At 31.0% G+C, this 57,671-nt stretch carries 50 protein-coding genes and 1 other RNA gene (2 of these 51 running past the window's edge); 46 read left to right on the forward strand and 5 right to left on the reverse strand.

Annotated features, from left to right (window positions below):
• Positions 1-219 carry the 3' portion of a leucyl aminopeptidase gene (locus BMY82_RS03060; RefSeq protein ID WP_242938902.1) on the forward strand. It extends 879 nt beyond the left edge of the window, so 219 of the gene's 1,098 nt are visible here — the last part of the coding sequence; the start codon falls outside the window, past its left edge; it ends in the stop codon at positions 217-219.
• 189 nt (positions 220-408) lie between these two features.
• Here BMY82_RS03060 and BMY82_RS03065 read toward each other — a convergent pair whose 3' ends face one another.
• The 3 genes from BMY82_RS03065 to BMY82_RS03075 form a co-directional block, all read right to left on the reverse strand.
• Entirely contained in the window at positions 409-921 is a 513-nt protein-coding gene (locus BMY82_RS03065) for a hypothetical protein (protein ID WP_091974559.1), read from the reverse strand.
• Positions 912-1,316 (reverse strand): hypothetical protein, encoded by a 405-nt coding sequence (locus BMY82_RS03070; RefSeq protein ID WP_091974561.1) that lies wholly within the window; start codon positions 1,314-1,316, stop codon positions 912-914. Before BMY82_RS03070 ends, BMY82_RS03065 begins: the two co-directional genes overlap by 10 nt.
• A 233-nt stretch (positions 1,317-1,549) precedes the next feature.
• Positions 1,550-2,293: an HAD family hydrolase gene (locus tag BMY82_RS03075; RefSeq protein WP_091974563.1), complete on the reverse strand. Its 744-nt coding sequence runs from the start codon at positions 2,291-2,293 to the stop codon at positions 1,550-1,552.
• A 250-nt stretch (positions 2,294-2,543) separates the two neighbouring features.
• On the opposite strand from BMY82_RS03075, the gene BMY82_RS03080 reads away from it, so the two are divergent.
• The 6 genes from BMY82_RS03080 (at position 2,544) to BMY82_RS03105 (ending at position 9,605) form a co-directional block, all read left to right on the forward strand.
• Positions 2,544-3,755, forward strand: a complete 1,212-nt coding sequence (locus BMY82_RS03080; protein ID WP_091974565.1) for a hypothetical protein — start codon at positions 2,544-2,546, stop codon at positions 3,753-3,755.
• 460 nt (positions 3,756-4,215) lie between these two features.
• Positions 4,216-6,003, forward strand: a complete 1,788-nt coding sequence (gene iorA / locus BMY82_RS03085; protein WP_091974567.1) for an indolepyruvate ferredoxin oxidoreductase subunit alpha — start codon at positions 4,216-4,218, stop codon at positions 6,001-6,003.
• A gap of 1 nt (position 6,004) precedes the next feature.
• Complete coding sequence (locus BMY82_RS03090) at positions 6,005-6,577, forward strand: indolepyruvate oxidoreductase subunit beta (protein ID WP_091974569.1); 573 nt, start codon at positions 6,005-6,007, stop codon at positions 6,575-6,577.
• A 140-nt stretch (positions 6,578-6,717) separates the two neighbouring features.
• Complete coding sequence (locus BMY82_RS03095) at positions 6,718-7,614, forward strand: bifunctional enoyl-CoA hydratase/phosphate acetyltransferase (protein WP_091974580.1); 897 nt, start codon at positions 6,718-6,720, stop codon at positions 7,612-7,614.
• Positions 7,615-7,687: 73 nt separating this feature from the next.
• The gene (gene buk, locus BMY82_RS03100; RefSeq protein WP_091974581.1) at positions 7,688-8,743 is read left to right on the forward strand and encodes a butyrate kinase; all 1,056 of its coding nucleotides are present in this window, start codon (positions 7,688-7,690) and stop codon (positions 8,741-8,743) included.
• A gap of 199 nt (positions 8,744-8,942) precedes the next feature.
• Positions 8,943-9,605: a helix-turn-helix transcriptional regulator gene (locus tag BMY82_RS03105; RefSeq protein WP_091974661.1), complete on the forward strand. Its 663-nt coding sequence runs from the start codon at positions 8,943-8,945 to the stop codon at positions 9,603-9,605.
• Between the two features lie 235 nt (positions 9,606-9,840).
• On the opposite strand, the gene BMY82_RS03110 is transcribed toward BMY82_RS03105, so the two are convergent.
• Positions 9,841-10,095: a hypothetical protein gene (locus BMY82_RS03110; RefSeq protein ID WP_091974582.1), complete on the reverse strand. Its 255-nt coding sequence runs from the start codon at positions 10,093-10,095 to the stop codon at positions 9,841-9,843.
• Between the two features lie 333 nt (positions 10,096-10,428).
• Between BMY82_RS03110 and BMY82_RS03115 the strand changes: the two genes are divergently transcribed.
• The 4 genes from BMY82_RS03115 (at position 10,429) to BMY82_RS03130 (ending at position 13,699) form a co-directional block, all read left to right on the forward strand.
• Positions 10,429-11,349: an MBL fold metallo-hydrolase gene (locus BMY82_RS03115; protein WP_091974583.1), complete on the forward strand. Its 921-nt coding sequence runs from the start codon at positions 10,429-10,431 to the stop codon at positions 11,347-11,349.
• A 70-nt stretch (positions 11,350-11,419) separates the two neighbouring features.
• Positions 11,420-12,232 carry a GTP diphosphokinase gene (locus tag BMY82_RS03120; protein WP_091974584.1) on the forward strand — a complete coding sequence of 271 codons (813 nt, stop codon included), beginning with the start codon at positions 11,420-11,422 and terminating at the stop codon, positions 12,230-12,232.
• A 20-nt stretch (positions 12,233-12,252) separates the two neighbouring features.
• Positions 12,253-12,957 (forward strand): metallophosphoesterase, encoded by a 705-nt coding sequence (locus BMY82_RS03125; RefSeq protein ID WP_091974585.1) that lies wholly within the window; start codon positions 12,253-12,255, stop codon positions 12,955-12,957.
• Positions 12,958-13,072: 115 nt separating this feature from the next.
• The gene (locus BMY82_RS03130; protein WP_091974586.1) at positions 13,073-13,699 is read left to right on the forward strand and encodes a 5' nucleotidase, NT5C type; all 627 of its coding nucleotides are present in this window, start codon (positions 13,073-13,075) and stop codon (positions 13,697-13,699) included.
• Between the two features lie 62 nt (positions 13,700-13,761).
• Here the strand turns inward: BMY82_RS03130 and fba are convergent, their stop codons facing one another.
• The gene (gene fba / locus BMY82_RS03135) at positions 13,762-14,685 is read right to left on the reverse strand and encodes a class II fructose-1,6-bisphosphate aldolase (protein WP_091974587.1); all 924 of its coding nucleotides are present in this window, start codon (positions 14,683-14,685) and stop codon (positions 13,762-13,764) included.
• A 312-nt stretch (positions 14,686-14,997) separates the two neighbouring features.
• Here fba and BMY82_RS03140 point away from each other — a divergent pair, with 312 nt between their 5' ends.
• From BMY82_RS03140 to nrdE, 35 genes are all read left to right on the forward strand, one after another.
• On the forward strand, positions 14,998-16,152 hold the full coding sequence (locus tag BMY82_RS03140; RefSeq protein WP_180366713.1) for an MGDG synthase family glycosyltransferase: 1,155 nt from the start codon (positions 14,998-15,000) through the stop codon (positions 16,150-16,152).
• Positions 16,153-16,414: 262 nt separating this feature from the next.
• The gene (locus tag BMY82_RS03145; protein ID WP_091974589.1) at positions 16,415-17,119 is read left to right on the forward strand and encodes a polysaccharide deacetylase family protein; all 705 of its coding nucleotides are present in this window, start codon (positions 16,415-16,417) and stop codon (positions 17,117-17,119) included.
• A gap of 135 nt (positions 17,120-17,254) precedes the next feature.
• Complete coding sequence (locus tag BMY82_RS03150) at positions 17,255-18,286, forward strand: lysylphosphatidylglycerol synthase transmembrane domain-containing protein (RefSeq protein WP_091974590.1); 1,032 nt, start codon at positions 17,255-17,257, stop codon at positions 18,284-18,286.
• Positions 18,287-18,593: 307 nt separating this feature from the next.
• On the forward strand, positions 18,594-19,937 hold the full coding sequence (gene rpoN, locus BMY82_RS03155) for an RNA polymerase factor sigma-54 (RefSeq protein ID WP_091974591.1): 1,344 nt from the start codon (positions 18,594-18,596) through the stop codon (positions 19,935-19,937).
• Positions 19,938-20,267: 330 nt separating this feature from the next.
• Positions 20,268-21,305 (forward strand): sugar-binding transcriptional regulator, encoded by a 1,038-nt coding sequence (locus BMY82_RS03160; protein ID WP_091974592.1) that lies wholly within the window; start codon positions 20,268-20,270, stop codon positions 21,303-21,305.
• Between the two features lie 48 nt (positions 21,306-21,353).
• Positions 21,354-22,361, forward strand: a complete 1,008-nt coding sequence (gene gap, locus BMY82_RS03165; protein ID WP_091974593.1) for a type I glyceraldehyde-3-phosphate dehydrogenase — start codon at positions 21,354-21,356, stop codon at positions 22,359-22,361.
• 383 nt (positions 22,362-22,744) lie between these two features.
• Entirely contained in the window at positions 22,745-23,944 is a 1,200-nt protein-coding gene (locus tag BMY82_RS03170) for a phosphoglycerate kinase (RefSeq protein WP_091974594.1), read from the forward strand.
• A gap of 122 nt (positions 23,945-24,066) precedes the next feature.
• Complete coding sequence (gene tpiA, locus BMY82_RS03175) at positions 24,067-24,807, forward strand: triose-phosphate isomerase (protein WP_091974595.1); 741 nt, start codon at positions 24,067-24,069, stop codon at positions 24,805-24,807.
• 48 nt (positions 24,808-24,855) lie between these two features.
• Complete coding sequence (gene gpmI / locus BMY82_RS03180; protein WP_091974596.1) at positions 24,856-26,382, forward strand: 2,3-bisphosphoglycerate-independent phosphoglycerate mutase; 1,527 nt, start codon at positions 24,856-24,858, stop codon at positions 26,380-26,382.
• Positions 26,383-26,590: 208 nt separating this feature from the next.
• Positions 26,591-27,883, forward strand: coding sequence for a phosphopyruvate hydratase (gene eno / locus BMY82_RS03185; RefSeq protein ID WP_091974597.1), 1,293 nt, complete (start codon positions 26,591-26,593; stop codon positions 27,881-27,883).
• Between the two features lie 311 nt (positions 27,884-28,194).
• Complete coding sequence (locus BMY82_RS03190) at positions 28,195-28,419, forward strand: hypothetical protein (RefSeq protein ID WP_091974598.1); 225 nt, start codon at positions 28,195-28,197, stop codon at positions 28,417-28,419.
• 294 nt (positions 28,420-28,713) lie between these two features.
• Positions 28,714-29,346: a DUF3841 domain-containing protein gene (locus BMY82_RS03195; RefSeq protein WP_091974599.1), complete on the forward strand. Its 633-nt coding sequence runs from the start codon at positions 28,714-28,716 to the stop codon at positions 29,344-29,346.
• Positions 29,347-29,556: 210 nt separating this feature from the next.
• Complete coding sequence (secG, locus tag BMY82_RS03200) at positions 29,557-29,787, forward strand: preprotein translocase subunit SecG (protein ID WP_180366714.1); 231 nt, start codon at positions 29,557-29,559, stop codon at positions 29,785-29,787.
• Between the two features lie 281 nt (positions 29,788-30,068).
• Positions 30,069-32,219 carry a ribonuclease R gene (gene rnr / locus BMY82_RS03205; protein ID WP_091974600.1) on the forward strand — a complete coding sequence of 717 codons (2,151 nt, stop codon included), beginning with the start codon at positions 30,069-30,071 and terminating at the stop codon, positions 32,217-32,219.
• Positions 32,220-32,569: 350 nt separating this feature from the next.
• On the forward strand, positions 32,570-35,278 hold the full coding sequence (locus BMY82_RS03210; RefSeq protein WP_180366715.1) for a YfhO family protein: 2,709 nt from the start codon (positions 32,570-32,572) through the stop codon (positions 35,276-35,278).
• A 117-nt stretch (positions 35,279-35,395) separates the two neighbouring features.
• Positions 35,396-35,851 carry an SsrA-binding protein SmpB gene (gene smpB, locus BMY82_RS03215; RefSeq protein WP_091974602.1) on the forward strand — a complete coding sequence of 152 codons (456 nt, stop codon included), beginning with the start codon at positions 35,396-35,398 and terminating at the stop codon, positions 35,849-35,851.
• A gap of 74 nt (positions 35,852-35,925) precedes the next feature.
• Positions 35,926-36,278, forward strand: a transfer-messenger RNA (tmRNA) gene (gene ssrA, locus BMY82_RS03220).
• Between the two features lie 651 nt (positions 36,279-36,929).
• On the forward strand, positions 36,930-37,886 hold the full coding sequence (manA, locus tag BMY82_RS03225) for a mannose-6-phosphate isomerase, class I (RefSeq protein ID WP_091974603.1): 957 nt from the start codon (positions 36,930-36,932) through the stop codon (positions 37,884-37,886).
• Positions 37,887-38,458: 572 nt separating this feature from the next.
• On the forward strand, positions 38,459-39,442 hold the full coding sequence (locus BMY82_RS03230; protein WP_091974604.1) for a mannose/fructose/sorbose PTS transporter subunit IIA: 984 nt from the start codon (positions 38,459-38,461) through the stop codon (positions 39,440-39,442).
• A gap of 12 nt (positions 39,443-39,454) precedes the next feature.
• Positions 39,455-40,267 (forward strand): PTS mannose/fructose/sorbose transporter subunit IIC, encoded by an 813-nt coding sequence (locus BMY82_RS03235; protein WP_091974605.1) that lies wholly within the window; start codon positions 39,455-39,457, stop codon positions 40,265-40,267.
• A gap of 21 nt (positions 40,268-40,288) precedes the next feature.
• Positions 40,289-41,206, forward strand: coding sequence for a PTS system mannose/fructose/sorbose family transporter subunit IID (locus BMY82_RS03240; RefSeq protein ID WP_091974606.1), 918 nt, complete (start codon positions 40,289-40,291; stop codon positions 41,204-41,206).
• A gap of 75 nt (positions 41,207-41,281) precedes the next feature.
• Entirely contained in the window at positions 41,282-41,662 is a 381-nt protein-coding gene (locus BMY82_RS03245; RefSeq protein WP_091974607.1) for a DUF956 family protein, read from the forward strand.
• Positions 41,663-42,110: 448 nt separating this feature from the next.
• A complete protein-coding gene (locus BMY82_RS03250) occupies positions 42,111-43,352 on the forward strand; it encodes a dicarboxylate/amino acid:cation symporter (RefSeq protein ID WP_091974608.1) in 1,242 nt (413 codons plus the stop codon).
• 325 nt (positions 43,353-43,677) lie between these two features.
• A complete protein-coding gene (locus tag BMY82_RS03255; RefSeq protein ID WP_091974609.1) occupies positions 43,678-44,094 on the forward strand; it encodes a GtrA family protein in 417 nt (138 codons plus the stop codon).
• Between the two features lie 46 nt (positions 44,095-44,140).
• Positions 44,141-45,094: a glycosyltransferase family 2 protein gene (locus tag BMY82_RS03260; protein ID WP_091974610.1), complete on the forward strand. Its 954-nt coding sequence runs from the start codon at positions 44,141-44,143 to the stop codon at positions 45,092-45,094.
• A 124-nt stretch (positions 45,095-45,218) separates the two neighbouring features.
• A complete protein-coding gene (locus BMY82_RS03265) occupies positions 45,219-45,818 on the forward strand; it encodes a hypothetical protein (protein WP_091974611.1) in 600 nt (199 codons plus the stop codon).
• Between the two features lie 83 nt (positions 45,819-45,901).
• Positions 45,902-46,210 carry an MTH1187 family thiamine-binding protein gene (locus tag BMY82_RS03270; protein ID WP_091974612.1) on the forward strand — a complete coding sequence of 103 codons (309 nt, stop codon included), beginning with the start codon at positions 45,902-45,904 and terminating at the stop codon, positions 46,208-46,210.
• 216 nt (positions 46,211-46,426) lie between these two features.
• On the forward strand, positions 46,427-47,614 hold the full coding sequence (locus BMY82_RS03275; RefSeq protein WP_091974613.1) for a class I SAM-dependent methyltransferase: 1,188 nt from the start codon (positions 46,427-46,429) through the stop codon (positions 47,612-47,614).
• A 231-nt stretch (positions 47,615-47,845) separates the two neighbouring features.
• Positions 47,846-49,060: a D-alanyl-lipoteichoic acid biosynthesis protein DltD gene (dltD, locus tag BMY82_RS03280; protein WP_091974614.1), complete on the forward strand. Its 1,215-nt coding sequence runs from the start codon at positions 47,846-47,848 to the stop codon at positions 49,058-49,060.
• 9 nt (positions 49,061-49,069) lie between these two features.
• Complete coding sequence (locus tag BMY82_RS09620) at positions 49,070-49,192, forward strand: hypothetical protein (protein ID WP_278308730.1); 123 nt, start codon at positions 49,070-49,072, stop codon at positions 49,190-49,192.
• A 14-nt stretch (positions 49,193-49,206) separates the two neighbouring features.
• A complete protein-coding gene (dltA, locus tag BMY82_RS03285; protein ID WP_091974615.1) occupies positions 49,207-50,811 on the forward strand; it encodes a D-alanine--poly(phosphoribitol) ligase subunit DltA in 1,605 nt (534 codons plus the stop codon).
• 14 nt (positions 50,812-50,825) lie between these two features.
• Positions 50,826-51,989, forward strand: a complete 1,164-nt coding sequence (gene dltB / locus BMY82_RS03290) for a D-alanyl-lipoteichoic acid biosynthesis protein DltB (protein WP_091974617.1) — start codon at positions 50,826-50,828, stop codon at positions 51,987-51,989.
• Between the two features lie 228 nt (positions 51,990-52,217).
• Positions 52,218-52,457 (forward strand): D-alanine--poly(phosphoribitol) ligase subunit 2, encoded by a 240-nt coding sequence (dltC, locus tag BMY82_RS03295; RefSeq protein WP_091974618.1) that lies wholly within the window; start codon positions 52,218-52,220, stop codon positions 52,455-52,457.
• A gap of 327 nt (positions 52,458-52,784) precedes the next feature.
• Complete coding sequence (locus BMY82_RS03300) at positions 52,785-55,289, forward strand: L,D-transpeptidase family protein (protein WP_091974619.1); 2,505 nt, start codon at positions 52,785-52,787, stop codon at positions 55,287-55,289.
• A gap of 356 nt (positions 55,290-55,645) precedes the next feature.
• Positions 55,646-57,671, forward strand: the 5' portion of a protein-coding gene (gene nrdE / locus BMY82_RS03305) for a class 1b ribonucleoside-diphosphate reductase subunit alpha (RefSeq protein ID WP_091974620.1). It continues 89 nt past the right edge of the window; only the first 2,026 of its 2,115 coding nucleotides appear in the window; the start codon lies at positions 55,646-55,648; its stop codon lies beyond the right edge, outside the window.

Here is a 57,671-nt window from a genome sequence, read left to right on the forward strand (position 1 = left end):
GAAAAGAATAAGAGTAAGGTTGCTGACCTTAAAAACTCAGCTGGTCAACCAGGATGTGAAACAGCAGCAGCTTTTGTAGGAGAATTCTCAGAAAATCTTCCATGGATCCATATTGATATAGCAGGAACAGCAATGGTAGAAAATAAGAAAGAATATTTAAGAGCAGGTGCAACAGGATTTGGAGTTCACCTTCTAAGCGAATTAGTAAAAGTACTTTAATAGTAAAAAGAGTATTTAAAGGCTTTTAAGTATTGTAGCAAGAACTAAAATAAATGATACTAGAAGAAAAGGAAGTGAATTTTCACTTCCTTTTTAATTATATAAATCTTGAGTATTTTCAAATTAAGTAATAAATTTATTGAGAAAGGATAAAACTTTAATCTCAAAGAAAACTTATTTAATCTGAGACTATGATCTTAATTTCAAGTACTTTCTCAGTTTTTTAATATATGTCTTTATAAATATGGAATAAAAATAATCATATACAAAAAATGCTATTTCAAATGCAAGTATATAGATAAACTTTAATTCAAATACAATCAACAATCTAGATACAAAAAACAAGGCTATAGCTAGTATAGTTGCATATATCTGTTTTAAGAAAATATCCATAAAAGTATTTTTTATATTTTTCTCAATTAAAGATTTTACAAGTCCGTAAAAGGCAAATATAAAGAGGTAGGTTAAAAAATGTATTTTATTGGATATTATAAAAAATCCTAAAATAATTGAAGCTAAGCTATAAATAAATCCATATTTATTTCCGTATTCAATAATAATTACAGATGGAAATAGGGAAGCTAGAACCATAAATGCCACAGTATTTATAGGAATTATATTTAAAAGGGTAAAGACTATTAAATTAAAGGCAAGTACGATTCCAGAAAAGGAAATCGCCCTTGCCTTGTTGTTTAACAGCATGGTATTAAATCTCCACCCATACATTCACAACATGAATCACAGACATAAAGTTGGCAACAAGTACCGCAGCAATCATCACCACAACAGCAGCAACATCCATTATCCAAGTTATTTCTGTTGTAATTATAGTTATCAGCTCTATTATTGTAGCCATTTCTATAATTTATGTATTGATCAAAAGCCGCCTTATATTCCATATTTTCTGGATCCATAAACTTCGCTCTTTTAATATAATCTTCACCCTCATCATAGTATCCTAGATTCATTGCAGAAACACCTCTCATATAATACCATTCTGCATTTCTATCTTCAAACTTACTTAGTGAATTATAACATTCTCTAAAGTTCCTATTTCTAAAAAGACCTCTTTCATAAGAATAATCTACGTAGCTCATTTACCCATCTCCTTTTTAACATATAATGTATAAAAAAATATAATAGTCTGAATTGCTCAAATTGATTATAGTCTATTAACCTTAAATAAATCTTTAAATAAAAATTTTTACAGGCTTCTCAACTGAGTTTGAATCTATTAAAATTATAATAAGCCTCTTTAAAGTAGATATTTAAAAAAAATTATCTATTATTATAAGCAGAAGTTAATCTATAAATTTTAATATGGTCGTTTTTAATAATTATCACAGCAAGATTCAATGTGGGTTACGTTAGGTGAAAGTTCATAAATTACATCTTTTCTCTCTACAATAATTCTGGCTTTTTCCTTGAGTTCTTTAGAATTTCCTAGATGATTTAAGAGTTCTCTAGTAGGATTTATAGCTATGGGGTTTCCAACTCTACTTAGCATAGAAATATCTCCGTTTGTATCACCATAGGCATATGATTTAGACATGTCTATATTATACTTATCAATAAATACATCTAAAGCCCAGTCTTTACTTTTGGAATCCCACATAGGAACAATATCTCCAGTCATTTTTCCATTTTTAACTATATATCCGCTTCCAATATTGTCATCTACTTTATACTTTTCTGCCATTTTTTCAACTAGATAATCTGGAGATCCAGATATAAATATTACTTTATGTCCTTTGTCCTTATGCCACTTTATTCTTGAACGTGTATACTTATAGACCCTGTCTGCTTTAAGCTTAATAACCTGTCTACTTGCAAAATCTATGTCTGACTTTTTTAGTCCTGTAATAGCGTTTACATATTGATTTGTAATTTCAAACATATAGTCATCATAATTTCCTTGTCTCTTATCCCAGTTGTTGTATGTAGTTTGAAGATGTTCAGACCACTCGCTTTTTGAAATTAGCTCATATTTTATAAGCTTTCTGAAATGTTCTATTAAAAGTGAATCTCTATAAAGAGTTCCATCTATATCAAAAAAAGCTGCTATAGTACTCATATTCCACCACCTTTCAATATATTAGACTTATTATAACAGAAAAATAATTAATAGACACTATTTTTTAAAAAAACATTCTGATAATTTATAATAATTAATATCAATAGCAAATAATAGATATCCTTAAAAAATGAAAAAAAGAAGTAAAAAACAAAACTTTTCAGATTATTATATTTTCGTGACATAAGTCTAAACTATGGTATAATAGTATCTTGTAAAAGCAAAGAAGAAAATAGATAAAGGAGGATATATGAATTTTAGAAAATCATTTTGTACAAATACAAGACTTATGGGTACAATGATGCTGATGATAGAGTGGTCATTAGAGGGAAAAATAGTATCTCATGTATTTATGTTAGATGCAGAAGGACTTGGAATTTCAGATTTCTATACAATGGTAGATGAATCTATGCACAATAGAGAGTGTTTTTATAGACAAAAGTATGGCGGTCTAGGTGGAGTCAATGTTGATATTAGTGAAGAAGAAGCTTGTTTTCTTGTAAATCAATATATGGATAAAAATATAAGATACGAAAAAGCCCTACCAGAAAGTTTTAATATAGATATTAGAGAGTTTTATAGAGAGAAATATGAGGAAATAGGACTTTCACAAATAGAAAAATTAGATGGAGAAAATCCTTCTTTAGAAGAAAATGAAAATTTAACATATTATAATACAATGAAGAAGAATGTATTTAGAAAAATATGCAAAAATATAGAGACAGAAAATGAGTTTGTAAACTACATGATAATGAGGCTAGTTGCAAGAGATAGAGAGGCGCTCCTATACTTTTCTGGAAATGAATATGTTGCAGAAACTCACCTTACTGAAATAAACGGTGCACTTTTATATAATGAAATAGAAAAAAAGGCAGAGGATAGATTTGTTTGTAATTGTGTATATGAAGATTCAGATGGATATTATGAGGCAAAAGTAATAGTTACTATACATAAAGAAGAAATTGAAGACGATGGAACATTGAAATTTGAAGGAGTTCATTATAATTATTCCTTGAGAACATTTATGATAGTAAGTGTAAATGCTATATATGATTTTGAAGTGTTTGATATTATCTCTAAGGAAGAAACAGTAGATATATATAATCTTACAGAAGAAAACAGCAGAAAGAAAATTGAAAACATAATATACAATGCCTATCCAGCAATTCAAGGGATAGAGTTTGACGATGGAGTATTGTATATTCAATATTATCCAGATAATGCCCATGTAGATGGGGATATATATGTAATAAACAATGATATTATGTTTATAATATATATAAATGAAAAGCAGATTTTTTTAGCTACATATAATGAAGAAGCAAGGGAATTAATAGAAGAATCTCTTAGAAGTCAGATGCAGGATAGAATAGAAAAAAAAGATACAATGTCTTTTAGACAAAATGTACTCTTTGATTTTGTAGAATCAGGAAATGATGATTTTTATGACTTTCTAAACTAAAAGACGTAAAATATTTGAAAAAGATATGTTTTCATACTTATAAAAATATAGAAAAAGTTGACAAAATGTAAAGTTTAGAAGTACTTTTTTAAATATTAGTAATATAAAAAGGCTAAATTTCATAGAAAAGATGTTATTTTTTAGCAAAGCTATAGATATAGGTTGACAAAATGACAAAAAAAATATAAACCGATAGAGTTAAAAATCTATCGGTTTTTTTATATTTTAAATGTTTTTTAAAAAATACCTTGTTTAAATCTAAAATAGTGCATCTTTATAATCAAAAATAATGGATATTGAGTATAAGACAATATTGATAGATTGTTTAAAAAATATAAATAATAAACAAAATGTTGACATCTTTTATTTTCGGTGTTATAAATAAGATATAGAGTAAAGAGGCTTTTTATGTGTGAAAACGTTATGAGATTTATATTTTAGTACCTAAGGAGGTAGTATTATGAAGAAATTGATGACTGGCGATGAAGCAATCGCTAGAGGCGTATTCGAATCAGGAGTAAGATTTGCAGCTGCATATCCAGGTACTCCAAGTACAGAAATTCTGGAAAATCTATCTAAATGTGATAGAAAGGATCTTTTTGCAGAATGGGCACCAAATGAAAAGGTTGCACTAGAATCTGCAATCGGAGCAAGTGTTGCAGGAGCTAGATCATTCGCATCAATGAAGCATGTTGGTCTTAATGTTGCGGCAGATCCATTTTTCACTGCATCATATTCAGGTGTAAATGGAGGGCTAGTAATAATCTCTGCAGATGAACCTGGACAGTTCTCATCTCAGAATGAGCAGGATAATAGACATCTTGCTATAGCAGCTTTTGTTCCGATGTTTGAACCTGCTGATAGCCAGGAATGTAAAACAATGGTAAAAGAAGCGTATGATTTAAGTGAAAAGTACGATACACCAATTCTAGTAAGAATGACAACTCGTGTATGTCATTCAAAGGGACTTGTAGAAGTAGAAGATAGAGTAGAAGTTCCAATTAAGAAGTGGGAAAAAGAACCTTTGAAATATGTAATGGTTCCAGCAAATGCAAAAGTAAGAAAGCAGTACATATTTAAGAGAATGGCAGAACTTCAAGAGTATTCAAATGATTGTCAGTGGAACTTTATAGAAGATAATAAGGCTAAAATAGGCGTTATTGCATCAGGAGATTGTTATCTTTATGCAAAAGAAGTATTCGGAGACGAAGCTTCATACTTAAAAGTAGGATTTTCAAATCCACTTCCAGACAAACTATTTAAGGAATTTGCTGAAAAGGTAGAAAAAATATATGTAATAGAAGAAAATGATCCAATAATGGAGACTCATATAAAGGCTCTTGGAATAGATTGTCATGGAAAGGATGTATTCCCAAGATATGGAGAAATGATTCCAGAAGTAATAAGAAAGGCAGTTTATGGCAAGGAAGTAGAAATATTTGAAGAAGCAAAAGAAGTAATGATTAATCGTGCACCTACTTTCTGTGCAGGATGTCCACATAGAGGATTTTTCTATACTCTAGGAAAGAGAAAAAATATAATGATATCAGGAGATATAGGATGTTATACACTAGGATTTGGTGGACCATACAATGCCATGGATATGACTTTATGTATGGGAGCTAGTGTAAGTATGGCTCACGGTGCATCTCAAGTATTTTCAATGGATGAAAATCAGGATGTAAAGGTTGTTTCAGTAATAGGAGATTCTACATTCTTCCATTCAGGAATTACATCTTTGATAGATGCAGTTTATAACAATAGTAGTGCTGTTACATGTATACTTGACAATAGAATTACAGGAATGACAGGTCAGCAGCAAAATCCAGGAACAGGATTAACTGCTCAAGGAGAGCCTGCTGCTGAAATAGATATAGAAACATTAGTTAAGGCAATAGGAGTAAAGAATATAAGAAGAGTAAACCCAAATCATTTAGACGAAGTTAATGAAGCTCTTGATTGGGCATTGGCTCTTGATGAACCTTCAGTAATTATTACTTGGTGGCCATGTGCTTTAAAGAAACAGTCTGAAGAAGATAAGAACAACTTCCCTGAATCATTCAAGGATAGATTTGAAGTTGACCATGAAAAATGTATCGGATGTAGAAAATGTACAAAGACAGGATGTCCAGCAATATCTTTCAACAAAGAAGCTAAAAAATCTTCAATTGATTTAAATAAGTGCGTAGGTTGTAGTGTATGTGCTCAGGTATGTCCAGTAGGAGCAATAGGAAAGGTGGTAAAATAATATGACTAAGAATTTATTATTAACTGGAATAGGTGGTCAGGGAACAATAACTGCCAGTAAGCTACTTACAATAGGTCTTATGAGTGCAGGTTACGATGTAAAGATGAGTGAAGTTCATGGAATGAGCCAGAGAGAAGGTCAGGTTCTTACTCATCTAAGATATGGTGAAAAGGTATATTCTCCAGTTGTTCCTATGGGTGAAGCAGATATAATAATGGGATTTGAAGAACTTGAAGTTCTAAGAAATATAGATTATTTAAAGCCAGATGGAGTAGTCGTTCTAAATACAGTAAGATTTAACCCAATAGGAGTTCTAAGTGGTAAGGATAAATATCCTGAAAATACAAAAGAACTAATAGAGAAAAGAGCTGGAAAACTTCATGCCTTCAATGCTACAAAAGAAGCAGAAAAGCTAGGAAATCCAAAAGTTATGAATATAATTCTTCTTGGAACAATAGTAAAGAGCATGGAGCTTGAACATATAGATTGGGATAAGATAATAGAAGAAAATGTTAAAGAAAAATTTATAGAAATAAACAAAAAAGCATTTAGAGTAGGAATGGGATTGGTATAATTTAAATATAGGCCTTATTCTGCACTGCTTAGTCTTTTGCAGAATAACGCGAATATCAATTAGGCTTACTCAAAAATTACCTAGTAAGTATAAGGATAAGTCGAAAATAGTTTTTATATAATTACACACGGAGGTAGCGAATGCTTAGAGATTTTGATGAAGTAATAGAAAAGGTAAAATCTTTTCATGAAAAAAAACGTTGTGGTGTATGTATGGCTGATCAAGCAGCAATAGAAGCAGTAATTGAAGCTGAAGAGATGGGACTGGCAATGCCTGTTTTGATAGGTCATGAAGATAGTATAAAAGAAATTTTAAAGTCTTTGTCTAGAGAAAATAAATATGAGATTATTGATGTAAAATCAGATTCTGAAGGTGCAGAAAAAGTAGTGGAATTGGTAAGAGAAGGTAAGGTGGATTTCATACTTAAAGGTCATATTGAAACAGCTGTTTTGATGAAGGCTGTAGTAGACAAGGAAAAAGGTCTTAGAACAGATAGTTTAATTAGCCATGTTGCATTTGAAGAAATACCTACATATCACAAGCTTTTGGCAGTTACAGATGGAGGAATGTGCCTGTATCCAGACATAGATCAAAAGCAAAAAATAGTTGAAAATGCAGTAGATGTTTTTCATAAACTTGGATATGAATGTCCTAAAGTAGCTTGTCTTTCAGCAGTAGAAAAGGTAAATCCTAAAATGCCGGCGACAGTCGATGCGGGACAGTTAAAAATAAGAAATCAAAATGGAGAAATTAAGGGATGTATAGTAGAAGGTCCTATTGCATTTGACCTAGCCTACTCAAAAGAAGCGAAAGAAATAAAGGAATATGAAAGTGATGTAGCGGGAGATGCAGATATACTTCTTGCCCCAGATATACAATCTGGAAATATTCTTGCAAAATCTCTTAATTTGGCTGCAAATGCTAAAATGGCAGGATTTGTTGTAGGGGCAAAGTGCTTGATACTTCTTATATCAAGAAGTGCAACTGCAGAAGAAAAATATTTGTCAATAGCTTTAGCGGCACTTGTAAATAAGTAAGTATTTTAAAAATATTTTAGCTAATTTACCCGAAAAAACCGGTAAGTTAGATAACTTTGAAAGGTGATAGCAAATGAAGATATTAATAATTAATCCAGGTTCTACCTCTACAAAAGTTGGGATATATGAGGATTTGGAAGAAAAAATAATAGAAAATATTTCAATAGAAGCAGATATTCTTAAAAAATTTGATGATTTATACGATCAGACAGATATGAGATATGAACAGGTTATGGAATTTCTTAAAAAGAATAATATATCTCCATCCGATCTTGACGTAATAGTTTCAAGAGGCGGATTGCTTCCACCTCTTCATACAGGAGCATATGTAATAGATGATGAACTTTGCCATATAATGAGACACCGTCCGGCTCAGATTCATGCCTCTAATTTAGGTGCTCTTGTTGCAAGAAGAATATCGAAAGAATATGATATACCTGCATATATATATGATGCTGTTTCAGTTGATGAACTAACTGATGAAGCTAGATTATCAGGTGTAAAAAAATACCCTAGAAGAAGTTTTTCTCATGCTTTAAATACTAGGGCTGTGGCAATGAGATACTGTGCTGATAATGGTCTTGACTATTATAAATCTTCGGTAATAGTAGTTCATTTAGGTGGTGGTATTTCTATGAATTTCCAAAAAAACGGAAGACTTGTAGAAACAGTATCATCTGATGAAGGACCTTTCTCTACCAACAGGGCTGGTGTACTACCGATATATAGCTGTATAACAATAGCAGCCGATGAAGGGGCAGAGGCACTTCAAAAATATGAAGATAGTATAGGTGGTCTTGTATCTTATTTAGGTACAAACGATGCTAGAGAAGTGGAAAAGATGATAGAAGAAGGCAATGAAGAGGCTCTTTTGGTATACAGATCAATGGCTTATCAAATAGCCAAGTCCATAGGCTCCCTTGCTATTGTAGACAATGGAAAAGTTGATGCGATACTTCTTACAGGAGGAATATCTTATTCAAAGATGCTGACTGGATGGGTAAAAGAGAAAGTGGAATTTATAGCTCCTGTAGAGATTTATCCGGGAGAATTTGAAATGAGAGCATTAGCCCAAGGTGCTTATAGGGTAATGCAAGGAATGGAAAAAGCTGATTATTTAAGACTGTAGATATATTGCCCCCAGCAAAATAGCTAGGGGCATTTTACTTTTTAAGTATAATTTTAGGGAAAATTTAAAACTATTTGAAATTAACTAGCTTGAAAAAAATATTTAAATTGGTTATTATAATAAATAGCAATAATATTTTGGAAGGAGGACGGACAATAAAGAAGACTAGGAAAGGTCAGAAATGTTGTCCTTTAATATTATGGGAATAGGAGAATATAAGGGTGTAGTGAACGACTTTGAATCTTTTTTAGCTTTTTTAGATACATTAGCCGTCATCATATCTGAAATGTTTGGAGATCACTGTGAAGTAGTAATATCAGATTTAGATAATACAGATAATTCAGTGCTTTCCATATACAATGGACAAGTAACAGGAAGAAGCGTAGGCGATCCTTTAAATACTAGAGCAGGTGAACTTATAGAAAGAAGTAAAGGCGGATATAATATAAACTATAAAAAAGCAAATAAAAAAATTAAGAAAGAAATTAAATCTTCTACAATAGTCACTAAAGCGTTTGGTAGAAATATCTCTCTTTGTATTAATTACGATTGTGATGACATATCAGCCATACAGAAAACACTAAAGAAATTTCTTTCAATGGGCGATGAAGTATATGATGAGTTTGATGCTTTTGATAATGGGGAACTTGCAGAGCATAAATTTATGGTAGAGCTTGAGAAAATCAATAAGCCAATAGTAGATATGAACAAAAAAGACAGATTAGAGCTAATCAAAAACTTAAAAGAAGCAGGAGTTTTTAAGATACAAAAGAGTGTTCCTTATATAGCTGAACAAATGGGATTATCTAGATATACTATATATAATTACCTAAATGAAATAGAAGAAAATGAAAAAAAATAAAAAACTTTTTAAAAAAAGTGTTTAAAAAGAATTATATTGGGCAAATATATAATACAAACATAATAAATTAAAATACTCAATCTCCCCAAACGAGAACCTTACCCCCTAAGGTTCTCGTTTTTCATTTATTATAAAAATACAACTATAAATATAAAAGATATACTATAAAAAAAAAAACCACTTAAATTTAAGCAGTTCTTTAAAAATTAATTATGTTGGAATATCGATAATTTTATTATTTTTTTCTTTTTTGTAGAAAAGAAGAACCTAGATACTTCTTGATATCTTCTTCAGATGAAAAGTCATCAACTAAAATTTCCTTGCCAGTATCTTCAAATATAACAAGAACTTCACAATCTCCTTGTAAAAAAGCCTTTTTAACTGTTTCTTCTCTTACTTCTCTAACCTTTACAATATTCTTTTTTTCCTTTTCGAAGTCTTTTGTATAATAACTTCCCATCATATTTATAAATTTAGTATAACGGTTCATAATTACCTCCCATAAATATTTTATATAAAATATAACCATAAATTTCAAAGTATAAAACTCTAGAAAAAGTGATATTTGCTATAATCAATTGAACTATCTATAATGTTTAAAATATCTCTATTTTAGGTAGCATTTTATTCATTAATATAATAATAGAAAAATATAGAAATATCAAGTTAAAATTAAAAGTGGCTATTGAAAAATTTCATAAAGGAGTAAATTAAAATATTAGTAGATATTAAATTGTTTTTAAAATGAACTTAATAACTATGTTATTTAATTGTTTTGTTATTTGTATTCAAACTATGGTAAAATAGTAATGGTGATGAAATTATGTTTGAACTTGAAAAAATAAAGGGTAATACTTTTCGTGTAAGAAATGGAACAAATATAGGGGTTTATATATTTGAAGATAAAACTGCACTACTTATAGATACAGGAGTCAGCGGTGAGCCTGCTGAAAAGCTAATAGAAACGCTTAAGGCTCATAATCTTGATGTTAGGTACATAATCAATACTCACGGACATTGGGACCATTGTGGAGCTAACCATCAGATTAAGGAAATTTATAAAAATGCAAAAACTTATTTCTCCAAAGGGGAAAAAGTTTATATAGAGGCTCCAGAAATTTTTATGGATTATTTTAATGGTGGAAAAAGAGTTCCTGAACTAGACAGGATAATCAAAAAAAATGTTGGAGTTCCAGATATAGTAGATGAAAATGTAAGAGCTGGTGAAATATTAGAGCTGAATGGACATAAATTCAGTATTTTTGGCTGCGCAGGACATACTGCTGCATGTATAGGTGTTGTAACAGATGATAAAGTTGCGTTTTTTGGAGATGCTATGATTTCAAAAAACTCATTTGATAAATTTGATTTTGTATTTATGTATGACCACGCTATACAGATGAAGACTTTGAGAAAAATAAAAAAGATGGATATAGATTATGGAGTAATGGGACACTCTAGTAAAATATTTACAAAAGAAGAAATCTATGAAGCAGCAGAGTATAATAATAGTGCACTTACAAGAATAAGAAAATTAATGATAGATATTTTAGATAGACCTAAAAGTATAGATGAAATAACTCAAGAATTTTTTATTAAGAAAAAAAGAAAATCGGATTATTTCCTATATTTAGAATGCAGAAGTTCATTGACGGCTGCCCTAGAGTATCTAATAAAATGTGGTAAAATAAATTACAGTGTAGATAACAATATACTAAAATATAAAATTGCAGACCAAGAATAACTGATAGACACTGCGATTCAAAAAATGGATCATACAAATATGATTCTGAAACACAAGGCGGGTGATACTGATGGATTATCAGAGTTGGACTAGAATAATAGCTCCGTATTCTAATGCAGTAGAGGAGTTAAAGATAAAATTTAAGAATATAAGAAAAGATTATCTTGAAATGGGCCTTCATTCTCCAATAGAGTTTGTAACAGGTCGAACAAAGAAAATATCTTCTATAATGGCAAAAATGAAGAAGATAAATGCTACAAATATTGAGGAAGATATAGAAGATATAGCTGGAATAAGAATAATGTGTCAATTTGTTGAAGATATATATGCAATAGTGGATATTATAAAACAAAGAACAGACATGAGAATTGTAAATGAAAAAGACTATATTAAAAACTCTAAAAATAGTGGTTACAGAAGTTATCATGTAATAATAATGTATCCTATAAACACAGTAGATGGTCCGAGAGAGCTTCAATGTGAAATACAGATTCGTACTTTGGCTATGAACTTTTGGGCAACTATTGAACATTCTCTAAAATATAAGTATGATCACTATATACCTGATGAGTTGGCTGTAAGATTGAAAAGAGCTGCAGATGCTGCTTTTATGCTAGATCAGGAAATGGGAGAAATAAGAGAAGATATTATTAAGGCACAAGAGATGTTTACAGAGAAAGAATATGCAACAACTGATGTATATTCAAGATTAAACAAATTAAAAGAAATGAGAGACGATGCAAATTATTTCTATTACAAACATCAGCTAGATAAAATGTCAAGAACTAATGATATAGCAGGTATAATTGATTTAAAATCAGAGTTAGACGAAGTATTAAAAGATATAAAAGTTGAGAGAGTAATAGAAGAGGAAGATATTTAGCATATAAGGGAGGCAATTTGATGAAAATATTTGCAATAGGAGATTTACACCTTTCTACTGCAGTTAATAAACCTATGGATGTATTCGGTATGAACTGGGAAAATCATGAAGAAAAAATATTTTCGGACTGGAAAGATAAGGTCGATGAAAATGATATAGTGTTTGTAGTAGGGGATATATCTTGGGCATCAAAGGTGAAAGAGGCAAAAGCAGACTTAGATATATTAGCCTCAATGCCTGGAACTAAGTATATGATAAGAGGAAATCACGACTATTGGTGGAGTACTGCATCTGCACTTAAAAAGTTGTTTAAAGAAGAAGATAAAATGAACTTTATGAATGTGGACTTTGAAGAAGTTGGAGAATACGCAGTTTGTGGTACAAGAGGCTGGATATGTCCAAATGACATGAGATTTGAAGAAAAAGATGAATCAATATATAAGAGAGAAGCTAATAGACTAAAACTTTCGCTTGAAGCTGTAAAAAAGGCAGGTTTTGAAAAATATATAGTTCTTCTTCACTATCCACCTACAAATGATGAAAATGAAGAATCCTTATTTACAGAAGTGATAAAGGAGTATAGACCAGAACATGTAATATATGGTCATCTTCATGGAGAAGAAAGTTTTCCACTGGGGATAAAAGGTGAAATAGATGGAATAAATTATCACCTAGTATCTTGTGACTACTTAGACTTTAGTCTAAAAGAAATAATGGAAATATAAATATATAAATTTTTATAGGGATATTAGCTATTTAAAATAGATAGTAAAATATCCCTTTTTTAGAGAAAAAAATAGAAATAACTTAAAAATTAAAAATGAATCGGAGGAAATAATTATGAGTAGAAATATATGTATTGATATAGATGGAACAATGTCTGATCCCTATTTTTTTATACCATACTTAAATAAACTTACAGGGAAAATACTAACAAAAGATGACTATACATCTATAGACTGGAATGATACCTATGGTCCAGAGTTTAAGGATATATATGAAAATTTTGATGATAAATATACTTATATATATAACGAAGTTGAACTTCAAGAAGGAGTTAAAGAAGTAATAGATATGCTAGTAGAAAATGGCGACAATGTTTACTTTGTAACGGCAAGAAGCCATACTATAGATAAAATAACAAAGGAATGGATTAAAAGTAAGGGGTTAGATGCATCAAAAGTTCATTCTCTAAGTGGAAACGAAGGAAAAGTAGAAACAGCTAAAAAACTTAACTGTGATGTATTTATAGAAGACGATCCTAACAATATAGAAAATTTATTAAAAGCGGGATTTGACGTAATAGCAATGGAAAGCAATTATAATAAAAAATTACTGGAGAGATTAAGAAGATGTTATGATAATATATCTCAAGATGAAAATAAACCTTTTAATAAAAAAATTAAGAAGAAATTAAAAATTGCAAAGAATTGGATAGATATAGATAATATTTTAGTTAGAAAATAATATATTCAAAATAAAAAGGCTGTTCATATGAACAGCCTTAAATTTAAGTTATTATCTATTTATTAAAGAGAATTAGCTGAACCTAAAACATCTTCTATCTTTGATTCAACTACAGCCTGTATAGCATCTCTACCAGCACCGATATACTTTCTTGGGTCGAATACTGTTGGGTTTTCTGCTAAGAACTTTCTAAGAGCAGCAGTCATGCAAAGTCTTAAGTCAGTGTCCATGTTTATCTTACAAACTGCCATTGAAGATGCCTTTCTAAGCATTTCAACTGGAACACCCTTAGCTCCTGCTATGTCTCCACCAAATTCGTTACAAGTTGCAACAGCCTTCTGATCAACAGCAGATGCACCATGAAGTACTATTGGGAAACCAGGAAGCTTTGACTGTATTTCTTCAAGTATGTCAAATCTTAACTTAGCTTCTCCCTTAAACTTGAATGCACCGTGTGAAGTACCTATAGCTATTGCTAGAGAGTCAACACCAGTTCTGTTAACGAAATCAACTGCCTGTTCTGGATCAGTGTACTTATGAACATCAGAAGTTACATCATCTTCAGTACCAGCAAGAACACCTAATTCAGCTTCTACTGAAACATTGAACTTGTGAGCGTATTCAACAACCTGCTTAGTTATTGCTACGTTTTCTTCATAGTCAAGATGAGAACCATCTATCATAACTGAAGTAAATCCGGCATCTATGCATTTCTTAGCCATTTCGAAGTTTGGACCGTGGTCAAGATGTAGAGCACAGTCAACACCTATTTCATCTGAAGCAGCCTTTACTAGAGCTACTAGAGTGTTGATACCTGCGTAGTTTATAGCAGACTTAGAAGCCTGTATTATAACTGCAGACTTCTTTTCCTTACATGCTTCAAGAACACCCTGAAGCTGTTCTAAGTTACTTATGTTGAAAGCCCCTATAGAGTATCCGCCTTCGTATGCTTTTTTAAACATTTCTTTAGTATTAATTAATGCCATAATATCCTCCTTATAAACTTTTAAAACTTACCCATCTACTTCATTATACCAAAAAAAATGGAAATATCTACAAAATATCAGTAATTTTAAATCTTATTTTGATTAAATAAAAAAAATAAAATAATCTTAATTCTCTCATGTACTATAGAAAACGATTTACAAAAGAATTCTTTTGTAGAAAAAACTTTAAAATATATATTATAAAATTCTTAATAAAAACTTTAGAAATTTCCACGTTATATATTTAGTTTTTATATGTATAATGAGTATAGTAAAAAGATGGATATATTTTAGATGAAAGGAGTGGCAATAATGAAAGTTCTTATACTTACAGCTAAGTTCGGAATGGGACATTTATCAGCATCAAATGCTATAAAAGAAGATATATTAAAGTTTGATAGAAATGCAGATGTTAAGGTAGTGGATTTTTATGAATATTCAATGCCAGTTCTATCAAAGTATATTTATAAAGGATTTAACATATTAATAAAGTACGGCAAGGAATTATATAAATTATATTACTCAGAAAATGATAAAAAATCAGCTAATATAGATTTGCTAACTAAAAAGTTGGCTGCAAGTTGTCAAAGTATTGTAGATGAAGAAAAGCCAGATATAATAGTTTCAACTTTTCCAATGATTTCAAAGGGGGTTGGCTATTATAAAGAAAGAACTAATTCAAAAGTATCTCTTATAACTTGTATAACAGATATAAGCAGTCATTATGAATGGATTACAGATAATACAGACAAATATATGGTTCCATGTGACGAAGTAAGAGATGAACTTATTAAAAAGGGAATTCCTGCTGAAAAATTAGTTGTTTATGGAATACCTGTTGCAGATAAATTTAGAAAAAACTTTGAAAAACTAAGCAAACAAAAAACAGCAACAAAGAGTGCTAAGGTTATAGATATGTCTAACTATAGAAGTAAAAAGGAATTACTTATTATGGGTGGTGGATTAGGCGTTTTACCAATGAGTCAAGATTTCTATAAGAAGTTAAATGAACAAGAAAATCTTCATACAACTATAGTAGCTGGTAAAAATAAAAGTTTATATAATATGATATATAATAAATACGAAAATATAACAGTTTTAGGATATACAGACAAGGTCAATGAATTGATGGAAAAGGCGGATTGCGTAGTTACAAAACCAGGTGGAATTACAATGTTTGAAGCTATATATTCAATGACACCAATAATTTCTTTTTCAACTGACCTTCCAAATGAACTTCATAATATTGATTTTATTATAAGTAATAATTTTGGTATTGCATTGGACGATAGTGCAGAAAATAGCGTTGAAATAATAGTTGATTTTGTAAAAAATTCTTCTGAAGTTAATAGTATGAAAGAATCAATGAAAAATTTTGTCCTTGCACTTGAAAGAGGATACTTTGCTAGTTATGTTTCAAATGTTAATTTAGCATCAGGAGATAGAATAAAGGTTAACAATATATAATGGTATTTATAGAATTGACGGTTGCCTATTAGGCAACCTTTTTTTTCCTAAAATACAAGGGGATTTGATAATATATTTAAAATAATTATTGTTTATATAGATTTAAAAAGATACTTGCTCTATAATATTCAATAAGAGTATCAATATTAAAGTCAAACTATATTGTCAATTTAATGAACTAAGTTATAATACTATGTAAGAGAAGAAGCAGTTGCAAAAGAAAAATTAATAAATATATTAAAAGGGAAGAGAGGAAGGACAAATGATTGTATTGAAAGTAATATTAGTTATAGCAATTTTATTTATTATCCATTCAATAATACCAACATATTATAATAAGATCTTCAATAAGAATATAATGAAAAAAACTGGGAAAGATAATGATATAATGCTTACCTTTGATGATGGACCAGATTCAAGGTACATTTATAAGTTAGCAGATTTGTTAGAGAAAAATCAGGTAAAGGCTACTTTTTTTATGGTCGCTCAGAATGCTGAAAAACATCCTGAGATAGTTAAGTTTCTTCAATCCAAAGGTCATAAAATAGGAATACATTCTTGGCAACACAGAAATGCAATGCTTTATAGTTATTTTTATACAAAGAAAGATTTTGCAAATAGTACAAGAATCATGAAAGAACTTGGAGTAGATGATCTTTTTTATAGACCACCTTGGGGACATACGAATCTTTTTTCAATTCACTTTGCAAAGAAATATAAAATGAAATTAATTTACTGGGATGTAATGGCAGAAGATTGGAGTGCTAAGAGCACACCAGAAACAATTTATGAAAAATTGATGAGAAGAACGACTCCGAGAAGTATAATTTGTTTGCATGATGCTGGGGAAAATTCAGGTGGTGCAAAAGGAGCTCCCTTAAATACTATAGCCGGTTTAGAAAAAGCTCTTCCAAAGTTAAAAGAAAAAGGATATAGCTTTATTCTTCCAGAGTATGATGTCAAATAAAGATAATGACTTTGTCTTACAAGTATAATTAGAAAGCTTAGATATGGTAAATAGAGCTTAAAATAAAGAGAATTATAAATATAAAGGAATATTGATTTTAAAATGAGATATTTAATAGTGAAATAAGGAGAGATAATGGAAGGATTACAGAATAAGAAAAGTCAGCTTTTAGGCATAGGCTTTATGATTATACTAATGATAGCGGCAGTTGCCTATGTACTTAAAGATGAGTCGTTGACCGATGTAATAAATGCGATTCATACTGTAAAGCCAATTTATATAATAGTGGGTATTATTTTTATGTTGGGTTACATTTCCTGTGAGGGAATCAATATATGGATAATATTGAAGGCTTTAGATAAAAAAACAACATTGAAAGATTGTATAGGTTATGCATTTGTTGGTTTTTATTTTAGTTCGATTACCCCTTCTTCATCAGGAGGACAACCAGCGCAAGTCTACTTTATGAAAAGAAAAGGCATATCGATAATGTCATCATCACTGTGCTTAATGATAATATTATTTGCCCATCAAATTGTAATAGTAGCTTACGCTGCAATTGCTTTATTTGTGAGACCTGATTTTACAGTTGCTCACAAGGCTGGATTTCACATATTGATTGCATTTGGTGTTATATCAAACGCTGCAATAATTATAGGGATACTTCTTTTAATATTTTATCCTAAGATAGTATCAAAGATTATAAATGCCTTAGGAAAATTTTTATACAAGGTATCTATAATAAAAAATAAAGATAAGATGAGAGAAAAAATAGCTTCTTCTATGGAAGAATATTCAGCTGGAGCCAAGTATATGAAAGAAAATCCTAGAGTAATGATCAATGTTACCCTAGTAACTATTGTTCAAGTAACATTGATGTTTTTAGTTCCATACGTTATTTATATTGGCTTTGGTCTTAAAAAGTTTGGACCTTTGGAATTAATACTTACTCAGGCTGTACTTAATATTGCAGTTTCCTCATTGCCTCTTCCAGGTTCTGTAGGAGCAAGTGAGTCTATATTTGTAGATATATTTAGATCATTCTTTGGAAAGTTTGTAATACCGGGAATGCTTCTAACAAGAATTGCAAATTTCTATGCAGTGTTGGTAATAAGCGGTTTGGTATCTCTAAAAGTATACATGGAAAAGAAAAAAGTAACATCATAATTTGAGCTAAATAAGGAATAAAGAAAATACATAATAAAAAATATAACAAAAATTATAATAAAAAAGCCCTTTTGCTATTATTAAAGAAGAAAATAATATTAGTATACTATTATTACTTCAGTAAAATAACAGGAGGGCTTAAATTATATATATTTGTAAACGATGTGAATTTATGTAGAAATAAAATATGTTATAAAAATAAGTAACATATGTTATAATACAAAATGTGAGTAAATATACTTTTTTAATTCTACAATACTAGTATTGTAGAATATTTACTTTTATCTATAAACAGGGAGGTGTGAAAATGGCTTTAACTAATAAAATTGAACAAAGACAGACTCAGAAATTAAGTATATCCAATAGAATTGTTCAATCCTTGAAAGTTTTGAATATGGGTCGACATGAACTTGAAGAAGCTGTTGAACGTGAATCGGAATGTAATCCGCTGTTAGAGGTTAATATAGATAAAAATGAGGTAGACTGGGAAAAGTATTTCCTTGATGAGAGAAAAACAATAAACTTTGATAGAAATAATGTAGAGTATAATGACGAGCATGACTTTAACTTTGAAAATCTGACACCAAGTGTATATAGTATATACGATAGCCTATATGCCCAAATAAATATAATGGATATATCTAAAATGAAGAAAAAAATATGTAAGTATTTAATAGATAGTTTAGATAAAGACGGTTATCTAAGAGAAGATGAATCTACAATTGTAAGGAAGTTTGGTATATCTAAATATTTTCTTGAAGAGTGTATAGAAATATTACATGGTCTAGAACCAGCTGGAATAGGAGCTAGAAATCTTCAAGAATGTATAATACTTCAATTAAGACATTGTGGAATAAATAATAAAAAATTAGAAGATATGATAAATTGTGATATAAATCTTATAGCCAATCTAAGTATCCAACAACTAGCTACAAAGTACAGGCTTACAAAAGAAGAAGTTGTAGAGTTTATAGAATTTATAAAAAGCTTGGAGCCAAAACCAGCAGATATGTCTAGTGAAAAAGCAACAGTCTATGCATATCCTGATGTATATGTGGAAAAAGTTGATGGAAAATCAGTTGCAAAAGCTTACAATGAAAAAAAGATGCAACTTGGAGTAAATTCATATTACAAAAACCTTCTTTTGTCTACAGATGATACAGAAACAAAAAAATATATAAAAGAAAAGTTAAATTCAGCTCAAAAATTGATAAATGATGTTTCAGAAAGAAGCACTACTGTTGTAAATATTGCAAATAGTATAATAGATGCTCAAAGAGATTATTTTGATAAAGACGGAGATTTAAAACCTCTTATGATGACAGAGTTGGCAGAAAAACTAAATTGTCATGTATCTACTATTAGCAGAGGGGTAAGCGATAAATATATGCTTACTGAAAAAGGAATGTATGAACTGAAGGATTTCTTTACAAATGCCTATGAAAACGAAGATGGAGATGTGGTATCTTCAAACTCTATAAAGGTTAAGATTAAATCTATTATAGACAATGAAAATAAGAAAAAGCCTTTAAGCGATAAAAAAATAGAAGATTTGCTAAAAGAAGATGGAATAGACATTGCTAGAAGAACGGTAGCAAAATATAGAGAAGAACTTGGATTTTTGGGTTCTTCAAAAAGAAAACAATTATAATACAAGAAAAAATAAAGATAATTATCTTAAAAAACAGCAAGCATATAATATGCTTGCTATTTTTGTATAATAAGTGTATTATCTAGGTAGGGGCGAATTGTGTCCCTAAATAAAATAAAGAAAGATAGTACATAAATGATAATTAAAATATTGAGATTACAATGGGTATAAACGTATTGCAAAATATTTCATAGTATAAAAAAATAAAAAAATAAAGTTTTTGCAAAAAAGGTATTGCACTTTTTGTCCCACAAGTATATAATTATAGATGTGGGACAGATAAGAAATATCTGGGACACGATAAAGCCCGTACTAGAAAGAGGGGAATAAATGAAAAGCTTGATAGAAATTCAAAAGAAGATAATTCCACAGGCTATTGAGTTGATGGAAAAGAGGTATGCAATACTTAGACAAATCTCCATAAGTCAGCCGATTGGAAGAAGAATGCTATCAAATATTCTCGACCTAAGTGAAAGAACAACTAGAACAGAGATAGATTTTTTAAAAGAAAAGAATTTAATTAATATAGCTGTTTCAGGGATGACAATTACCGAAGAAGGAAAAGAGATTCTTGAAAGGTTAGATGGCGTCATGGGTGAGATAATGGGAATATCTGATTTAGAAGTGAAGTTAAGAGATAAGCTAGGAATCAACTATGTTGTTATATCGAAGAATGTAAATGGTACAGAAGATATGATAGCAGAAGGAGTTGCAAAATGTGCAGCAAAGTACATTTTAAAAAATCTTGGTCCTCATGATAAAGTAGCAATAGCGGGTGGAACAACAATGAGAAGAATTGCTGAAAATCTTGTAAAGGATAAGGATAACGAAGAAGGATTTGAAGATGTTATACTTATGCCAACAAGAGGGAGCGTTGGATCTGAAATAGAGATTCAGGCAAACAGCATAGCAGCACTTGCAGCAAAGAACTTGGGAGCAGGAGTAGAATTTTTATATGTTCCTGATGAGTTAGATGGCAGTGCGAGAGAAACACTGATGTCAATTCCAGATGTAAGAAGAACTCTTGATCACCTTAGAGTATCAGATAAAGTGGTATTCAGTATAGGTAGAGCCGATATGATGGCTAGAAGAAGAGGAATGTCTGAAGAAGATATAAAAGCATTGACAGACAAAGGAGCCATAGGTGAAGCTTTCGGATATTATTTCGATAAAAATGGAGAAATAGTGATGAAGCTCAATACAGTGGGAATTGATATAGAAATGTATAAAAATGCAAAAGATGCAATAGTGGTCTTTGCAGGAAGTGAAAAAGTAGAATCCTTTTTAGCATTATATAAGTTGAACAAAAATCTTACTTTAATAGTAGATGAAGAAAGTGCTAAAGAGATACTTAATAGAATAAGTTAACAATTAATTAAAATATTATAAACAAAAAAACATTTTGGAGGTATTATTATGGTAAAGGTAGCAATTAACGGTTTTGGTAGAATAGGTAGACTTGCATTAAGAAAGATGATGGAACAGACTGATAAGTTCGAAGTAGTAGCAATAAACGACTTAACAGATGCTCATACATTAGCTCACTTATTCAAGTATGATACAGCACAGGGTAGATTTGATGGTGAAATAACTGTTGAAGAAGGTGCTTTTATAGTAAACGGTAAGGAAATAAAGGTTGTTTCTGAAAGAAACCCTGAAAATCTTCCATGGGGAGAATTAGATATAGACATCGTTCTTGAATGTACAGGTCTATTTGCTTCAAAGGAAAAGGCAGAAGCTCATATAAAGGCAGGAGCTAAGAAGGTTCTTATATCTGCTCCAGCAACAGGAGATCTAAAGACAATAGTTTACAATGTAAACTCTGACATAATAGACGGAAGTGAAACAGTAGTTTCTGGTGCATCTTGTACTACAAACTGTTTAGCTCCAATGGTTAAGGTATTAAACGACAAGTTTGGTATAGTTGAAGGTCTTATGACTACAATACATGCTTATACAAATGACCAGAATACTCTAGATGGTCCTCACAAGAAGGGTGACTTAAGAAGAGCAAGAGCTGCTGCAGAAAATATAGTACCAAACACTACAGGTGCTGCAAAGGCTATAGGTCTTGTTATACCAGAGTTAGCTGGTAAGCTTGACGGTGCTGCACAGAGAGTTCCAGTATGCACAGGTTCAATAACTGAATTAGTTTGTGTACTTGACAAGAACACTTCAGTAGAAGAAGTCAATGCTGCTATGAAGGCTGCTTCAAATGAATCATTCGGTTATACTGAAGAACCATTAGTATCAAGTGACATAGTAGGTATCAGCTATGGATCATTATTCGATGCTACATTAACTAAGGTTATGGAAGTAAACGGAAAGCAGTTAGTTAAGACTGTTGCTTGGTATGACAATGAAATGTCTTACACATCTCAGTTAATAAGAACATTAGGATTATTAGGAAGCTTAGCTAAGTAATAAACTTAAATTATAGATATAAAAATAAATCTGGTTTGAAGGCTATCAATGATAGATAAAGCCTCGTAGACTCCAGTGAACAATTAGTCCGAGGGTGTAGATTTCTATTACCCCGGACTTTTTTTAGACATAGATTGCCAGAAAAATGGAAAATATCTTTTAAAATTTAAAAATATAGTATATCTATTTGCAAATTTTAGACATAATAGCATTAAAAGTGATACACCAATTGTACTTTTAAAAGCATTTTGAGCTATAATACTTTTTAAAACAGTAAATGTTTGTAAAATATGTCAAGGAAATACTATATATGGTATAATTATGTATGTAAACGATAGAAATATCAATGATATCGGTAAAATACAAAATAAAGGAGAATTATTATGACAATGCTAAACAAAAAGACTATTGAAGATATCGATGTAAAAGGTAAAAAGTGCCTAGTAAGATGCGACTTTAATGTTCCACTAAAGGACGGAAAAATAACTGATGAAAACAGATTAGTAGGAGCAATGCCAACAATTAAGTATTTAGTTGACCACGGTGCAAAGGTAATACTTTGTTCACACCTTGGAAAGCCAAAGGGAGAAGCAAAACCCGAACTTTCTCTAGCTCCAGTAGCAAAGAGATTATCAGAAATGCTTGGTAAGGAAGTTGTATTTGCAGCAGACGACAATGTAGTTGGAGAAAATGCCAAGAAGGCAGTTAGCGAAATGAAAGATGGAGATGTAGTTCTTCTTGAAAATACAAGATATAGAGCAGAAGAAACTAAGAATGAAGAAAACTTCTCAAAGGAATTAGCTTCATTAGCAGAAATATTTGTAAATGACGCTTTTGGTACAGCTCATAGAGCTCATTGTTCAACAGTAGGTGCAGGACAGTTCTTACAGGAAAGAGTATGTGGATACCTTATTCAGAAGGAAATAGACTTCCTTGGATCTGCAGTTGAAAATCCTGAAAGACCTTTCTTAGCTATATTAGGTGGTGCTAAGGTAAGTAGTAAGCTTGGTGTTATAAACAACTTATTAGACAAGGTTGATACACTTATAATAGGTGGTGGAATGGGATATACATTCCTTAAAGCATTAGGTCATGAAATAGGAACTTCTTTAGTAGAAGAAGATAAGATAGATTATGCAAAGGATATGATGGCTAAGGCTGAAGAAAAGGGCGTTAAGCTATTATTACCGATAGATATAGTATACGCAAGTGAATTTGCAGAAGATGCAGAACCACATATAACTGAAGGTAGAGATATACCTGCAGGAAATATGGGACTTGATATAGGACCAAAGACAAGAGAATTATTTGCAGAAGCTGTAAAGGCATCTAAGACAATAGTATGGAATGGACCTATGGGAGTATTTGAATTTGAAAACTTTGCAAAGGGAACTAAGGCTATAGCGGAGGCTATGGCAGAAGCAGATGCTACTACAATAATAGGTGGTGGAGATTCTGCAGCAGCTGTTAATCAGATGGGATTTGGAGATAAGATGAGCCATATATCAACAGGTGGTGGTGCATCTCTTGAATTCCTTGAAGGTAAGGAATTACCAGGTATAGCAGCATTAGATAATAAGTAATACCCAAAATGTTTATAAGGTAGAAAGTCTATAATTATGGACTTTCTACCATCAAAATCATTTTTAATAATATATAAAATCTCTTAGTTTAGTTACTGGGAGAAATAAAAAGGAGATTAGACATGAGAAAGCCAATAATTGCAGGAAACTGGAAGATGAATAAGACTATAAAGGAAGGCCTTGAATTTATAGATGGAGTAAAGGGAAAGACAGAAGGAGATGTAGAAGTATTAATCTGTGCACCTTTTACACTATTAAAGGATTTAAAGGAAGCTACAAAGGGAACTAATATAAAGATAGGTGCTCAAAATATGCACTTTGAAAATTCAGGTGCGTTTACAGGTGAAGTAGCTCCTGGAAACCTCGTAGAATTAGGAATGGACTATGTAATTATAGGACACTCAGAAAGAAGAGAATACTTCAATGAAACTGATGAAACTTGTAACAAGAAGGTTCTAAAGGCTATTGAAGTTGGTATAAATCCAATACTTTGCTGTGGTGAAACTCTTGAAGAAAGAGAAGCTGGAAAGACAATAGAAAAGGTTAAAGGTCAGATAGTTAATGGTCTTAAGGATGTTAAGCCTAAAGATCTAGAAAAGATTGTAATAGCATATGAACCAATCTGGGCTATAGGAACTGGAAAGACTGCTACAGCAGAACAGGCAAATGAAGTAATTGCTGAAATAAGAAATGTAGTAAGAGAAATGTTTGGCGAACTAGCAGATAAGGTAAGAATACAATATGGTGGAAGTGTTAAGCCAGCAAATGTTGCAGAAATAATGGGACAGTCAGATATAGATGGAGCATTAGTAGGTGGAGCATCATTAAAGCCAGCGGATTTCTTAGGACTATTAAAGTTTTAGTTAACCGTATTTGTTAGTGAGATTTTAATAAGTAAAGGAAAGATTATAATGAAAAAACCAGTAGTTTTAACAATAATGGATGGTTTTGGTTACACTCCAGATGTTGAAGGGAATGCAATAGCACTTGCAGGAACTCCAAATCTTGATGCACTTTGTAAGGAATATCCACATACATTAATAAATGCAAGTGGACTAGATGTAGGTTTACCAGACGGACAGATGGGAAATTCTGAAGTCGGACATACAAATATAGGTGCAGGTAGAGTAGTATACCAAGACTTAACAAGAATAACAAAAGCAATAGAAGATGGAGATTTCTTTATAAATAAGGAACTTGTTGCTGCAATGGAAAATGCAAAAGACAAGAGTCTTCATATATTGGGTCTTTTATCTGATGGTGGAGTACATTCTCATATTAACCATTTAATAGCTCTTTTAGATATGGCTAAGAAAAATGGTTTAAAAAATGTTTATGTGCACGCATTTACAGATGGTAGAGATACAGACCCACAGAGTGCTAAATCTTATGTAGAAAAGGTTCAGGCGCATATGGATGAAATAGGAACAGGTAAGTTTGCTTCTGTTTCTGGAAGATACTATGCTATGGACAGAGATAAGAGATGGGAAAGAGTTGAAAAGGCATATGATGCAATAGTTGAAGCTAAGGGCAACACAGCTGAATCTGCAATCAAGTGTATAGAAGATTCATATGCTGCAGGAATCAATGACGAATTTATAGTTCCAACAGTTATCTTAGAAGATGGAAAGCCAGCTGGAAAGGTAAATGAAAATGATTCTGTGATATTTTTCAACTTTAGACCAGATAGAGCTAGAGAAATAACTAGAGCAATAACAGATAGAAAGTTTGATGGATTCAAGAGAACATTAGTAGCTACTAAGTTTGTTTGTATGACAACATATGATGCAACTATGGAAGATGTATCAGTAGCATTTGGTCCAGAAGACATTGTAAATACACTAGGTGAATACCTTTCAAAAAATGGAAAAGAACAGCTAAGAGCTGCTGAAACTGAAAAGTACGCTCATGTTACTTTCTTCTTTAATGGAGGAAAAGAAGAAGCCTACAAGGGTGAAGATAGAATACTTGTACCTTCACCAAAGGTTGCAACTTATGATCTTCAGCCTGAAATGTCAGCATATGAACTTTTAGACAAGGTTTTAGCTGCAATTGATGAAGACAAGTACGACTTTATAGCTGTAAACTTTGCAAATCCTGATATGGTAGGACATACAGGAGTTATGGAAGCAACAGAAAAGGCAATAAAGACAGTTGATGAATGTGTAGGAAAGCTATTTAAGAAGCTTCTAAGTATTGGTGGAAGTGGTATAATTACTGCCGACCACGGTAATGCAGAACTTATGATAGACAAGCTTACAAAGAGACCTATAACTTCACATTCAACAAATCCAGTACCATTTATAGTGGTAGGAGATGAATTTAAAAATGCTGAACTACTAAGTGACGGTAGATTATCAGATATAGCTCCAACAGTGCTTTCTATGATGAAGATGGAAAAGCCAAAGGAAATGACAGGTCACAGTTTAATAAAGTAATAATAAAAATGGTTAACTAATTAATATTATATAAATTAGAATAAATATATATGCAATCAAGGGATATAGCTACATTAAATTAACAATAGAACTTTTACAAATTTACCCATCATTCATTTGATAAAAGCTGTAGTCTATAAACCTAGTTTGTATATGTTTTAGAGAATATTTAAAAATAAATAAGTTTTGATTTGAGAGGAGAGACAATATGTCAGCTATTGAATTAGTATATGCAAGAGAAGTATTAGACTCAAGAGGAAACCCTACTGTAGAGGTAGAAGTAATACTTGAAAGTGGAGCTCAGGGAAGAGCAATAGTTCCATCAGGAGCTTCAACAGGACAGTTTGAAGCAGTTGAACTAAGAGACGGAGATAAGAGTAGATACCTAGGAAAGGGTGTTTTAAACGCTGTTGAAAATGTAAATGAAATAATCGCACCAAATGTAGAAGGTTTAGATGCTTTTGATCAGCCAGGAATAGATGCATTAATGTGTGAATTAGACGGAACTCCAAATAAGGGTAAGCTAGGAGCTAATGCAATATTAGGTGTATCACTAGCTGTTGCTAGAGCTGCTGCAGACGAAATAGGTCTACCTTTATTCCAGTATATAGGTGGAGTAAATGCTAAGCAGTTACCAGTACCTATGATGAACATCTTAAATGGTGGAGAGCACGCTGACAATAATGTTGACGTTCAGGAATTCATGATTCTTCCTGTAGGTGCTGAAAACTTTGCAGAAGCACTAAGAATGGGTGCTGAAGTATTCCACTCACTAAAGAAGGTTCTTGCTGAAAGAGGACTAGCTTGTGGTGTAGGTGATGAAGGTGGTTTCGCACCAAACCTTGGATCAAACAGAGAAGCACTAGAACTTATAGTAGATGCTATAAAGGGTGCTGGGCTAGAACCAGGTAAGGACGTTATGCTTGGTATGGACGTTGCTTCTTCAGAAATGTACAATGCTGAAACAGGTAAGTATGAATTAAAGGGAGAAGGAAAGGTTCTTACTTCAGAAGAAATGATAGATCTATTTGAATCTTGGGTAAATGAGTTCCCAATAATCACAATAGAAGATGGTCTTGACGAAGAAGACTGGGACGGATGGAAGAAGCTTACTGAAAGACTTGGAAAGAAGATTCAGTTAGTAGGAGATGACCTATTCGTTACAAATACAGAAAGACTAGAAAGAGGTATAGAAAGAGGAGTTGCAAACTCTATACTAATAAAGGTTAACCAGATAGGTACATTAACTGAAACTCTAGATGCTATAGAAATGGCTAAGAGAGCTGGTTATACAGCTGTTATATCTCATAGATCTGGTGAAACTGAAGATACTACAATTGCTGACATAGCAGTTGCAGTAAATGCAGGACAGATAAAGACTGGTGCTCCATCAAGAACTGATAGAGTAGCTAAGTACAACCAGCTATTAAGAATAGAAGAAATAATTGGTGAAAACTCAAGATATGAACAGTTAAAGTCTTTCTACAACTTAAATAAGTAATAATAAAGACGGATTGATTAATTATAAATTTCAATACTTCTATGTACACTATAGTTGTAAGATTGAAGAATAAATATAAATTTAGCATATAAAGGGAGATGCCAAAAGGCATCTCTTTTTATATGCAAGTATATAAGCGTCATATCTATTAGCAAGTGAAAGTTTATTGAATATATTTAAAATAAATTAACAATAAAATACAAGAATGTAATCTTCATAATAAATTCATAGGAACTTCTATAAAAAAGTGATATCATGGGCTTGAAGAAGGGATTTATATTTCTTCAAAATATTTGGCGGGGGTGGTTTAAGTGAAGGGAACAGTTAAGAAAACTGATTTTTACGGAATTATTTTATTTATTGCTTTTATATTTTGGAGTATACTTACTTACTACATTTATGAAAAGAATAGTTACTTAGGTAGAATGTTAAATGCTTGGGGACTAATGGCCCTTTTGTTTGGAGAAGCTTTTGTCAAATATAAGTTTGATAAGGGAGAAATAATAAGAATAAAAGATAAAAAAACTAAAGAATAAACACAGGTATTTATAGTTAAGGAGTTTGCCTAAATTTTTATTTTGGCAAACTCTTTCTATGTTTATAAGATAAAAGTGTATAATAAAAGTTATTAATGTAAAATCTAACTAAAATACATAATAAAGCTAGATAATATTAAACAATTATATTATAATATTAAAAAAATATATTTTTGAGATATTTTATTATTATATTGGGTATTTGAAACAATGAAATGCAGTTTATATTTAAAATGTCGACTTTTATTTTAAATGCATGAAACAATAATATTATTTTGAATCGAGGCGGTGTTTATGACAAGCTACAGAAATCCGTATTCTAGAGATGGAAAGACTATACTTTTTACCACTCAGAATGCAAAATCTTTAAAGGATCTTGAAGAAACAGGAAGATTTATTAATAAGATGGAGTACATACAAAGAAATTTAGGAGATATATCTCCTCACTTCATCAAGTGTTATGACTGGTTTGTTTCAGAGGCTTCAAAGAGGATAAGCAAGCCAGAAGATGTAAAATATCACATATGGTGTTCTGTAAGTGCAAGAAATTGCATGCGACCTTATGGAAATGAGTTAGGCTATGTTATAGAAGTTCCAAATGACGAAATTATATTTTTTAGTGGACTAAAGTGGGATTATGTTTTGAATCTTCATTATGTACCCAAAAATGAAGAGGATTTGAAAGCATATCAAGAAGATATTAAAAATAGAGGATTTAGGAATTCCTTTGAATTTATTGAAGGTAGATACAAAGGAATGTATCCCGATGAAGTAAAAAGGATCAAAGACAGTTGGTCTGGAGTTTTCGATATAGAAAGATGGAATGTATTTGATGTACAGGCTAATATATGGCATATAAAGAAAGAATGGGTTAAGTGCATTATAAAGCCTGGGGAACAGATTCCCAAAGAATATATTATGGACTAATTTTTAATAGACTTCTCGATAAGAAAAAAGAATATCTAAAGGCACAGTAAAATTTATATAGGACTTTTTTAGAAGAATTATATAGTGAGGATTTTTAGAAATAAAAAGTTTCATATGGCTATTGAAATTATTGTATTTCAATGTTGTATATGTTATAATTAATTTTGAGTTATTACGTTAGGAATTATGATGATTAACGAGGAGGATATTATGTTAGGAAATATATTGATGGCTATTCAGGTAGCTTTAAGTATAATAATGATTATAGTTGTATTACCACAGGAGAGTAAACAGACTCAGACACAGGTATTTATAGAAGATTCATCTTCTCAGGCATACTTTAAGCCAAAGGGAAAAGAAGCGTTCTTGAATAAAATGACTAAGATAGTGTCTGTGTTATTCTTCATAAATGCAATAGCCTTAGTAATTGTTATGAAATAATGAATTCAAACACCCTTGCAATCTCAGATTGTAGGGTGTTTTTTTACTCAATATATAGTTTTCTGACGTAAAATGAATTTATAGGCATAAGCCTTTGTGGGAAAAATTAACAAAAAAAGTAACTTTAGGATAATAAAGTTATTTTAAAATATATTTTAGAGAAATACAAATTAAAATATTGGTATTTTAAGTTAAATATAGAATATAATTATGATGCTAGTTAGTTGTAAATAATTACAATAGTAGGTATAATTTATATAGTAGGAATAGGAGGTACAGTTATGTTACCGAATGATATAAAAGAAAAAATAATGGGGCTTATAAGTGAAGATTCTTATAAAGCTATGAAAAGAGAAGATTTTAACAAGATATTCGTTGAAAATCCAGTAGATTTAGATGAATTTACATCAATACTAGATGAAATGGCAGAAAACGGAGAACTGTTTATTAATAAAAGGGGAAAGATAGGAAGTTTGGAAAGCTACTCAATGGAAAAGGGAAGATTTTGTTCCACAAAAAGAGGGTTCGGCTTTGTTGAATTTGACAGTGTAGAAAGGGATATCTTTGTACACGAAGAAGATAGAAACGGTGCTTTTGATGGTGATACTGTAATAGTGAAAATCACCAAAAGACCTTCTGGAGATAAAAGACCTGAAGGTGTAATCGTAAAAATTCTAAAAAGAGCAAATGAAAAAGTTGTCGGACTTTTCAGAAGTAGTGGCTCTTTTGCCTTTGTAATACCAGATAATAAAAAGTTGGACCAGGATATTTTTATCCCTAAGCGTTTCTTTAGTGGTGCAAAGGACAATGATAAGGTAGTATGTCAAATAGATGTGTGGCCTGCAGATGGAAAGAAACCAGAGGGCAAAATAATAGAGGTAATAGGACAGTCAGGAGAAAGATATGTTGAAATAGACTCTATAGTTAGAGCTCATGGTTTAAAGGAATCTTTCCCAGAAAGAGTAGTTAAGCAGGTCAAGAAGATAGCAGACCATGTTAGAGAAGACGAGCTTAAGGGAAGGGTTGATTTTAGGGAAGAACAGATATATACAATAGATGGTGATGACTCTAAAGACTTTGATGATGCTGTAGGTGTAGAAAAGCTTGATAATGGAAATTATAGACTAGGTGTTCATATAGCAGATGTTACTCATTATGTAACTGAAAATTCACCTCTTGACAGAGAGGCACTTGACAGAGCTACATCAGTTTATCTTGTAGATAAGGTGATACCTATGCTTCCTAAGGAACTTTCAAATGGAATATGTTCTCTTAATCCAGGAGTAGATAGACTTACACTTTCATGTGTAATGGATGTAAACCCTAAAAATGGAAAAGTTGAAAGATATGATATAGTAAAATCAGTTATTAATTCAAAAGCAAGAATGACATATACAGAAGTAAGTGATCTTCTTGAAAATGATGACCCTAAGATGAGGGTGAAGTACGAGGACTTTATTGAAAATCTAGAAAATGCAAAAGAATTAGCAGCGATACTTACTAAGAGAAGAGAAAAAAGAGGAGCAATAGATTTTGATTTTCCAGAATCTAAGATAATACTAGACAAAAAAGGATATCCAGTAGATATCAAAGAATACGAAAGAAGAGTTTCAAATAAAATGATAGAAGAGTTTATGCTTCTTGCCAATGAAACAATAGCAGAAGATTTCTTCTGGAAGGAACTTCCTTTTGTATATAGAGTTCATGAAGACCCAGATGATGAAAAGGTAGAAAGATTGAGAAATTTTATCAGTGAATATGGATATAGAATGAACAGATCTAAAAATGGTGTTCAACCTAGAGATCTACAAAAGATATTAGAAGCTATAGAAGACAGAGAAGCAAAACAGGCAATAGGTACTATAATGTTGAGAACTTTGAGACAGGCTAGATATTCACCTGAGTGTATGGGACATTTTGGTCTTGCAGCACAGTATTATACACATTTTACTTCTCCGATTAGAAGATACCCAGATCTTCAAATCCATAGAATTATAAAGGAACAGCTTGAAGGAAAGCTTAGCCATAAGAGAATAAAACATTATTCTGAGATATTGGAAGCTGTAAGCAATCAGTCATCAACTCAAGAGAGAGAAGCGGAACTTGCAGAGAGAGAAGTTGATGATTATTACAAAACAGTATATATGAGCGACTTTATAGATGAAGAGTTTGAAGGACATATATCTAGTATTACTTCATTTGGTGCATTTATAGAGCTTCCAAATGGAGTAGAAGGATTAGTTAGAATACAGGATTTACCTGATTATTTCGACTACTTTGAATCCTCAATGACCTTAGTAGGTCAAAACACTAATGCAGTGTTAAAGCTAGGTCAAAAAGTCAGAGTAAGGGTATCTAATGTAGATATTCCTTTAAGGGAGATAGATTTTGAGTTAGTAACAGACATTTTTAATAAAAATGAAAACTGTTAGTTTTAATATTTTAAAATGAGTTTAGAAAAATAAATAAATGAGAAAATTGAAATAAAAACATATAAGTTAACTTTAATTTAATAATTCTGCTTTATACTAGATATGCGTGTGTGTATCTAGTATAAAATTGCGAAAAAAGAAGGTGTAAAAAGGCTGAATAATAAACTACTTAGCTTTATTACTAAATGTACTTAATAATACTGTTATTATATTTAATATTGTACTAAAAAAGTTAGAAATATTTCCAATTAAGTGCATTTAATATATATATAGATACTAAGAATTTGAAATTATAAACCTTTTAGTTGGTTTTAAAAAATAAACAATTAAATATTATGAAGGAGTTATACATGGAAAGGAAAAAAATAGATAATATACTTGCTTATCTGTGCTATACACTTGGATTTGCGGCTTTGGCGGCTATTATAGCTACTATTTTGTATTTTAATAACAAGAGCTTGGTATATATGGGGGATGCTCTTGTTCAGCAATATCCGACACAGTTTTATTTAATGAAAACTCTCGGCAATTTATTAGATGGAATAAAAACCTTTAACTTCAATATTGGACTAGGTCAAGATGTGCTTTTTACATATCATTACTATGGTCTTACAGATCCAATAAACATTTTCTTGGGAATATTCAGCTGGGCTGATCCGAATCTTCTTTATTATTGTGGATTTGGAATAAGAATGTACATTGCAGGGATAGCTTTCATTGCAATGTGTATACACTTTAAAAGAAATAAAAAGGCAATGGTATTAGGAGCTTTTATTTATGTGTTTTCAAACTTCTGTTTATCAGCAGGTGTAATGTATCCTTATTTTATTAATACAATGATATATATGCCTTTGATGATAATAGCAGTTGATAAGCTTATAAAAGAAAATAAAATTGCTTTATTTATTTTTGTGTCTATACTTTCAATTTTTGTGAACGTATATTTAGCATATATGATTGCTGTAATAACATTAATATATGCATTTGTAAGTATAGTTTTTGAATTTAAGAAAAATGGATTTTTAAAAACTTGTGAAATATTTGGAAGAGGTATTTTAAGTTATATTATAGCAGTGGCAATATCTGGAATAATAGTTCTTCCTATTACATATGCATTTTTAACAAGTATAAAAAGCAGTGGTATATCGTATAATCTGCCTGTATTTGCGGGACAAAACGATATTTTTAAATATTTTATAGAAATGTTCCAAGTGCCAAGTGTTGAAAACTTTGCTCTTGTAGGAATATCTATAATTACTTTATTTGCAGTAATAAGCCTATTTATGAATAAGGGCAAGGGCAAGCTTAAATTTTTACTTATATTAATGCTGTTTTTGATAACTATGCCAGTTCTTCAGAGTATAGTTGCAGGAGCCCTTTACGGAAATCATAGATGGTATTTTGTTGAGATTCTACTTCTAGCATATATATTTGTAGATCAATACGACAATATATTAAATGCAGAGTCTAGTAAAAAGTTTGCAATGTATTTATTAGTTACACTATATATTGTTCTAATAACTTATATAAATGTAGAAAATTCTTTGGCAAAGAAACTTAGCTATATGGACTTTGAGTTTTTAAAGCCTTTGGCAGTTTCTCTTATAGCCATAATTTTTATGCTTATTCTAGCAATTAAGAAGAAAAAATTAAAAAACTATTTATTTATGGCATTTACTTTTTTATCACTAGCAGGAAGTATAGTAATATACTCTTATGAAAGTGGAAATAGCAAAATGATTGCTAATTTTAGTGAGTTAGGCAAACTTGTTAATGATAGAACTGTAGAAACAGTATCCAATGTAACTAGTGGAAGTCTCGAAAGGGTAGATAATGATAATCCGAATAGCTTTAATTTATCGGATATATATGATTATCCATCTACTTCAATTTACTATGGATTAGAAAATAAAAATCTTGCCAAGTTTAACTTTATTTATAGAAATGCGATGGCATCTCCTATAAATAGAATGCATAATTTTGATGGACGTGCGATCTTGGATGATATAATGTCTGTTAAGTATTATATTGCTTGGGGAAATAGCAAGGCACCATATGGCTTTGAAAAAATGGGAGATGGAAATCTATATGTAAATAAAAACTATATACCTTTTGGATTTACTTATTCTAAATATATAAAGCCTTATGAGGTAGCATCAATGAACGTTTTAGACAGGCAAGAAGCGCTTCTAAAAGCCTGTCTCCTGGAAGGTAATATAGGAGATGTAAAGCACCTTGAATCAGGCGTACTGAGTGATTTGAAGCTTAAGAAAACAGATATTGACTATGAATCGGACTTTAAGGGAAGAGTTAGGGGAAATGATGGTATAGATTTGAAATTAGAATACGACCTGCCATACAGTGGTGAGTTGTATTTAAAGTTGCCAGATGTAGATGCAATTAAAGGAGTTGAAAAGCTGAATATAAAATCAAATAGCAGAAAGGCTACAATAGATCTGACTAAGCCATCTTCTCAGTGGTATATAGGTGAAAAAGATATAATTATAAATTTAGGTTATTTTGAAAAGGGCAAGAGAAATCTTGAAATAAATTTGCCTGCAGATTATGATTTTAATATGCAGGATTTAAAACTAGAATGTAGATCGGTAGACAACTTAGAAGCTGAAACTAGGGAACTTGCTAGAGAACATCTTAAAGATATTAAGCTAAATAATAATGGCTTTACTGGAAATATAGCAAATGAAGGATATAAATTGATGTTTATATCTATACCTTATGATGAAGGTTGGACTGCTATAATAGATGGAGTAGAAAGTAAAATATATAAGGCTAATGAAGGTTTTATGGCAGTAAAGCTTGAACCAGGAGAGCATACAGTAGATTTTAGATACAAGAGACCTCTTCAAACAAGCGGATATATAGTATCTATTCTCGGAATAGTTGCTTGCTTCGTATATGTTAAGAAAAGAAAAGATCTTGCATATGAAAAAAGAAGAAAATTGAGAATAAAGATGAAAAGAAAAGGCAAAAAGTATCCAGTAGGCATAGAAAAAAATTCTAAAGAAGAAAAAGACATTGAAAAAAATAAAGATAAATAGTTTATAAATGTTAACTTACTGCTACACATTTGTGTAGCAGTATTTTAATAAAATTGAAAAAATATAGCTACATATGATAAAATGATAGTAAATCAAATTATGAAAGGAAGTGATACTATGGCAGGTAAGAAAATTTTGGCTACAAATAAAAAGGCTAGACACGACTATTTTATAGATGAGGTCTATGAATGTGGAATAGAGCTAAAGGGAACAGAAGTAAAGTCTATAAGAAACGGAAGAATAAATCTTAAAGAAGGATATGCTTCAGTAGACAATGGAGAAGTATTTTTAAAACAGGTTCATATAAGTCCATATGAGCATGGAAATATATATAATGTGGATCCACTAAGAGTAAGAAAGCTACTTCTTCATAAATATGAAATAAGAAAACTTATAGGTGCGACTACTATAAAGGGGTATTCGTTGATACCTATGAGTGTATATCTAAAAAGAGGCAAGGTTAAACTTGAGCTTGGCTTGGCAAGAGGTAAAAAGCTTTATGACAAAAGACAGGATCTTGCAAAAAAAGATGCACAGAGAAGAATTGAAAGAGAAATAAGATCAAGATATTGATTTTTCAATGTATTTATAGTACAATAAGTAGATAAGGGTGTTGATGTTATATCGTTTTAACATCAATCAAATCGGGGGATGTACCGGTTTCGACGTGGGTTTTGAACTCGAGGTTGCATGTCGTGTTACTCTGGGTCACGTAAAAACTGGGGAAATTTAAAACAAACGCAAACGAAAATAATTTAGTAGCTGCCTAGTGCAGCTTGTCCCTCTTAATCCTCCTGCCGATTAAGAGCTGACATCATACTTATGCAGGGTACTACTTTCGGGATCGTCTCGACTGAAAGTGGATTAATTGAGACTGGACGAATTTGAAACCTGTCACTCGGTGTCAAAGGAGTCGAGATTTTAAAAGAGCTGACTAAACATGTAGATACAGCGACGGAAAGACTTACGGACAGGGGTTCGACTCCCCTCATCTCCATAATGGAGTTTGAAAGATATCGGCAGATTAGCCGGTATCTTTTTTTATATTTACTTTTGAATTATAAAAATATAATTTTACTATTAAAAAAGAGCAGAAGCTAAAAAATGGCTTAAAACTAATAAAAGAAATTATATATATAATTAGTTTTATATAAAAAAAGTAAATAAAATAATTATAAGGTTAAAAATAAAGGATCGAAACATTAGAAAGTTATTAAAAAATTTAAAAAAAGATTTTTTATTAAAAAAATAAAACTTATTGCAACTTTGAAAAAAAATAAGTTTAATATATAACTACTCAAAAAAAATGAAAACATTTTCTTAAAAACAATAATTAGGTCAATAGATACAAAACTTATTATAATGAAAAATAAGTTCAAAATTGCCAAACAATGAAATAAAATTAAATTATAAAAATCTATATATATAGATTTTATTTATAAAGCGGTAATAAAAAAAACATAAAAAAGATAGATTATAACAGAAAAAACTGGTTAGATTTTAACCGTTAAAATATCTTTAATTTACTTGTTTCTATTGAAAAAACAAATCATATAGGTTATTATAGAATAGTTAGAAGAACAGACAATAAGTCTGATTATAAAAATAGATATTGAAAGAATATGAATGAAAGTGGAAAGGGTGTGAAGCTATGGACTTAATATTTTTGAAACCTGTTTTCAAGGAAAAAATATGGGGTGGAAACAAATTAAAAGAAGAGTTTAATTTAGATACTCCAAGTAATAAAACAGGAGAAGCATGGATTATAAGTGCACATAGAAATGGGGTTTCTCAAGTTATATCTCCAAAAGAATTTGAAGGCATGGGGTTAGACGAACTTTATGGAGATCACAGAGAAATTTTTGGTGAAAATCTTGATGACACTTTTCCACTACTTGTAAAACTTTTAGATGCTTCGGATAATCTTTCTGTTCAAGTTCATCCAGATGATGAGTATGCTTCAATTCATGAAGGCGAGGGTGAACGTGGTAAAACTGAGTGTTGGTATATTGTTTCAGCTGATGAAGGAGCAGAAATAGTATATGGTCATAATGCAAAAACTAAGGAAGAATTTATAGAATCTGTAGAAGAAGGCAAGTGGAATAATCTACTTAGAAGAGTAAAGGTCAAAAAAGGTGATTTCTTCGATGTACCTTATGGAACTGTTCATGCAATAGGAAAAGGTATTGTTATACTTGAAACTCAGCAAAGTTCTGATACTACTTATAGGGTATACGATTATGATAGAAAGGACAAAGAGGGTAATAAGAGAGAATTACACATTGAAGATTCAATAAATGTGTCTAAAATACCTCATATAGATCCTAAACTTAATATAGAAGAGACTGTTTTAGGAAACAGCAAGATAGTAAAGTATCTAAGCAATGAATTTTTCAGTGTATATAAGTATATATCTAAAGATAAGCTGAGCGTTGAACTTGAAAATACATACTATCTAATGACAGTAGTAGAAGGTTGTGGAAAAGTAAGTGCCAATGGTAAAAAATATGATTTAAAACTTGCAGATTCTTTTATAGTTCCAAGTGGAACTGAAAAAGTAGAATTTGAAGGAAATATGGAAATTATTGCATCAAGGGCAGAACAGTAAAAGCCTGTAATTTTATAAAAAGATAATTACTAAAATGTCGAAAGCAGCACTGCATTTAAGTGTGAAATATGATAAAGTATAGAGTAAGAAGATTATATATTCAAAATGCAGAGATCACTGTAAAAATAAGCTGAAGAGTACACAATAAAATCTATATTTCAAGTAAATATAGTCTGAAAAAATTTATAGATTAGATGGAAGTTTTGTTAGGGCGTAATTGGCTAAATATAAACTATTAAAGATATCTATAATGATTGACAAAACTCTAACAAAGATGTTATACTGATAAAAATTCTTTATATATTTGAGGAAAAAAATTTTCAAATGTTTTTTATATTCAACTTAATTGATTTCAATGAACATTTAATAATATTGTTAAATTAATTAATAAGATTATAAGAATTTACTTATATTTTATAAGGCGTTATGTAAAATATAATTTTTCTTTTAAACAAATCGATTGAAAGTGTTATTAATAGGGTATAAAAATCATGTCGAATATATAAAAGTTTTTATATAATCGAGAATCAATCTCGTTGAAAAAGCAAGTATATAGAAAGGAAGTGAAAGAAATGGTAGGAATTATCATTGCCAGTCATGGCGACTTCGCAAATGGTATTTTTCAATCAGCACAAATGATTTTTGGTGAACAGGAAAATGTTGCCACTTGTACACTTATGCCAAGTGAAAGTCCTGATGATCTAAGAGCTAAAATGCAGGCTGCAATAGACTCTTTCGAAAGTCAAGACGAAATACTTTTCCTAGTAGACCTATGGTCAGGAACACCATTTAATCAGGCTAATGCGTTGATTAATGGGCATGAAGACAAATGGGCAATAGTAACAGGATTAAACCTTCCTATGCTAATAGAAGCATACGGTGCCCGCTTCACAATGGAATCTGCACAGGAAATTGCAACATATGTATTAGGTCCTGGTAGAGAAGGTGTTAAGGTAAAACCTGAAAGCCTTGAACCAAAGGCTGAAGTAAAGGAAGAAACTCAGCCTAAATTTAAGGGAGCTATTCCTGAAGGTACAGTAATAGGTGATGGACAGATAAAATACGTTTTGGCGCGTATAGACACTCGTTTATTACATGGTCAGGTAGCTACATCATGGACAAAGTCAGTTGGACCAAATCGTATAATTGCGGTTTCTGACAGAGTTGCCAAAGATGAATTAAGAAAGAATATGATTGAACAGGCAGCACCTCCAGGTGTAAAGGCAAATGTTGTGCCAGTATCAAAAATGGCACAGGTAGACAAAGATACACGTTTTGGTAACACAAAGGCATTATTATTATTTGAAACACCACAGGATGCTTTGGAAGCTATAGAAAAAGGTGTAAGAATTGATACTCTTAACCTTGGATCAATGGCTCATTCAAAGGGAAAAGTGGCGCTGACTAAGGCTGTATCAATGGATAAAAACGATGTTGAAACATTTGAAAAGTTGTTGGATTTAGGAGTGAAAATAGATGTTCGTAAGGTACCATCTGATTCACCTGAAAATTTTGCAAATATCTTAAAGAAGGCGAAAGCCGAATTAAATATGTAGGAGGAAATTAATATGTCAGGAATTACAATCGTATTAATTATATTAGTAGCCTTCCTGGCTGGTATGGAAGGTATACTGGATCAGTTCCAGTTCCATCAGCCTCTAGTAGCATGTACATTAATCGGTTTAGTAAGTGGTCACCTAAAAGAAGGTATAATTCTTGGTGGTTCGCTTCAGATGATGGCACTAGGATGGGCTAATGTTGGTGCAGCAGTTGCACCAGATGCAGCACTTGCTTCAGTAGCATCTGCAATTATAATGGTTCTCGGACTAAAGAGCGGTAATACAAATGTAACTACAGCTATAAATACTTCAATAGCAGTTGCAATACCACTTTCAGTAGCAGGACTATTTTTAACAATGATTTGTCGTACTATAGCAATACCTATGGTACATTTTATGGATAGAGCAGCAGAAAAGGGAAATATAAAGGCTATAGAAACATGGCATATATTAGCTATATGCTTACAAGGTATTCGTATAGCAATACCTGCAGCAGCACTTTGCTTTGTTCCTTCTGAAATAGTAACAAATGCACTTAATGCAATGCCAGAATGGTTATCTGGTGGTATGGCAGTAGGTGGCGGTATGGTAGCAGCAGTTGGTTATGCAATGGTTATAAACATGATGGCTACAAAGGAAGTATGGCCATTCTTCGTACTAGGTTTTGCACTAGCAGCTATAGACCAGTTAACATTAATCGCACTTGGTGCAATAGGAGTAAGTTTAGCTTTAGTATATCTAGGATTAAAGGAATCATCAAAGTCTTCTGGAGGCGGTCCTGGTTCTGGAGATCCACTAGGTGATATACTAAATGATTATTAAACCTTGAGGAGGAATGAAAAGATGGAAAAGAAATTAACTTTAACGAAAAAGGAACGTTTTTCTATTGCTTTACGTCATCAGTATCTTCAAGGATCTTGGAACTATGAACGTATGCAAAATGGTGGTTGGGCATTCTCAATAATCCCAGCTATAAAGAAATTGTATCCTAATAAGGAAGATCAGGTGGCAGCACTACAGCGTCATCTTGAATTTTATAATACACATCCATATGTATCATCTCCAGTAATGGGTGTTACACTAGCACTTGAAGAAGAACGTGCAAATGGTGTTCCAGTAGATGATGCAGCAATACAGGGTGTTAAGGTAGGTATGATGGGACCTCTAGCTGGTGTCGGGGACCCAGTATTCTGGTTTACAGCAAGACCTATACTTGGTGCTTTAGGTGCGTCTTTAGCACTTACAGGAAGTATAGCAGGACCATTGCTATTCTTCGTAGTATGGAATATTATGCGTTTTGGATTTATGTGGTATACACAGGAATTCGGATACAGAGTTGGTACAAAGATAACTCAGGATTTATCTGGTGGACTATTAGGAAAGATAACTCAGGGAGCTTCAATCCTTGGTATGTTCATAATAGGTGCCCTTGTTAAGCGTTGGGTAAGTATAAGCTTTACATCAGTAGTGTCTACGGTTAAACAGCCAGAAGGTGCCTATATAGATTGGGCAAATCTTCCATCAGGAGCTGAAGGTATTAAGCATGCATTAGAACAGTATAGTTCTCTTGGACCTAATGCCTTAAATGTGGACAAGGTAACTACTTTACAACAGAACCTTGATATGCTTATTCCAGGATTAGCAGCATTATTACTAACACTATTATGCTGTTGGTTACTAAAGAAGAAAGTGTCTCCAATAGTAATAATCTTAGCATTATTCGTAGTTGGTATACTTGCTCGTTTAGGTGGAATAATGTAATTAATTAAATAAAGAATATTTTCAAAGGCTCGGATTTTCCGAGCTTTTGTCTATATTTTAGAAGAGGAGGAATAAATGGCTCAGTCTTTAAATAGCAAGGTTGATATGGTAATACCGGCAACTTCTTATTTAGGTTTTACAAGCTATGGGAAAATAATGGTAGGAGATAAGGCATTTGAATACTATAATGACAAGAATGTAGATGATTATATACAGATTCCATGGGAAGAAGTAGACTATATAGCAGCAGCTGTAATGGGAAAAAAACACATAAGCAGATTTGTTATCTTCACAAAAAGAAATGGTAAGTATTCGTTTTCTTCTAGGGATAATAAGAAACTGTTGAGAGCTGTAAGAGAATATGTACCTTCTGATAGAATGGTAAAATCTGATACATTTTTAAAAGTAATCAAAAGAGGTATATTGTCTTTGTTTAAGTCTAAAAGAAAAAAGTAGCTATGAACAAAACAAATTTATTAAATGACACTTTAGCATCGAAAGTTGGGGATTAATTTGTAAAAACCGACATCTCGGTGCTTTTTTAGTAGTTGATTAATTAAAGAAAAGATTGTCAAAAAAAAGATTATAAAAATAATATTTTTTACAAAAGAACCTAATTATTTTTGATAATATTTTATTTTAATAAAATTCTGACACAATAAAATATTAAAAGTTAATGTCGTTTTAGAAAATAAAAGAAAAATATTTGAAAAAATGGTTTAAAAATATATGCTGAATATATTTAAAGAAACGTATTCTTAATAAAAATAAAATGATATGAATAAATAGCTTAATTTAAGCTTGACTATCTGTGGTTTTTGCAATATTATAGTAAATGTACTCAAAATAGAGGACAATTTTGTTTAAGATGTTATAAAAAATAATTTTAGGAGGAACTAACAAGATGGCAGAAAAGAAAAAGAAAAAATTAGGTCTTGTACCTAAGCTTATCATAGGTATCTTAGTTGGTATTTTGATAGGTAATTATGCTCCAACTATAGTAACTCAGGTATTAGTTACTGTAGCAGGTTTATTCTCGTCATTCCTTAAGTTCGTTATACCGTTCATAATCATTGGATTTGTTACAGCAGGTATAGCAGACTTAGCTTCAGGAGCAGGAAAGCTTTTAGGAATAACAGCAGGAATATCATATGGTTCAACAATAGTAGCAGGTTTACTTGCATTCTTCGTTGCAAGTGCAATATTCCCTACATTTATTACTCCACAGGCAGTAGCAAACGTTGCTAACCCTGAACACGGAGCTTTAGAACCAATATTCTCAATTCCACTAGAACCAATGGTGGACGTTACAGCAGCAATTATATTTGCATTTATGATGGGTATAGGTATATCAGGTCTTAGAGCTCAAGGTAAGGGAGAAGCTCTTTATGATTGTTTCATGGGATTCCAGGACATAGTAACTAAGACTCTAGAATCTATAATAGTACCTTTATTACCACTTTATATAGCTGGTACTTTTGCTAATATAGCATATACAGGAACTGTTGCTCAGATATTAAATATATTCTGGAAGGTTTACTGTGTAATTATACCACTACACTTTATTTACATATTAATCCAGTTCTCAGTAGCTGGTGCTATTTCAGGAAAGAACCCATTCAAGATGATAAAGAATCAGATACCTGGATGGTTAACAGCAGTTGGTACTCAGTCATCAGCAGCTACAATACCTGTAAACGTAGAATGTGCTAAGAAGAATGGTGTAAGTAAGACAATAAGAGAATTCGTTGTACCTCTATGTGCTACAATTCACTTATCAGGAAGTATGATCTCTATAACAAGCTGTTCTGTAGCAGTACTAATGATGCAGAATATGCCACATGGTGTAGATGTTATACTACCATTCATAGCTATGCTTGGTATAGCAATGGTTGCAGCTCCAGGAGCTCCAGGTGGTGCTATAATGTCAGCACTTCCATTCTTACCAATGGTAGGAATACCTTCAAATGGTGCATTAGGAAGCTTAATGATAGCTCTTTATATAACTCAGGACTCACTAGGTACTGCATGTAATATATCAGGTGACAACGCAATTGCAGTTGTTATGGATAAGATCAACGGTACTGGAACAAGTGAAGTTGAAGAAGACACTAAAGATGGAAAACTAAATTTAGAAAACAATTAATTATAACAAAAAAACAATTATAAGAAAAACAATAAATAACTAAGAACAATTTACTTTTTCGATATAGCGTTGATGGAGAAACCATCAACGCTATATTTTTTATAAAAAACTTTTTCTGTAAAGAAGAATTTTTATAGAAAAGGAAGATAAAAATTAATGTGAATATTTTGTGATTTAAACATAAAAATGATATGTTATTAACAATAAGAATAAGGTATTTATCAATATTTAGATGACAATAAGAGTCATAGTTAATGCACATGACAAAATCTTTAATTTATAGTAAAATTAGTATTGTGAAGAATATGGTAAACAAGAGGATCTTATGGATAAATTAATATTTTTATATAGGAAATACAAAGAAATAATAAACTATATATTTTTTGGTGCCCTTACAACAGCAGTAAATTTTTCAGCATATTTTATGTGTCTAGAAATTTTTAAAATACATTATCTTACAGCGAATATAATTGCTTGGTTTTTATCGGTTATTTTTGCATATGTAAGTAATAGATTATATGTATTTAAAAGGGTGAACTTCTCTATAGTTGCAATTATAAGAGAAGTAATTCTGTTTTTTGGAGCAAGATTTTTATCTGGTGCAATAGAAACAGTATCACTTTTTTTGATGGTAGAAGTTTTTATGTTGGGAGAGTTTGTATCAAAAATAATAGTAGCTATTATAGTGGTTATTCTAAATTATGTGTTTAGTAAGCTTATTGTTTTTAGAAAGTATAGCTAGGTATGTTTTTTGAATCTATGAATTTAAAGATGATGGGAGATAATTAATGTTTTTATCGGTAGTAGTTCCTTGTTATAATGAGGAAAATGGTATTGAAAAATTTTATAGTGAAGTTTTAAAGTGTATTAAAATGGATAAAATAATTTCAAAATATGAGTTTATATTTATAGATGATGGATCTTCAGATAAAAGTTTGGATAAAATGAAAGAACTAAGGAAGAAAGATCCTAATGTTAGATATATTTCTTTTTCAAGAAACTTTGGTAAGGAAGCTGGGATATATGCAGGTCTAAGAGCTTCATTAGGGGAGCTGACTGTACTGATGGACGCAGATCTACAACACCCTCCAGAACTTATAAATAGAATGAGCCAACTAATAGTCTATGAAGGCTATGATAGTGTTGGAACTGTAAGGGAGAATAGAAAGGGTGAGTGCAAGTTTAAAAGTTTCCTTAGTAACTTATTTTATAGCTTGATAAATTCTATTTCAGATACTTACATTGAAGCTAATTCAACTGACTATAGAATGATGAATAGAAAGTTTTTGGATTCAGTATTGGCGCTTTCAGAGTATAATAGATTTACAAAAGGAATTTTTAGTTGGGTAGGTTACAAAAATGCAACCTTGAAATTTAGCAATGTAGAGCGTGAAACAGATAAAAGTAAGTGGAGCATATTTAAGTTATTTAAATACTCATTGGAGGGTATTATTTCTTTTTCAACGGCACCTTTAGTGGTTTCAAGTATATTAGGTATACTGAGCTTTGCAGTTGCTATTATAATGTTGATTGTTTTCTTATTTAAGTTTTTGGTTGTAGGTGAATCTGTAAAGGGATTTCCAACTATAATATGCACAATATTCTTCCTCGGAGGGATTCAGTTATTGAGCATAGGCATTTTAGGTCAGTATTTTTCTAAGGCTTATTTAGAAATAAAAAATAGACCAATATATATAGCCAGTGAGTCTTCCGATGAAGATGCTGAAAAGATAGTTTTTTAAAAATATATTAAAAATATGGTATATTTAATATAAAAGCGATTTTAATAGAATTGATGGTATAATATTAGATACAGAAAAGTAATAAATATTATATTAATGAATAAAAGTAAAAGAGAGGAAAGTTATGACAGCAAAAAAAGATTTAAAAAAGAAAAAGTCCAAGAAGAAAGGGAAAAAATCGTCTGTAAAAACAGCTAGAGGAGCTAGAGCTAAGGTAGTAGAAGAAAGAATGATACCTATAGCTGATGCTGTGGCTAGAAATAAAAATGTAGCAATAGTATCTCTTATTCAGACCGCAATATTGATGGTTATATCTATTGTAATGATTATTGCCAAACCTGGAAGTAAAATGGGTAAAACAGTTTTAGATCAGAATATGTATCTTCTAAATAACATACTGACTCCGCCTGTAATGATAGGCTTTGAAGTAGTAATGTTTATAGTGATGATGATATATGTTTATAAGAGTATGAAGAGTCCAGCTCTAAAGAAATTTTATTATACTGGAATAGCTATTGCAGCTCTTGCTCTTGCATTCTGTTTGACACAAGATGTAGAAAAGTTTGTAGTATTTGGATACGGAATACTAGCAGGTCTTGTAATAGTAATACTTCAGCTTGTAAAGCTATATTATGTAGTTAGAATTGAAAAAATATATGCCAAAGAAGCTGAAAAAGAAAGAGAAAGAGAACTAGAAAAGCTTGAGAAGGCTCAAGAAAAGTAAAATCCCAGTATCATAAATAAGAATAATATTCAGATATGTGGGTAATATCTTATTAAGAATTTTTTAATGAAAGGGTGGTTTTAATGGCAGTAGTTGAATTAACTGTTTGTCCCTTAGGTACAGGAACAACAAGTGCAAGTAAGTATGTAGCAGGAGCTCAAAAGATATTAAGTGAGCAAGACAAGATAAAGTATCTCTTAAATCCAATGGGAACTGTTATGGAAGGCGATATAGACGAGATATTTGCCCTTATAAGAAAGATACAAGAAGATGTATTTGATAAGGGGGTCGACAGAGTGTACTCTATTATCAAGGTAGATGATAGAAGAGATAAGATTGCGAGTATGGAACAGAAACTTCAGTCAGTAAAATCAAGATTAGAAGATAAGTAGAAATAAAAATAAAATCCGCTACATTTATTGTGGCGGTTTTTTTATGCATATTATACTTAGCTTTGAAAAACTAAATTTATTTAGTATAAGTGTAAGAAAACTGAAGTTAAGATTTATAATTATATAAAAAAATTTAAGAAATCTTAAAGAGATTATTTGTTTTTTTTAAGGTTTATATGATATTATTATAATCTAAATATATAATGGAGGAAGATTATGGAATTATACAAATATATAAGTGAAATAATATCTGCGGATCCTATCAGAATAGTCTTCAGTAATAAGAGCAATAAGGAATATAAATACAATAAAGTTAAAATTAATTTTGCTCAAATAAAAGATAGGAATCTTTATCAAGTAGAAAAATTTACAGATAAGCAGGTTTTTCATGAAAATATAGAAAAAGAGGAGCTTGCTTCTGTAATTGAAGGTATGATGAAAAATTTTAAACAGATGGCCTCTATATCAGCCGAATATAATTTTGATATGAGAATTTCTAAAAAGGGGAAGATATTTTTTTCAAAACATGCTCAAACAAATAATATAAAACTAAAGTCATCACATAATAAAAAGAAAAACTATATACTTCAAGAAGGTATGATAATACCGCCTTTAATAGACCTGGGAGTTTTTACAAAGGAAGGTAAGGTAATAAATTCTAAGTATGATAAATTTAAGCAAATAAACAGATTTGTGGAAATTATAGATGACGAAATCAAGAAAATAGAAAAGGATTATTGTGAAGATAGAGAAAAGGTTCTTCACATATTAGATTTTGGTTGTGGAAAATCTTACCTTACATTTATCCTTTATTATTATTTTACAGAAATCAAGAAAATTAATGTAAAGATAACAGGTTTAGATTTAAAAGAAGACGTAATCAAGAATTGTAACAAAATAGCTGAAAGTTATGGATACAATAATCTTAAATTTGAACTAGGTGATATTAATGGATATAAATATGAAAACAATCTAGATATGGTTATTACGCTTCACGCTTGTGATACAGCTACAGATTATGCACTTTTTAATGCAATAAATTGGAATGCCAAGATGATTTTTTCAGTACCATGTTGTCAGCATGAAATTAATTCAACAATGAAGCCAGAAAAGTTGAAGCTAATTTCAAAGTATGGAATTATACAGGAAAGAGTGTCGGCACTATTTACTGATTCAATTAGAGCAAATATTCTAGAGTGTATGGGCTATAAGACTCAGCTTCTTGAGTTTATAGATATAGCACATTCGCCTAAGAACATTCTTATAAGAGCCGTAAAGAGCAATGTTTCAGAAGCTAAAAAGAAAAGATCCCTTGAGGAAATTGAAGCTATGAAAAATGAATTTAAATTTGAACAGACTTTATATTCTTTACTTAGAGAGAGACTAGAAGATATTAAAAAGTAGTTATTTATTGTGACGAAAAATTGTCAATTTTTAAATTACATAGTAATATATATTATGAGGGCAACTATTAGAGTTTAAAACTTATAAAAAATAATATAAAAATCTTATGTTAAGGCATAAAAAGTTACAATTATATAACTAAAATATTACAAAACATTAAAAAGTAATGAAAGAGGCAATTTAAGTGATATAATAGACAAGAAACTAAAGGAAAAGATATGAGGTATAAATATGAAAAAACTGAAGTATATAATTCTTCCTATTCTCTTGTGTGGAATATTTGTTTTTGGATTCAATAAGTTTATGGACAAGAAGGATACAGAACTTTTACAGACAAAAGATCTGTTTATGATGTTACATGATACCAAGAGTTTAGTAAAGGATAAGGGAGTATTTGCCAACAACTATCTTATGAGAAATGGATACATGATGGTTATGGGTTCATCAGAACTTAGCCATTCTACAAAACAGCATCCTGATTATTATTTTAATACAGGAAGAACAAAAAATGGAGTCATAACTATAGGAAGGGCATATACACAGACTTTACAGGACGCAACAATTCTTGGAAGTTTGGACAATGATATAAAAGATAAAAAGGTAGTTCTTCTTTTATCAATGCAATGGTTTATGGATAGGGAAGGAGTTACTCCACATCATTTCCAAACTAGATTTTCTCCAGTACAGTTTTATAGATTTATGGAAAATCCAGAGATTTCAAATAAAGTCAAGGATAAGTATATAAAAAGAGTTTCTCAATTGCTAATAAAGCCGGGAGAGTTTAAGCCAGAGGCATTGTATGCAAAGATATATATGGACAAATCTATAAAGGGAAAAGTATTGAAGGAAGTTTTTAGACCATATTATTTCTTTAGAAAATCAATGGTTTCTCTTAAAGACAAGGGGATTACTATGAAAAAACTTGAACATATGTATGACAAGGATGAAGTAAACTACAATATAAGAGGAAAAATTGATTGGGACAAAGAAATGTCTGAAGCAAAAAAGGAAGCGGAAAGAAGAGTAGGAAAGAAAGTTGAAAAATTAGGTGGAAAAAGACTGTATATTGATAAGGGCTACTATAAAGAATATATACACGGAAAAGATAGTAAGTTTAAGAATGTATATGATTACGTAGACCTAAACAAAGGAAAAGAATTCGAGGACTTGAATATTTTCCTAGAAACTTGTAAAGATCTTGGAATAAAGCCTACAATAGTACTTCTTCCTGGAATGAACGAATTTTATAACTATACAGGAATAAGTCAAAAAGAAAGAAAAGATTTCTTTAAAAAGGTAAACGATGAAGTTAAACCATATAATTTTAGAGTAATCGATTTATCAAAAAATGAAAATAAAAGATATTATCTAAGAGACGTAATGCATTTAGGTACAGTTGGATGGGTAGATTTATGCCAACAGTTGTACAACATTTATGAAAGGTAGGTAAATTAAATGGACGAAAAAAAGAAATATATTTATATGTCTATATTAATTGCAGTTGCTATAATTCTTTGCGTATTAGTATTTACATTCCTTCCATTTAAAGAACTTCCATTCATATATAATGAGTTTTAAGCGGAGGTGACTTTATGATAAATATAATTGATGGAGTAAAAAAATATGCAAAAACTGATAGAATTGCAGTAATATGTAAAGACACAAAATTAAGTTACGCAGAATTAGATAGCTATTCAGATATAATAGCAAACTATATAATTAATAAATATGACAACAAGACAGCAGTAGCAATATATGGTAATAAGGAAAGGTTAATACTTCCTTGTATGATAGCCTCTTTAAAATCAGGAAGAGCATATGTACCCATGGACGTAAGCTTTCCAGAACAGAGAGTAAGAGATGTTTTGTCTTCAGTAAAGCCAGATATAATGTTTGACTTCTCAGATAAAGATTTTTTCTATGATGAAGAAGGAAATTTAAAGGAAGAGTTTAGTTATATAGAAATAATTGATAGAAAAAAACTTGAAGAACTTATAGGAAGAAATATAGATGGAGAATTAGCAAAGGAAGTTCCTGAAGAAAAGTGGGTTAAAGGCGATGAAGACTCATATATATTATTTACATCGGGATCAACTGGAAAGCCAAAGGGAGTAGAAATAAGCACTTACAATCTAGACAGTTTTATACAGTGGATGAGTCCGATACTTGGATTTAATGGTGATGAGAAGGTTGTAATGGATCAGCCTGCCTATTCTTTTGATTTAAGTGTATCTCAGCTTTATCCAGGAATTGCAAATGGTGCAACACTTTACTCTCTACCTAAGAGTGTAGTTGCAGATTTTAGATCTTTGTTTACAGAAATGAAAAAATCAAATATGGAAGTTTGGGTTTCAACACCTTCTTTTGTTGGAATGTGTCTAGCTGATAGAGAATTTAGTGAAGCACTTCTTCCAAATTTAAGAAAGATGCTTTTTATAGGCGAGGTATTACCTGTAGAAGTAGCTAGAAAGCTAAGGGAAAAATTTCCAAAAGCAGAGATAGTAAATGGATATGGACCTACAGAGGCTACAGTTGGAATTAGCCATGTTGTAATAAGAGATGAGCATATTGAATCAGGCAATAGTCTACCAGTAGGAATTCCAATGCCAAACGCTACAATTAAAATAATAGATGATGATGGAAATGAACTTCCACAAGGCGAAAAAGGTGAAATAGTAATAATAGGACCTTCAGTTTCAAAGGGCTACTATAAAAATGAAGAAAAAACAAAAGAATCTTTTTTCATCGACGAAACAGCCAATGTAGATAAGGCAGTAGAAGGTCTTAGTGATGAACTTAATAAACTGAGATTTAGAGCTTACAAAACTGGAGACCTAGGTTCAATTCTTCCAGATGGAAATATTAAATATAGCGGAAGAAAGGACTTTCAGATTAAACTAAATGGCTATAGAATAGAAATAGAGGATATAGAAAATAATTTAAGAAAACTAGATAATATTAGAAATGCAGTAGTTTTACCAGTTATAAAAGATGAAAAAATTGCATATCTTAAGGGATTTGTTGAATTAGAAAAAAGTAACAATTTAAGCAATTTGAAAAATCAGATTGCTATAAAGAAGAAGCTATCAAAATTAATACCAGAATATATGGTTCCGAGAAATATTACTGTAGTAGAATCTTTCCCAATGAATACAAATGGAAAGATTGACAGAAAAAAATTAGCAGAAGAATTATAAAATAAGGGGGCTACATGACATTTTCACAGTATGATGGATATCTATACATGTACATACTCCTTTTGACAATGATACCTGCAGTTGTACTTGGCTTGATGGAAAAAAAGTTGAAGTATTATGGAATGCTTGCAACTGCACTGATGATATATCTGATAATAGGATTGGATGTACAGTTTAGGTACTTGGCGATATTTATGATATGGGAAATGGCAGTAATATTCATATATAAAAATATAAGAACAAAGAAAAAATCTAAGTGGGTATTTAGAGGATTTTTATTTGCAACTATGCTGCCATTAATAATAAATAAAATATCTCCTATTACTTCTTTTGGAGTAGTAGGATTTATAGGTATTTCCTATTTGAGTTTTAGAACTATACAGATAGTAATAGAATTGTATGACGGTGCAATTACTGAGTTGAGTTTTATTGATACCCTGTACTTTGTACTGTTTTTCCCTACACTTAGTTCTGGACCGATAGATAGATCTAGAAGATTTGAAGAGGAAATAAATAAAAAAATAGCAAAAGAGGAATATATCAATGATTACTTGATACCAGGTATTAAAAAAATATTCCAAGGTTTGATGTATAAGTTTGCAATAGCAACACTGATACATTTTTACTGGGTAAGTAGAATAAACCCAAATCCAGGGATAGTTCCAATCATATCTTATATGTATGCTTACACTCTATACCTGTTCTTTGACTTTGCCGGTTACAGTTTACTTGCAGTTGGAACAAGTTATATATTTGGAGTTCATGCACCAGATAACTTTAATAAGCCTTTTTTAAGCAAAGATATGAAGGAGTTTTGGACTAGATGGCATATAAGTTTATCTAGATGGTTTGGAGATTATATATTCTCAAGATATGTACTAAACGCTATGAGAAAGAAAAAATTTAAAAAAAGAGCAACTGCATCTCATGTGGCACAGATGATAACTATGACTACAATGGGATTTTGGCATGGACTTACATGGTATTATATAGTATATGGTCTTTATCAGGGCGTTGCACTTGTATTAACAGATGAGTTTACTAAGAAATCTAAGATATATAAAAAATATAAAAAGAAAAAGTGGTTCCAGAGATTACAGATATTTGTAACATTCCACATAATATGTTTTGGTATGCTTATATTCTCAGGATTTTTAAATCACTATATAAAATTATAATTTGAAATTCAGTTATTAAAATCAAATTGTTTGAGCTTATATAAGTGATTGCAGACAAATAGTGTATATAGTAATATGTTATAAAAATAAATTCTACAGTTGAGATATTATTTATATTAATTTAAAATATTTATAAAGATGATTATGGAATAGCTAAGCTTTTTATACTATAATAATAAAATAATGATAGATATACACTTAAAAGGAGGGACGACTTAGGTCAAAGATATGGATTTACAGGAAAAAGTAATAGAAATTTTTGAAGAGGTTTTAGGAACAGACGAAATAGCAGAGGATTTAGATTTGGATATGTTTGAAAATGAACTTTTGGATTCTTTAGCTATAATAGAAGTACTTTTAGGAATAGAAGAAAAGCTTGGTCTATCTTTACAGCCTACAGATTTGGAGAGAAAAGATATGGCCACAGTGAACAATCTAGTTGCTTTTTTAGAGCCTAGGTTAAAATAAGTTTATAAAATAATTATATACAAAACTATTAAGAATCGAAAATAATGTTTTCGATTCTTTTTATATTGTTTGAAGTAAAAATGAAAGGTTTTAAAAAAATTAGGGAAAGTAATCAAAAGCATTATAAAATTATTTAAATGAAAACAAATTTGCAAAAATATAAAAGAAAAATTGTAACAATTTGGTTAATAAGTGTTGATTAGAGCCATATTTATGATAAACTATAAGTTGGTTACTTCTTGAAAGATAACTATAAAATTTTTTAGTTATCTCTTATTATTATAATAGAGTAATCATTAAATATATTACCATTAAAGGGGAGTAATAATGTCGAGAGTTGCTAGAAAAAGGCTCGAAAAAGAAGCCAAGAGAAAGAGAAGAAGACTTCTTTTTGGGATGAATAAGGCCAAATCTACTGACGTTAAAATAGAAAAAACAGAAATTGTGGATGAGGTTCCTAAAAAGGAAAAACCAAAACAGAATGAAGTGAAAAGTGGAGATTCCAAGATAGAGAATAATAATAGGAAAGTGGAGAACTCTGCACAAGATATTGATTTTTGTAAAAGTTTTAGTAGTGCATCTTTCGAAGAGGGTGACACTGTGGTGGCAAAAGCTCAAAAGATGAAAACTGCTGATAGAATAATTTCAGTTGAAGATGAAAGAATGTATTACGAGAGAAAGAAGAATAGAGCAAAGAAAGGTTTGCCAGCAGAAGAAGACGTTCTTACAGTAAATGATATACATACTGCAGAGGAAGAGGGTCAAAATGTTGAAAAAGCTGTAAGTTCAACAAAAATAGAAAAAATTAAGCCAGAAAAGAATATAAATGAAATAAAGAGGCTTAATATAGAAGATGCACCATTCAAAGATGTTGTAAAGGTCGCTGAATCTAGGTTAGAGGCAGAAAAAGAAAGAAAAAGAATTGAAGAAAAAGAAAAGGAAATACAAAAAAGGCTCGAAAAAGAAGCACAAAGACAAAAAGAACTGCTGAGAAAAGAGCAACTTAGAAAAGAAAAGGAAGAAAAACTCAAGGAAAAAGAGGTAGGTAAAGTGGAAGATAAGGATGTAAAGAAAGACAATCAAGAAACTTTATCTGATAAGGATTCCGCTAAAAAATCTGAGTCAGATGCTATAGTAGTAGATAAGAAAGAAGCAAAAAAGGAAAAAGAAAGAAGACTGAGAGAACAGATTGAAAGAGAAAAAAAGGAAAAACTTGCAGAGCTAAAGTCTCAAAAAGATAATGCAAATAATGAGCCCAAGATATCGGACGAAGATGAAAGAGTCGAAGAAGAAACAGTTGAAGACAATAAAAAAGAAACTGAGCCTGATGAATCATCAGATGAAGTATCAAATGAAGAAGAAACTTCAGAAGATATAAGAGAAAAAGATATCAACGACAAAGAATATCTGCAAGAGTATGAATATGAAAAAGGAGAACGTAAGGGAAGATTTAAGAACTTTATAAAGAAATTCTTTAAGTATTTAGGAATTGCTGTTGTTGTAGTATATGTTTTAGGATGCGTTGTATTCTATAATAGATTCTTTGTAAATACAAAGGTAAATGGAATGAATGTAGGCTTTATGACTCCGGCAAAGGTAGATGAATTGGCAAAAGAAAGAGTCGAGGGATACAAGATAATAATTGAAGGTAGAAATAATGTAAAAGATGAACTTTCAGGTAAAGATGTCGATATGAGATATATTGAAGATGGAAGTGCCAAGAGAGTGAAGAAGCAACAAGGATTCTTAGGATGGCCACTGGCTTTATTTAATGATGAAACAATTGATGGCAAATTGAATGTTGAAATTAATGAATCTAAGTTAAAAGACAAAGTAAAAGATTTTAATATTTTCAAGAAAGAATATGTAAAGGCTCCAGTAAGTGCATATCCTAGATATGATGAAAAGAAGAAAGACTTGGTAGTAGACAAGGGCGATCTTGGAAGCACACCTATTGAATCAAAAGTTGTAAATTTTGTAAGTGATTCAGTGAAGTCTGAAGCTTTAAATACAAAGTATCCAAATAGTGTTTATAAGCCACAGAAGAATAAGGCTGATGACCCAAGAATCAAAAGAGCAATTGCAGAAATGAAAAAGTATACAGGTATGAAGGTTGTATATGACTTTGGATATGAAAAGTATACATTAGATGGAAAAGAAATAAGCAAGATGTTTGATGTAGATTCAGAAAATGATTACAAGGTAAAATTTAATAAAGAAAAAGTTAGAGATTTTGTAAGAAGTTTAAGTAGAAAATATTCAACTTATGGAGATACAAGAGTAATACCATCAGCGTCAACAGGTGGAAATCTAAAGGTAAGCGGTGGAGTATATGGTTGGCTTATCGACAGAGATGGCGAAACTGACGAGCTAGTAAAAATAATACAAAATGGAAAAGATGTAGAAAATAGAAAACCTCTATATAAGCAAACAGCAATGTCTAGAGATAAAAATGACCTAGGCAATGAATTTATAGAAATAGACTTATCTAAACAGTATATGTGGTTTGTAAGAGATGGAAAAGCTATTGTTGAAACACCAATAGTTTCAGGAAATCCAAATCAGGGAGATGCAACACCTCCTGGAATATATCCTATTACATATAAGACAAGAAATGCTGTTTTAAGAGGACCAGGATACGCGTCACCAGTATCATATTGGATACCATTTAATGGTAACATAGGTATTCATGACGCAAGTTGGCAACCAATCTATGGCGGAAATAGATACCTATATGCTGGATCACATGGATGTATAAACACTCCATACAGCAAGGTAGCAGAAATATACAAGTTATCTAAGGAAGGTATGCCAGTAGTTGTCCACTATTAAAGAGAATATTTAATAACACTATATTTAGTATTTAAACCATAAAAATACACGGAAAAAAATCAGTATATTGATTTTTAACCGTGTATTTTTTCTATTTTTGGGTATAATAAATATATCTAAAATTAATTCTTATAGACAAGGTTTTTTGAAATATTTTGGAAGAATAATTAATAAAATTTCTTTAGAAAGTGAAAATATGATAACCAGTGTATGTGATTAAAAGTATGCAGTAAGTACTCGGTTTGATAAGAAATATCTTCAGGGTGCGAAACCATACTTTTTATTATGTGATAATATAGAGATATATTGGTAGAAGATAGAATTAATTAACAGGGGATTATGAAAAGGAGAAAAAAATGAGCGATACAAAGTACATTGAGCTGAATAATGAGGTAATAGTAAGAGACATACATGGTAGATATCAGCTAGAAAAGGATAAAGAAGCTTTAAATGCTTATTTAGAAGATTCAATAGATGATAGAAGTATGAAGTTTTCTTCTGAGGAAGAAAAAATAAAATATTTAATAGAAAATAATTATTACGAAAAAGAAATAATAGAGAAATACTCTATGGAATTTATAAAAGAATTAAGTGAGTATATAAAGAGCTTCGGATTTGAATTTAAATCTTATATGAGTGCAAGTAAATTCTATGAAAACTATGCACTAAAAACTGATGATGGGAAATATATACTAGAAAGCTATGAAGATAAAATATTAATCTGTTCATTGGCAATAGCAAGTGGAGATCAAAAAGTTGCTAAAACAGTGGCAGAAAAGCTTATAAGACAAGAATTTCAGCCAGCTACACCTACATTTCTTAATCTTGGAAGAGAAAGAGCAGGTCAATTAGTAAGTTGTTTTTTAGTTACAGTAGAAGATAGTTGTGAAGGTATTAGTTATGCTGTATCTTCTGCAAATCACCTTTCTAAGATAGGTGGAGGAGTAGCACTAAACCTTACAAGACTAAGAGCTAGAGGCGAATCTATCAAGGGAATAGAAGGTGCTAGTGGTGGAGTAGTTGGAGTTGCAAAAATGCTGGAACAAAGCTTTAGTTACTTTAACCAAATGGGAGCTAGACAAGGAGCTGGTGCAGTATATTTAAATGTACTTCATGCTGACTTTGAGAGCCTTATGGATACAAAGAAAATAAACGCTGATGAAAGGGTAAGACTAGCTACGCTATCTATAGGTGCAATAATTCCAGATGTATTTATGAAGTTGGCAGAGAAAAATGAAATTGGATATGCCTTTTATCCGCATTCTATATTTAAAAAATATGGTCTTCACTTAGATGATTTAGATATGGAAAAGTGGTATGATAAATTAGTTGCAGATCCAGATATTAGAAAAAAGGAAATAAATCCTAGAGAAATGCTTACAAGGATAGCGGCAACTCAAATGGAGAGTGGATATCCATACATAGTCTTTATAGATACAGCTAATAGAAACCATACTTTAAAAGATTTAGGTATGATAAGAATGTCAAATTTATGTTGTGAGATATTCCAGTACCAAGTACCTTCAAAGATTGAAGGATACGGTTCAAAGGATAGTGTTTGGGGACAAGATATAAGTTGTAATCTAGGCTCATTAAATATTGCAAATATAATGAAAAACAAAGATATGGATGGAGCAGTAGATACAGCTATAAGATTTTTAACTGATGTAAGTGATAGAACTAATATTCATCAAGTTCCTACTGTAAAAAACGGAAATGATAAAAGTCATTCAATAGGTCTTGGAGCAATGAATTTACATGGTTATCTGATGAGTAATAATATAGTTTATGAATCAAAAGAAGCAGTTGAGTTTTGTAGTGTATTTTTTGCGATGATGAGATACTATGCAATTAGAAGCTCAATGAATATTGCCAAAGAAAGAAAGGAAACTTTTTATGGCTTTGAAAAATCTGAATATGCAAAGGGAGCTGCAAGTGATGTTTTAGGCAAATACTATAAAGTGGACTATCTGCCAAAGAGCGAAAAGGTAACAGCTTTGTTTGAAGGTATGGAAATACCTACTAAAGAGGATTGGGCAAAATTGTTAGATGAAGTAAAGGAAAATGGCATATACAATGCCTATCTAATGGCAGTTGCACCGACACAGAGTATAAGTTATGTGCAAAATTCAACTTCTTCCATAATGCCTATAACAGAACAGATTGAAGTGAGAATTTACGGAGATTCAACTACAATATATCCAATGCCATTTTTAACAAATGAGAATTTATTATTTTATAAAAGTGCCTATAATACAGATATGTTAAAGGTAATAGATGTAGTGGCAGCTGTTCAAGAACATGTGGATCAGGGAATATCTACGACTTTATTTGTAACAGATGATAAAACTACAAGAGATATAGCAAGATATTATATTTATG

The organism is Peptostreptococcus russellii (assembly GCF_900110295.1).
GTDB lineage: Bacteria > Bacillota > Clostridia > Peptostreptococcales > Peptostreptococcaceae > Peptostreptococcus > Peptostreptococcus russellii_A.

Bases quoted from the DNA above. Each gene is read 5' to 3' on its own strand.
- BMY82_RS03065 (WP_091974559.1), bottom strand. From the start codon at position 921: ATGCTGTTAAACAACAAGGCAAGGGCGATTTCCTTTTCTGGAATCGTA.
- BMY82_RS03070 (WP_091974561.1), bottom strand. From the start codon at position 1,316: ATGAGCTACGTAGATTATTCTTATGAAAGAGGTCTTTTTAGAAATAGG.
- BMY82_RS03075 (WP_091974563.1), bottom strand. From the start codon at position 2,293: ATGAGTACTATAGCAGCTTTTTTTGATATAGATGGAACTCTTTATAGA.
- BMY82_RS03080 (WP_091974565.1), top strand. From the start codon at position 2,544: ATGAATTTTAGAAAATCATTTTGTACAAATACAAGACTTATGGGTACA.
- iorA (WP_091974567.1), top strand. From the start codon at position 4,216: ATGAAGAAATTGATGACTGGCGATGAAGCAATCGCTAGAGGCGTATTC.
- BMY82_RS03090 (WP_091974569.1), top strand. From the start codon at position 6,005: ATGACTAAGAATTTATTATTAACTGGAATAGGTGGTCAGGGAACAATA.
- BMY82_RS03095 (WP_091974580.1), top strand. From the start codon at position 6,718: ATGCTTAGAGATTTTGATGAAGTAATAGAAAAGGTAAAATCTTTTCAT.
- buk (WP_091974581.1), top strand. From the start codon at position 7,688: ATGAAGATATTAATAATTAATCCAGGTTCTACCTCTACAAAAGTTGGG.
- BMY82_RS03105 (WP_091974661.1), top strand. From the start codon at position 8,943: ATGGGAATAGGAGAATATAAGGGTGTAGTGAACGACTTTGAATCTTTT.
- BMY82_RS03110 (WP_091974582.1), bottom strand. From the start codon at position 10,095: ATGAACCGTTATACTAAATTTATAAATATGATGGGAAGTTATTATACA.
- BMY82_RS03115 (WP_091974583.1), top strand. From the start codon at position 10,429: ATGTTTGAACTTGAAAAAATAAAGGGTAATACTTTTCGTGTAAGAAAT.
- BMY82_RS03120 (WP_091974584.1), top strand. From the start codon at position 11,420: ATGGATTATCAGAGTTGGACTAGAATAATAGCTCCGTATTCTAATGCA.
- BMY82_RS03125 (WP_091974585.1), top strand. From the start codon at position 12,253: ATGAAAATATTTGCAATAGGAGATTTACACCTTTCTACTGCAGTTAAT.
- BMY82_RS03130 (WP_091974586.1), top strand. From the start codon at position 13,073: ATGAGTAGAAATATATGTATTGATATAGATGGAACAATGTCTGATCCC.
- fba (WP_091974587.1), bottom strand. From the start codon at position 14,685: ATGGCATTAATTAATACTAAAGAAATGTTTAAAAAAGCATACGAAGGC.
- BMY82_RS03140 (WP_180366713.1), top strand. From the start codon at position 14,998: ATGAAAGTTCTTATACTTACAGCTAAGTTCGGAATGGGACATTTATCA.
- BMY82_RS03145 (WP_091974589.1), top strand. From the start codon at position 16,415: ATGATTGTATTGAAAGTAATATTAGTTATAGCAATTTTATTTATTATC.
- BMY82_RS03150 (WP_091974590.1), top strand. From the start codon at position 17,255: ATGGAAGGATTACAGAATAAGAAAAGTCAGCTTTTAGGCATAGGCTTT.
- rpoN (WP_091974591.1), top strand. From the start codon at position 18,594: ATGGCTTTAACTAATAAAATTGAACAAAGACAGACTCAGAAATTAAGT.
- BMY82_RS03160 (WP_091974592.1), top strand. From the start codon at position 20,268: ATGAAAAGCTTGATAGAAATTCAAAAGAAGATAATTCCACAGGCTATT.
- gap (WP_091974593.1), top strand. From the start codon at position 21,354: ATGGTAAAGGTAGCAATTAACGGTTTTGGTAGAATAGGTAGACTTGCA.
- BMY82_RS03170 (WP_091974594.1), top strand. From the start codon at position 22,745: ATGACAATGCTAAACAAAAAGACTATTGAAGATATCGATGTAAAAGGT.
- tpiA (WP_091974595.1), top strand. From the start codon at position 24,067: ATGAGAAAGCCAATAATTGCAGGAAACTGGAAGATGAATAAGACTATA.
- gpmI (WP_091974596.1), top strand. From the start codon at position 24,856: ATGAAAAAACCAGTAGTTTTAACAATAATGGATGGTTTTGGTTACACT.
- eno (WP_091974597.1), top strand. From the start codon at position 26,591: ATGTCAGCTATTGAATTAGTATATGCAAGAGAAGTATTAGACTCAAGA.
- BMY82_RS03195 (WP_091974599.1), top strand. From the start codon at position 28,714: ATGACAAGCTACAGAAATCCGTATTCTAGAGATGGAAAGACTATACTT.
- secG (WP_180366714.1), top strand. From the start codon at position 29,557: ATGTTAGGAAATATATTGATGGCTATTCAGGTAGCTTTAAGTATAATA.
- rnr (WP_091974600.1), top strand. From the start codon at position 30,069: ATGTTACCGAATGATATAAAAGAAAAAATAATGGGGCTTATAAGTGAA.
- BMY82_RS03210 (WP_180366715.1), top strand. From the start codon at position 32,570: ATGGAAAGGAAAAAAATAGATAATATACTTGCTTATCTGTGCTATACA.
- smpB (WP_091974602.1), top strand. From the start codon at position 35,396: ATGGCAGGTAAGAAAATTTTGGCTACAAATAAAAAGGCTAGACACGAC.
- manA (WP_091974603.1), top strand. From the start codon at position 36,930: ATGGACTTAATATTTTTGAAACCTGTTTTCAAGGAAAAAATATGGGGT.
- BMY82_RS03230 (WP_091974604.1), top strand. From the start codon at position 38,459: ATGGTAGGAATTATCATTGCCAGTCATGGCGACTTCGCAAATGGTATT.
- BMY82_RS03235 (WP_091974605.1), top strand. From the start codon at position 39,455: ATGTCAGGAATTACAATCGTATTAATTATATTAGTAGCCTTCCTGGCT.
- BMY82_RS03240 (WP_091974606.1), top strand. From the start codon at position 40,289: ATGGAAAAGAAATTAACTTTAACGAAAAAGGAACGTTTTTCTATTGCT.
- BMY82_RS03245 (WP_091974607.1), top strand. From the start codon at position 41,282: ATGGCTCAGTCTTTAAATAGCAAGGTTGATATGGTAATACCGGCAACT.
- BMY82_RS03250 (WP_091974608.1), top strand. From the start codon at position 42,111: ATGGCAGAAAAGAAAAAGAAAAAATTAGGTCTTGTACCTAAGCTTATC.
- BMY82_RS03255 (WP_091974609.1), top strand. From the start codon at position 43,678: ATGGATAAATTAATATTTTTATATAGGAAATACAAAGAAATAATAAAC.
- BMY82_RS03260 (WP_091974610.1), top strand. From the start codon at position 44,141: ATGTTTTTATCGGTAGTAGTTCCTTGTTATAATGAGGAAAATGGTATT.
- BMY82_RS03265 (WP_091974611.1), top strand. From the start codon at position 45,219: ATGACAGCAAAAAAAGATTTAAAAAAGAAAAAGTCCAAGAAGAAAGGG.
- BMY82_RS03270 (WP_091974612.1), top strand. From the start codon at position 45,902: ATGGCAGTAGTTGAATTAACTGTTTGTCCCTTAGGTACAGGAACAACA.
- BMY82_RS03275 (WP_091974613.1), top strand. From the start codon at position 46,427: ATGGAATTATACAAATATATAAGTGAAATAATATCTGCGGATCCTATC.
- dltD (WP_091974614.1), top strand. From the start codon at position 47,846: ATGAAAAAACTGAAGTATATAATTCTTCCTATTCTCTTGTGTGGAATA.
- BMY82_RS09620 (WP_278308730.1), top strand. From the start codon at position 49,070: ATGGACGAAAAAAAGAAATATATTTATATGTCTATATTAATTGCAGTT.
- dltA (WP_091974615.1), top strand. From the start codon at position 49,207: ATGATAAATATAATTGATGGAGTAAAAAAATATGCAAAAACTGATAGA.
- dltB (WP_091974617.1), top strand. From the start codon at position 50,826: ATGACATTTTCACAGTATGATGGATATCTATACATGTACATACTCCTT.
- dltC (WP_091974618.1), top strand. From the start codon at position 52,218: ATGGATTTACAGGAAAAAGTAATAGAAATTTTTGAAGAGGTTTTAGGA.
- BMY82_RS03300 (WP_091974619.1), top strand. From the start codon at position 52,785: ATGTCGAGAGTTGCTAGAAAAAGGCTCGAAAAAGAAGCCAAGAGAAAG.